This window comes from Flavobacterium sp., assembly GCF_028689845.1.
GTDB lineage: Bacteria > Bacteroidota > Bacteroidia > Flavobacteriales > Flavobacteriaceae > Flavobacterium.
In genome coordinates this window covers 1-57,671 of record NZ_JAQVCH010000013.1, presented here as the reverse complement: position 1 = coordinate 57,671, position 57,671 = coordinate 1, and the positions used below count along the sequence as shown (strand labels likewise).

At 34.1% G+C, this 57,671-nt stretch carries 57 protein-coding genes and 1 pseudogene; 35 read left to right on the top strand and 23 right to left on the bottom strand.

The window, feature by feature from the left end:
- Nucleotides 1-27: 27 nt before the first annotated feature.
- Together PHR76_RS06940 and PHR76_RS06935 are read left to right on the top strand one after the other, a co-directional pair.
- Nucleotides 28-4,074 carry a PAS domain S-box protein gene (locus tag PHR76_RS06940; RefSeq protein ID WP_300060103.1) on the top strand — a complete coding sequence of 1,349 codons (4,047 nt, stop codon included), beginning with the start codon at nucleotides 28-30 and terminating at the stop codon, nucleotides 4,072-4,074.
- 43 nt (nucleotides 4,075-4,117) lie between these two features.
- Nucleotides 4,118-4,972, top strand: coding sequence for a neutral zinc metallopeptidase (locus tag PHR76_RS06935; RefSeq protein ID WP_300060101.1), 855 nt, complete (start codon nucleotides 4,118-4,120; stop codon nucleotides 4,970-4,972).
- A gap of 11 nt (nucleotides 4,973-4,983) precedes the next feature.
- Here the strand turns inward: PHR76_RS06935 and PHR76_RS06930 are convergent, their stop codons facing one another.
- On the bottom strand, nucleotides 4,984-6,519 hold the full coding sequence (locus PHR76_RS06930; protein ID WP_300060099.1) for a YifB family Mg chelatase-like AAA ATPase: 1,536 nt from the start codon (nucleotides 6,517-6,519) through the stop codon (nucleotides 4,984-4,986).
- A 387-nt stretch (nucleotides 6,520-6,906) separates the two neighbouring features.
- Here PHR76_RS06930 and PHR76_RS06925 point away from each other — a divergent pair, with 387 nt between their 5' ends.
- The 4 genes from PHR76_RS06925 to PHR76_RS06910 are packed head-to-tail and all read left to right on the top strand — an operon-like array spanning nucleotide 6,907 to nucleotide 10,714.
- Nucleotides 6,907-7,341 (top strand): GNAT family N-acetyltransferase, encoded by a 435-nt coding sequence (locus PHR76_RS06925; protein ID WP_300060096.1) that lies wholly within the window; start codon nucleotides 6,907-6,909, stop codon nucleotides 7,339-7,341.
- 4 nt (nucleotides 7,342-7,345) lie between these two features.
- Complete coding sequence (locus PHR76_RS06920) at nucleotides 7,346-8,497, top strand: amidohydrolase (RefSeq protein WP_300060093.1); 1,152 nt, start codon at nucleotides 7,346-7,348, stop codon at nucleotides 8,495-8,497.
- A complete protein-coding gene (alr, locus tag PHR76_RS06915; protein ID WP_300060090.1) occupies nucleotides 8,490-9,641 on the top strand; it encodes an alanine racemase in 1,152 nt (383 codons plus the stop codon). Before PHR76_RS06920 ends, alr begins: the two co-directional genes overlap by 8 nt.
- The gene (locus PHR76_RS06910) at nucleotides 9,641-10,714 is read left to right on the top strand and encodes an alanine/ornithine racemase family PLP-dependent enzyme (RefSeq protein WP_300060087.1); all 1,074 of its coding nucleotides are present in this window, start codon (nucleotides 9,641-9,643) and stop codon (nucleotides 10,712-10,714) included. Before alr ends, PHR76_RS06910 begins: the two co-directional genes overlap by 1 nt.
- A gap of 32 nt (nucleotides 10,715-10,746) precedes the next feature.
- Here PHR76_RS06910 and PHR76_RS06905 read toward each other — a convergent pair whose 3' ends face one another.
- The 7 genes from PHR76_RS06905 to lpdA all read right to left on the bottom strand — a co-directional run bounded on the left by PHR76_RS06905 (nucleotide 10,747) and on the right by lpdA (nucleotide 19,430).
- Entirely contained in the window at nucleotides 10,747-12,759 is a 2,013-nt protein-coding gene (locus PHR76_RS06905; protein ID WP_300060084.1) for a cytochrome c biogenesis protein CcdA, read from the bottom strand.
- Complete coding sequence (gene tilS, locus PHR76_RS06900; protein ID WP_300060081.1) at nucleotides 12,756-14,063, bottom strand: tRNA lysidine(34) synthetase TilS; 1,308 nt, start codon at nucleotides 14,061-14,063, stop codon at nucleotides 12,756-12,758. The genes PHR76_RS06905 and tilS overlap by 4 nt, the downstream gene beginning before the upstream one ends.
- Before the next feature lie 53 nt (nucleotides 14,064-14,116).
- Nucleotides 14,117-15,433 (bottom strand): anthranilate synthase component I family protein, encoded by a 1,317-nt coding sequence (locus PHR76_RS06895; RefSeq protein WP_300060078.1) that lies wholly within the window; start codon nucleotides 15,431-15,433, stop codon nucleotides 14,117-14,119.
- Nucleotides 15,434-15,439: 6 nt separating this feature from the next.
- The gene (locus PHR76_RS06890) at nucleotides 15,440-15,979 is read right to left on the bottom strand and encodes an NAD(P)H-dependent oxidoreductase (protein ID WP_300060074.1); all 540 of its coding nucleotides are present in this window, start codon (nucleotides 15,977-15,979) and stop codon (nucleotides 15,440-15,442) included.
- 51 nt (nucleotides 15,980-16,030) lie between these two features.
- The gene (locus PHR76_RS06885; protein ID WP_300060071.1) at nucleotides 16,031-17,086 is read right to left on the bottom strand and encodes a hypothetical protein; all 1,056 of its coding nucleotides are present in this window, start codon (nucleotides 17,084-17,086) and stop codon (nucleotides 16,031-16,033) included.
- A gap of 128 nt (nucleotides 17,087-17,214) precedes the next feature.
- The gene (locus PHR76_RS06880) at nucleotides 17,215-17,871 is read right to left on the bottom strand and encodes a hypothetical protein (protein WP_300060068.1); all 657 of its coding nucleotides are present in this window, start codon (nucleotides 17,869-17,871) and stop codon (nucleotides 17,215-17,217) included.
- 155 nt (nucleotides 17,872-18,026) lie between these two features.
- Nucleotides 18,027-19,430 carry a dihydrolipoyl dehydrogenase gene (gene lpdA / locus PHR76_RS06875; protein WP_300060065.1) on the bottom strand — a complete coding sequence of 468 codons (1,404 nt, stop codon included), beginning with the start codon at nucleotides 19,428-19,430 and terminating at the stop codon, nucleotides 18,027-18,029.
- Nucleotides 19,431-19,693: 263 nt separating this feature from the next.
- Between lpdA and pckA the strand changes: the two genes are divergently transcribed.
- The 10 genes from pckA (at nucleotide 19,694) to PHR76_RS06825 (ending at nucleotide 30,910) form a co-directional block, all read left to right on the top strand.
- Nucleotides 19,694-21,313, top strand: a complete 1,620-nt coding sequence (gene pckA, locus PHR76_RS06870) for a phosphoenolpyruvate carboxykinase (ATP) (RefSeq protein ID WP_300060062.1) — start codon at nucleotides 19,694-19,696, stop codon at nucleotides 21,311-21,313.
- Nucleotides 21,314-21,449: 136 nt separating this feature from the next.
- Entirely contained in the window at nucleotides 21,450-22,667 is a 1,218-nt protein-coding gene (locus tag PHR76_RS06865) for a methyltransferase domain-containing protein (RefSeq protein ID WP_300060059.1), read from the top strand.
- Nucleotides 22,668-22,671: 4 nt separating this feature from the next.
- Nucleotides 22,672-23,724 (top strand): endonuclease, encoded by a 1,053-nt coding sequence (locus PHR76_RS06860; protein ID WP_300060056.1) that lies wholly within the window; start codon nucleotides 22,672-22,674, stop codon nucleotides 23,722-23,724.
- A gap of 31 nt (nucleotides 23,725-23,755) precedes the next feature.
- Nucleotides 23,756-24,856 carry an endonuclease gene (locus tag PHR76_RS06855; protein WP_300060054.1) on the top strand — a complete coding sequence of 367 codons (1,101 nt, stop codon included), beginning with the start codon at nucleotides 23,756-23,758 and terminating at the stop codon, nucleotides 24,854-24,856.
- A 714-nt stretch (nucleotides 24,857-25,570) separates the two neighbouring features.
- On the top strand, nucleotides 25,571-26,365 hold the full coding sequence (locus PHR76_RS06850; protein WP_300060051.1) for a tetratricopeptide repeat protein: 795 nt from the start codon (nucleotides 25,571-25,573) through the stop codon (nucleotides 26,363-26,365).
- A gap of 218 nt (nucleotides 26,366-26,583) precedes the next feature.
- The gene (gene crcB / locus PHR76_RS06845; RefSeq protein WP_300060049.1) at nucleotides 26,584-27,030 is read left to right on the top strand and encodes a fluoride efflux transporter CrcB; all 447 of its coding nucleotides are present in this window, start codon (nucleotides 26,584-26,586) and stop codon (nucleotides 27,028-27,030) included.
- A 35-nt stretch (nucleotides 27,031-27,065) separates the two neighbouring features.
- Nucleotides 27,066-28,079 (top strand): bifunctional oligoribonuclease/PAP phosphatase NrnA, encoded by a 1,014-nt coding sequence (locus PHR76_RS06840; protein ID WP_300060046.1) that lies wholly within the window; start codon nucleotides 27,066-27,068, stop codon nucleotides 28,077-28,079.
- Nucleotides 28,080-28,661, top strand: a complete 582-nt coding sequence (gldI, locus tag PHR76_RS06835; protein ID WP_300060043.1) for a gliding motility-associated peptidyl-prolyl isomerase GldI — start codon at nucleotides 28,080-28,082, stop codon at nucleotides 28,659-28,661. It abuts the gene before it with no gap.
- Between the two features lie 4 nt (nucleotides 28,662-28,665).
- Nucleotides 28,666-29,793, top strand: a complete 1,128-nt coding sequence (locus PHR76_RS06830) for a peptidylprolyl isomerase (protein WP_300060040.1) — start codon at nucleotides 28,666-28,668, stop codon at nucleotides 29,791-29,793.
- A 10-nt stretch (nucleotides 29,794-29,803) separates the two neighbouring features.
- Complete coding sequence (locus PHR76_RS06825; protein ID WP_300060037.1) at nucleotides 29,804-30,910, top strand: peptidylprolyl isomerase; 1,107 nt, start codon at nucleotides 29,804-29,806, stop codon at nucleotides 30,908-30,910.
- Between the two features lie 54 nt (nucleotides 30,911-30,964).
- Here PHR76_RS06825 and PHR76_RS06820 read toward each other — a convergent pair whose 3' ends face one another.
- From PHR76_RS06820 to PHR76_RS06810, 3 genes are all read right to left on the bottom strand, one after another.
- Nucleotides 30,965-31,402 carry a hypothetical protein gene (locus PHR76_RS06820; RefSeq protein WP_300060034.1) on the bottom strand — a complete coding sequence of 146 codons (438 nt, stop codon included), beginning with the start codon at nucleotides 31,400-31,402 and terminating at the stop codon, nucleotides 30,965-30,967.
- A gap of 2 nt (nucleotides 31,403-31,404) precedes the next feature.
- Complete coding sequence (locus PHR76_RS06815) at nucleotides 31,405-32,781, bottom strand: MATE family efflux transporter (protein WP_300060030.1); 1,377 nt, start codon at nucleotides 32,779-32,781, stop codon at nucleotides 31,405-31,407.
- A gap of 70 nt (nucleotides 32,782-32,851) precedes the next feature.
- Entirely contained in the window at nucleotides 32,852-33,733 is an 882-nt protein-coding gene (locus tag PHR76_RS06810; protein WP_300060025.1) for a PPK2 family polyphosphate kinase, read from the bottom strand.
- Nucleotides 33,734-33,779: 46 nt separating this feature from the next.
- Between PHR76_RS06810 and PHR76_RS06805 the strand changes: the two genes are divergently transcribed.
- The gene (locus PHR76_RS06805; protein WP_300060022.1) at nucleotides 33,780-34,616 is read left to right on the top strand and encodes a hypothetical protein; all 837 of its coding nucleotides are present in this window, start codon (nucleotides 33,780-33,782) and stop codon (nucleotides 34,614-34,616) included.
- 39 nt (nucleotides 34,617-34,655) lie between these two features.
- Here PHR76_RS06805 and PHR76_RS06800 read toward each other — a convergent pair whose 3' ends face one another.
- Both PHR76_RS06800 and pdxH read right to left on the bottom strand, forming a co-directional pair.
- A complete protein-coding gene (locus PHR76_RS06800; RefSeq protein WP_300060019.1) occupies nucleotides 34,656-35,147 on the bottom strand; it encodes a CAP domain-containing protein in 492 nt (163 codons plus the stop codon).
- Between the two features lie 219 nt (nucleotides 35,148-35,366).
- The gene (pdxH, locus tag PHR76_RS06795; protein WP_300060016.1) at nucleotides 35,367-36,011 is read right to left on the bottom strand and encodes a pyridoxamine 5'-phosphate oxidase; all 645 of its coding nucleotides are present in this window, start codon (nucleotides 36,009-36,011) and stop codon (nucleotides 35,367-35,369) included.
- Between the two features lie 453 nt (nucleotides 36,012-36,464).
- Here pdxH and PHR76_RS06790 point away from each other — a divergent pair, with 453 nt between their 5' ends.
- The 16 genes from PHR76_RS06790 to PHR76_RS06715 all read left to right on the top strand — a co-directional run bounded on the left by PHR76_RS06790 (nucleotide 36,465) and on the right by PHR76_RS06715 (nucleotide 46,821).
- The gene (locus PHR76_RS06790) at nucleotides 36,465-37,304 is read left to right on the top strand and encodes an AraC family transcriptional regulator (RefSeq protein WP_300060013.1); all 840 of its coding nucleotides are present in this window, start codon (nucleotides 36,465-36,467) and stop codon (nucleotides 37,302-37,304) included.
- A gap of 126 nt (nucleotides 37,305-37,430) precedes the next feature.
- On the top strand, nucleotides 37,431-37,829 hold the full coding sequence (locus tag PHR76_RS06785) for a heme-binding protein (protein ID WP_300060010.1): 399 nt from the start codon (nucleotides 37,431-37,433) through the stop codon (nucleotides 37,827-37,829).
- Between the two features lie 187 nt (nucleotides 37,830-38,016).
- Entirely contained in the window at nucleotides 38,017-38,403 is a 387-nt protein-coding gene (locus PHR76_RS06780) for a lactoylglutathione lyase (RefSeq protein ID WP_300060007.1), read from the top strand.
- A gap of 177 nt (nucleotides 38,404-38,580) precedes the next feature.
- The gene (locus PHR76_RS06775; protein ID WP_300060004.1) at nucleotides 38,581-39,189 is read left to right on the top strand and encodes a class I SAM-dependent methyltransferase; all 609 of its coding nucleotides are present in this window, start codon (nucleotides 38,581-38,583) and stop codon (nucleotides 39,187-39,189) included.
- Nucleotides 39,190-39,343: 154 nt separating this feature from the next.
- Nucleotides 39,344-40,939, top strand: a complete 1,596-nt coding sequence (locus PHR76_RS06770) for a T9SS type A sorting domain-containing protein (protein ID WP_300060001.1) — start codon at nucleotides 39,344-39,346, stop codon at nucleotides 40,937-40,939.
- A gap of 174 nt (nucleotides 40,940-41,113) precedes the next feature.
- On the top strand, nucleotides 41,114-41,548 hold the full coding sequence (locus tag PHR76_RS06765; RefSeq protein WP_300059998.1) for an Rrf2 family transcriptional regulator: 435 nt from the start codon (nucleotides 41,114-41,116) through the stop codon (nucleotides 41,546-41,548).
- A 42-nt stretch (nucleotides 41,549-41,590) separates the two neighbouring features.
- Nucleotides 41,591-41,833 carry a hexameric tyrosine-coordinated heme protein gene (locus PHR76_RS06760; protein ID WP_300059995.1) on the top strand — a complete coding sequence of 81 codons (243 nt, stop codon included), beginning with the start codon at nucleotides 41,591-41,593 and terminating at the stop codon, nucleotides 41,831-41,833.
- A gap of 43 nt (nucleotides 41,834-41,876) precedes the next feature.
- On the top strand, nucleotides 41,877-42,167 hold the full coding sequence (locus tag PHR76_RS06755; protein WP_300059992.1) for a hypothetical protein: 291 nt from the start codon (nucleotides 41,877-41,879) through the stop codon (nucleotides 42,165-42,167).
- Between the two features lie 12 nt (nucleotides 42,168-42,179).
- On the top strand, nucleotides 42,180-42,569 hold the full coding sequence (locus PHR76_RS06750) for a group III truncated hemoglobin (RefSeq protein WP_300059989.1): 390 nt from the start codon (nucleotides 42,180-42,182) through the stop codon (nucleotides 42,567-42,569).
- Nucleotides 42,566-43,006: a hypothetical protein gene (locus tag PHR76_RS06745; protein ID WP_300059986.1), complete on the top strand. Its 441-nt coding sequence runs from the start codon at nucleotides 42,566-42,568 to the stop codon at nucleotides 43,004-43,006. The genes PHR76_RS06750 and PHR76_RS06745 overlap by 4 nt, the downstream gene beginning before the upstream one ends.
- Nucleotides 43,007-43,013: 7 nt before the next feature.
- Complete coding sequence (ric, locus tag PHR76_RS06740; RefSeq protein ID WP_300059984.1) at nucleotides 43,014-43,736, top strand: iron-sulfur cluster repair di-iron protein; 723 nt, start codon at nucleotides 43,014-43,016, stop codon at nucleotides 43,734-43,736.
- Nucleotides 43,736-44,191, top strand: a complete 456-nt coding sequence (locus PHR76_RS06735) for a hemerythrin domain-containing protein (protein WP_300059981.1) — start codon at nucleotides 43,736-43,738, stop codon at nucleotides 44,189-44,191. Before ric ends, PHR76_RS06735 begins: the two co-directional genes overlap by 1 nt.
- Nucleotides 44,192-44,428: 237 nt before the next feature.
- Nucleotides 44,429-45,124: an SMUG2 DNA glycosylase family protein gene (locus PHR76_RS06730; RefSeq protein WP_300059979.1), complete on the top strand. Its 696-nt coding sequence runs from the start codon at nucleotides 44,429-44,431 to the stop codon at nucleotides 45,122-45,124.
- Nucleotides 45,121-45,657: a DUF488 domain-containing protein gene (locus tag PHR76_RS06725; RefSeq protein WP_300059976.1), complete on the top strand. Its 537-nt coding sequence runs from the start codon at nucleotides 45,121-45,123 to the stop codon at nucleotides 45,655-45,657. Before PHR76_RS06730 ends, PHR76_RS06725 begins: the two co-directional genes overlap by 4 nt.
- A 13-nt stretch (nucleotides 45,658-45,670) precedes the next feature.
- Nucleotides 45,671-45,880: a DUF2945 domain-containing protein gene (locus PHR76_RS06720; protein WP_300059974.1), complete on the top strand. Its 210-nt coding sequence runs from the start codon at nucleotides 45,671-45,673 to the stop codon at nucleotides 45,878-45,880.
- Between the two features lie 158 nt (nucleotides 45,881-46,038).
- Complete coding sequence (locus PHR76_RS06715; RefSeq protein WP_300059971.1) at nucleotides 46,039-46,821, top strand: YoaK family protein; 783 nt, start codon at nucleotides 46,039-46,041, stop codon at nucleotides 46,819-46,821.
- Between the two features lie 29 nt (nucleotides 46,822-46,850).
- Here the strand turns inward: PHR76_RS06715 and PHR76_RS06710 are convergent, their stop codons facing one another.
- Nucleotides 46,851-48,137, bottom strand: coding sequence for a chloride channel protein (locus tag PHR76_RS06710; protein WP_300059968.1), 1,287 nt, complete (start codon nucleotides 48,135-48,137; stop codon nucleotides 46,851-46,853).
- A 489-nt stretch (nucleotides 48,138-48,626) separates the two neighbouring features.
- On the opposite strand from PHR76_RS06710, the gene PHR76_RS06705 reads away from it, so the two are divergent.
- Nucleotides 48,627-48,860 (top strand): hypothetical protein, encoded by a 234-nt coding sequence (locus tag PHR76_RS06705; RefSeq protein ID WP_300059965.1) that lies wholly within the window; start codon nucleotides 48,627-48,629, stop codon nucleotides 48,858-48,860.
- Between the two features lie 17 nt (nucleotides 48,861-48,877).
- Here the strand turns inward: PHR76_RS06705 and PHR76_RS06700 are convergent, their stop codons facing one another.
- The 7 genes from PHR76_RS06700 to PHR76_RS06670 form a co-directional block, all read right to left on the bottom strand.
- The gene (locus tag PHR76_RS06700) at nucleotides 48,878-49,168 is read right to left on the bottom strand and encodes a chaperone modulator CbpM (protein ID WP_300059962.1); all 291 of its coding nucleotides are present in this window, start codon (nucleotides 49,166-49,168) and stop codon (nucleotides 48,878-48,880) included.
- A 5-nt stretch (nucleotides 49,169-49,173) separates the two neighbouring features.
- Nucleotides 49,174-50,079, bottom strand: a complete 906-nt coding sequence (locus PHR76_RS06695; protein ID WP_300059959.1) for a J domain-containing protein — start codon at nucleotides 50,077-50,079, stop codon at nucleotides 49,174-49,176.
- A 95-nt stretch (nucleotides 50,080-50,174) separates the two neighbouring features.
- The gene (locus PHR76_RS06690) at nucleotides 50,175-51,080 is read right to left on the bottom strand and encodes a ribonuclease Z (protein ID WP_300059956.1); all 906 of its coding nucleotides are present in this window, start codon (nucleotides 51,078-51,080) and stop codon (nucleotides 50,175-50,177) included.
- A 130-nt stretch (nucleotides 51,081-51,210) separates the two neighbouring features.
- A complete protein-coding gene (locus PHR76_RS06685; RefSeq protein WP_300059953.1) occupies nucleotides 51,211-51,543 on the bottom strand; it encodes a ribonuclease Z in 333 nt (110 codons plus the stop codon).
- Between the two features lie 213 nt (nucleotides 51,544-51,756).
- Nucleotides 51,757-52,683 (bottom strand): aspartate carbamoyltransferase catalytic subunit, encoded by a 927-nt coding sequence (locus tag PHR76_RS06680; protein ID WP_300059949.1) that lies wholly within the window; start codon nucleotides 52,681-52,683, stop codon nucleotides 51,757-51,759.
- An 8-nt stretch (nucleotides 52,684-52,691) separates the two neighbouring features.
- Nucleotides 52,692-53,249, bottom strand: a complete 558-nt coding sequence (gene pyrR, locus PHR76_RS06675; RefSeq protein ID WP_300059946.1) for a bifunctional pyr operon transcriptional regulator/uracil phosphoribosyltransferase PyrR — start codon at nucleotides 53,247-53,249, stop codon at nucleotides 52,692-52,694.
- 89 nt (nucleotides 53,250-53,338) lie between these two features.
- Nucleotides 53,339-54,955, bottom strand: a complete 1,617-nt coding sequence (locus tag PHR76_RS06670) for an ATP-binding cassette domain-containing protein (RefSeq protein WP_300059943.1) — start codon at nucleotides 54,953-54,955, stop codon at nucleotides 53,339-53,341.
- A gap of 157 nt (nucleotides 54,956-55,112) precedes the next feature.
- On the opposite strand from PHR76_RS06670, the gene PHR76_RS06665 reads away from it, so the two are divergent.
- Nucleotides 55,113-56,519, top strand: coding sequence for a thioredoxin-like domain-containing protein (locus tag PHR76_RS06665; RefSeq protein ID WP_300059940.1), 1,407 nt, complete (start codon nucleotides 55,113-55,115; stop codon nucleotides 56,517-56,519).
- A 77-nt stretch (nucleotides 56,520-56,596) separates the two neighbouring features.
- On the opposite strand, the gene fsa is transcribed toward PHR76_RS06665, so the two are convergent.
- The gene (fsa, locus tag PHR76_RS06660; protein ID WP_300059937.1) at nucleotides 56,597-57,253 is read right to left on the bottom strand and encodes a fructose-6-phosphate aldolase; all 657 of its coding nucleotides are present in this window, start codon (nucleotides 57,251-57,253) and stop codon (nucleotides 56,597-56,599) included.
- A 58-nt stretch (nucleotides 57,254-57,311) separates the two neighbouring features.
- Nucleotides 57,312-57,671 (bottom strand): annotated as a pseudogene (locus tag PHR76_RS06655) (short-chain dehydrogenase/reductase); the annotation flags it as partial.

The window sequence follows — 57,671 nt, the reverse complement described above, 5'->3', positions numbered from 1 at the left end:
ACAAAACCATTTTAACTGAACAAAGAAATGCCCCTATCATTTTTTTTTAACTTATTTTTTGTTGATATTTTAAATTTCTCCAATGGTGCAACTCAACCCAAAGAAATTTATTTTAGTAACGCAGAAACTCAACTTACTACGCTAGAAAACTTTAATCAACATTATTGGTTATTCATCATTCTGATACTTTTAGTGATAGCCATGTTTTTATTTTTGAATAAAAGACATACTACTTTTTCCAAGGATTTTGTTTCTGAATACACCGATATAAAAAACGACATTTACCTCTATCGCTTATATTTTCTCTATTTTGGTGTTCTTATTCCATTGGTAGAAACACTGTATGTAGTTTTTAAAATTAGAACCTATTCCATTATTATTCAAAGTTATAGTTTTGGGATTTTATTTATTCTAATTTATCTTCTTAGCTACAAAGTAAAATACATTGAAAAAAACATATCAATCTTATTTTCATTAAGTTATGTGCTTTTTTCAACCAATGTACTTGTCAATTTAGTTTTAAGACCTTTTGAATTAGTAACATTCTCTGGCATATTGATTATTGTATTGTTTTCTTATAATGTCTTTAATAATTACAAACATTATTTAGCCTATATTATTTCGATTACAACTCTCATCATTACATTTATCTTTCTGGGCTTTATTTCTTTAAATATTGGAATGTTAATGGCCATTTACTGTTTGCTCATTATCATCATAAACCAAACTAAACACGTTGCTTTTCAAAATAATCATGAAAAATTTCTATTTGCAAATGAAATTGTAAACAAAGGAAAATCGCTAGTCATAGCAACTAACATAAAAGGAGAACTTACTTTTTGTAGTGAAAGTGTAAAGGATATTTTAGGATATAATCAAGAGGAAGTTTTAGGAATGGGCTTTTGGGAGCTTACCAACGACGAGGAGTTTATTGGTGAAGCATACCACGATACTTACCAACAAAACAGAATGTATACCAGAAGGTTAATGGCTAAAGACGGTAAATTTAAATTCATTCAATGGGTTGATAAACAATTTGGCGAAAACCTTTTTGTTGGTATTGGAAATGACGTTTCCGAACAAATTGAAATTGAACACCGTTATGAAAATCTAGTAGAAAGTGCCACAGATATTATCTTTGAAACGAATCAATACGGACAATTTTCATATATTAACTCTTTTGCGTGTACCTTATTAGAATATGAACTTGAGGAACTAATGAATATGCATTTTGGCGAATTAATCCGTGAGGATTATCGTGAAAAAGTAGTGAATTATTACATTTTAAATATTGGTGAAATCGATAATTATACGGTGATGGAATTCCCAATTTTAAAGAAAACGGGAGAAGAAGTCTGGGTTTCTCAAAAAGTAACCATCAAACAAAACATTCAAAATGAAATTATGGGCTACATGGGTATTAGCCGTGATATTACCTTATTTAGAAATTTAGAAGTTGAACGAGCCGATAGACAAGAAAAAATAAAAAAATACAACAATGCCTTGGCAAAACTTTCTACAACAAGTTTTGCCATATTTGACAGTATTACTCCAATCTTAAAAGTGATTTTCGAAAATATTGCAAATGCTTCAGGCATCCAACGCATAAGTTTTTGGAATTATTATCCTGACCGAATTGAATGCCAAGATTTATATGATCTCAAAACAAATACCCATTCTAATCATCTTGTTTTACACAAAAAAGATTTACCAATTTATTTTGAATCCATAGAAAAGGAACAAATGATTATTGCATCCGATGTGAGCCGACAAAGAGAAACTTCTGAATTATTAAGTTTTTATTTCAAAGATCACAATATAATTTCTTTGTTAGATTATCCTGTTTTTATTAATGGAAAATTATTCGGGATTATTTGTTTTGAAGCGACCGATACCATGCGGTTTTGGGATAATGAAGATATTAATTTTACCCGTTCTGTCTCTGAAATTATTTCATTAGGAATTGAAACTTTAAAAAGAAAAACAATTGAAGATACACTTCAAAAAAAGAGTAATGTTTTAACGGCGATTACTAAAATCTCCGAAAAAATTCTATCCAATAAAAACCTTTTTGATGTTTTTGATAAAATTTTAGAAACGGTTGGCAAAGTAACCAATGTAGATCGTGTTTATTATTTTAATGTGAACGAATCCAAAAGAATTGTTTCCCAACAATTTGAATGGACAAATGACGAAATAAGTGTTGAACTTGAAAATCAAGAACTTCAAGATTTACCTTTTGAAGTAGTTTTAGACATGATTATTCCCCTAAAAAAGAACAAACCTTATAACAAAATTGTACGAAATATTTTTGAGAGCAAACTGAAAGAAATGTTAATAGCTCAAGATGTTTTATCCATCCTTATATTTCCAATTTTTGTTAAAGATTCCCTTTACGGTTTTATCGGTTTTGATGATTGTAGTACAGAAAGAATTTGGACAGAAGATGAAATAAACATGCTTCAAACCTTAGTCAACAACATCTCGTCTGCCCTAGAACGAAACATCAACGAAAGCATTATTAACGATAGTGAAACGCGTTTCAAACTGTTAGCAGATAACATTCCAGGAACGATTTACCTTTCCAAATATGATTCTAAATTCACCAAAATTTATCTAAATAATGAAATTTTAAATTTAACGGGGTATCCAAAAGAAGATTTCTTAAATAATGTAATTTCTTATTTAGATATCATTCATCCTGAAGATCGTGATCGGGTTATAAACGACCAAAACTATGCATTAAGTAGCGGTCAGAAAATTCACTTTATCTACCGAATTATCCATAAAGACGACCGAATTGTTTGGGTAGAGGAATTTGGTGATGTTATTAGTAAAGACAATAAAATTGAGTTTATAGAAGGTATTTTTATCGATATTACCGAAAGGAAACTACAAGAAGCAGCCATAAAAGAAAAAGAAATGGCTATCGCTGCGAATAAAGCAAAATCCGAATTTTTGGCTAATATGAGTCATGAAATCCGAACCCCTTTAAATGGTATTATTGGCTTTACCGATTTATTGATGAACTCAAATTTAGAAAAATCACAAGCTAAATACATGAAAACCGTCAGTCAGTCGGCCAAATCTTTGATGAGTGTAATTAATGATATTTTAGATTTTTCAAAAATTGAATCAGGTAATTTAGAATTAGTAATTGAAGAAACGAATATCGGTGATTTAGCTCGCGAAGTAATTGATACCATTAAATTTGATGCCATACAAAAGAAAATTGATGTCGATTTACACCTCAATAATGAAGTTCCAGTTACGATATGGATTGACCCTATTCGACTCAAACAGATTTTAATTAATTTACTCGGAAACGCGGTTAAATTCACTTCAAAAGGAAAAATAAAATTAACCGTGAGCGTTTTAGAAAAAATCACCACACATCAAACCCGATTGCGTTTTTCTGTAATCGATACCGGAATTGGAATTAGAAGAGAAAATCAAATGAAGATTTTTGATGCGTTTTCACAAGAAGATAATTCTACCACCAGACAGTATGGCGGAACAGGGCTCGGATTGAGTATTTCTAATAAATTGCTTTCGCTCATGAATAGTAAGTTGCAGTTAGATAGCGAACCCAATAAAGGAAGTACATTTTATTTTGATATTGACATTCAATCCTCCAGTAAAGAAGGCGAAAACTTTCCTAAATCGATACAAGTTGATGAAGAATATGTTTATCAAAATCTATTACTTAAAAATATTTTAATCGTAGAAGATAATAACATCAATGCTTTATTGGCCAAAACCTTATTAAAGAAAATCATGCCGAATGCTAAAATAAGTGGTGTTTCAAACGGTTTAGAAGCTTTGGAAAAATTTCAAGAAAGCCCATTTGATATTATTTTTATGGATATTCAAATGCCAGTGATGAATGGTTATGAAGCGACCGAAGAAATTAGAAAATTAAGCAATGGCAAAACGGTTCCCATTATCGCTCTAACAGCCGGAACTGTTGTAGGTGAAAAAGAAAAATGTTTAAATATCGGCATGAATGATTATGTTTCTAAACCAATAATTAAAGGAAGTTTAGAAGAAATTATTGCAAAATGGGTTAAATAAGAAATACTTTTTTTAATTTTATATCAATCAAAAACACGCAATTATGAAATGGGAAGGTAGAAGACAAAGTTCCAACATGGAAGACCGAAGAGGAATGGGAACTGGCGGTAAACTAGTAGCAGGTGGTGGAATAATTGGAATCGTTTTTCTAGTTATCCAACTATTTATGGGAGGCGATAACGCTCAACTCATGCAAGAACTACAAAATCAAATGGAGCAGCAACAACCAGCTGCTGGTCCTGCTCAACCTTTAAGTGAAGAAGACCAAAAAATGGGCGAATTTGTAGCCACCGTTTTGGCAGATACTGAAGATGTTTGGCATAAAATTTTTCAAGAAAATGGAATGACGTATGTCGAACCCAAAATGGTTTTATTCCGCGGGTCGGTGCAAACAGCTTGTGGAGGAGCATCTTCCGCTTCGGGCCCATTTTACTGTCCAGGTGATCAAAAAGTATATATGGATTTAGATTTTTTTGATGAATTACGCACCCGTTTTGGAGCAAAAGGAGGCGATTTTGCAATTGCCTACGTTATCGCTCATGAAGTAGGTCATCATGTGCAAACCTTATTAGGAACATCTGGAAAAGTGCGTGAATTACAACAAAAAACAAGTCAGAAAGAAGGAAATAAACTATCGGTTTCCTTAGAATTACAAGCCGATTTTTATGCCGGATTATGGACACATTACAACCAAAAATATTTGGATGAAGGCGATATTGAAGAAGCTCTTAGTGCTGCTCAAGCCGTTGGTGATGATGCCATCCAGAAAAAAATGCAAGGCCACGTCGTTCCTGATTCATTCACACATGGTACTTCGGAACAACGCGTAAAATGGTTTGGAAAAGGTTTTAAATCGGGTGATATTCGTTTAGGCGATACGTTTGCAGAACTAAATTAAACCGTTCGGATTTATCCCAACCATCCTTCTCTATCTAAACTTCTATACTGAATCGCTTCAGCAATATGAGTCGGTTTAAGCAATTCGCTATTTTCTAAATCAGCAATCGTTCGGGCTACTTTCAAAATGCGATCATAAGCTCTTGCCGATAAATTCAAACGTTCCATTGCTGTTTTTAATAATTGTAAAGAAGTGTCGTCTAACACACAAAATTCTCGAATCAGTTTACTACTCATTTGTGCATTGTAATGAATAGAAGGCATGCTTTCAAATCGGTTTGTTTGAATCATTCGAGCTTGCGTTACCCGCTTTCTAATTTCTATACTGCTTTCTGCTTTTCGAGTTTCAGTCAATTTTTCAAAAGGAACGGGTGTGACTTCAATATGAATATCAATTCGATCTAATAAAGGACCTGAAATTTTACTCAAATAACGTTGCATTTCCGCTGGCGAAGAACTCAGCGGTGCATCCGGGTCATTAAAATAGCCACTCGGACTCGGATTCATACTGGCCACTAACATAAACGACGAGGGATAGGTAATCGTAAATTTGGCTCTTGAGATGGTTACTTCTCTATCTTCTAACGGTTGTCGCATAACTTCCAAGACTTCTCGTTTAAACTCAGGTAATTCATCTAAAAACAATACGCCATTGTGAGCTAATGAGATTTCTCCTGGTTGTGGATAACTTCCTCCACCGACTAAAGAAACGGATGATGCGGTGTGATGTGGGCTCCTAAACGGTCGTTGACTCATCAATCCTGCTTCTTTTGTTTTTCCAGCTACCGAATGTATTTTGGTTGTTTCCAACGCTTCTTTCATTGTCATCGGCGGTAAAATACTAGGCAAACGTTTGGCAAGCATTGTTTTTCCGGAACCAGGCGGTCCAATCAAAATAATATTGTGTCCGCCAGCTGCCGCAATTTCCATACAACGCTTGATACTTTCTTGTCCTTTTACATCTGAAAAATCAAATTCTGGAAAATCTAAGGTTTTTGAAAACTCTTCTTTTGTATCAATAATTGTCGGTTCTAAGGTGCCTCTTCCTTCAAAAAAATCAATTACTTCCATTACATTGTCAACACCATATACATTCAAACCTTCAACAATGGCGGCTTCTTTTACGTTTTGCTTAGGCAGAATAAAGCCTTTAAACCCCTCTTCTTTCGCCTTAATCGCAATAGACAACGCTCCTTTGATAGGTTGTAAACCGCCATCTAATGACAATTCGCCCATAATGACATAGTGTTGCAATTCATCGGCTTGAATTTGGCCTGAAGCTACTAAAATGCCAATGGCCAGCGTTAAATCATAAGCTGATCCTTCTTTTCGCAAATCGGCCGGAGCCATGTTGATGGTGATTTTTTTTCCAGGTAAGGAATAATTGTTGTTTTTAAGAGCCGCTGCAATGCGGTAACTACTCTCTTTGATAGCATTGTCGGGAAGGCCAACCAAGTGGTACCCAATTCCTTTATCAATATTTACTTCTACGGTAATCGTGGTTGCTTCCACACCGAAAACGGCACTTCCAAATACTTTAACTAACATGGCGTGTAAATTTATCTATTACAAATATCAAAAATAGATTGATAGAAAGCACCAAAAAAGTAAATTATTTTAAAAAAACGAACTCTACCTTTATAAACAGCAATCAAAAGCCAACATAAAACATTGATTATCAGAATAAAAACTCACTTAAAAATATTTACGTACCTTTGCATTAATATCACAAATTGATTCGGATAACCTTAAAAGAATATAGAAATTCTTTTTCATCCATTTATTTGATTTCTCCACCATCAGAAATCTAGGTCAATTTAATCGAGTGTCATGCCACACTCTAGCTTAGGGAAAAACCCTTTTCAAGCATTTAATTATTAAAAATGAAGAATAAATTTGCAAGTTAAATTGCACAAACATTCCTTTGATTACAGTATGAAATTTCAAATTATTACTCCACAAACAGGTTTACATTCTACTTATACACCACAAGTAATTGCTAGTTTTTTATTCAACCATTTAGAGCAATATGGCGATAAGACCGAGGATATTCTCAAATGCATCGATTATGCAATGAATCCGCAAAAAGGAGGAACCATTATCATAGGAATTGACGAGCAAGAAATAGTAGGAATTGTGATTATGAACAACACCGGAATGAAAGATTATATCCCAGAAAACATTTTGGTTTATATAGCGGTTGACAATTCGCAACGCGGTAAAGGATATGGAAAAAAATTAATGCAAAAGGCGATTGAGAGTGTCGAAGGAAATATTGCTCTGCATGTAGAGCCTGATAATCCAGCTTTTCACTTATACACAAAATTGGGTTTTACAAATAAATATTTAGAAATGAGACTTACTAAATAAGCAAATGGAAAATTTAAATAATCGAATGGAATCGTTAATTCGTTTGCGAAAAGAATTGCACAAAAATCCAGAATTATCAGGAAAAGAACAACAAACTAGCGAACGTATTTTAGCATTTTTAGAAAAACACAAGCCTGACGAATGCCACACGCAAATTGGAAAAACAGGAATCATCGCCATTTATCACGGTGAAGAAGAAGGTAAAACGCTACTCTTTCGCTGTGAATTAGATGCTTTACCTATTAAAGAACTAAATAATTTTGAGCATCAATCTGTGCATAAGGGTGTGGCACATTCTTGTGGACACGACGGACACATGGCAATTTTATGTGGATTAGCGACTGTCTTAGCACAAAAGAAGTTAGCACGAGGAAAAGTAATTTTGTTGTTTCAACCTTCTGAAGAAAACGGAAAAGGAGCAGCAAAAGTGATGAAAAATGAATTTTTTAAAACCTTACAGCCTGATTTTGTGTTTGCTCTGCATAACCTTCCCAATTTTCCAAAAAATCAAATCGTTGTTAAAGAAAATGCCTTTACTTGTGCCGTAGTTAGCCTAAAAATTATGCTTCAAGGAAAAACGGCACATGCAGGCGAACCTGAAAATGGAATCAATCCAGCAGTAGCAATGGCTGAAATTACTCAACAATTCCATACTTTAAACCAACCAAACTTACAACAAAACGATTTTACATTAGTCACTCCTATTTTTTCATCAATGGGAAAAAAAGCCTATGGTGTTTCTGCTGGGAATGCCGAAGTTCATTTTACTATTCGATGTAAAAACAATGCTGGAATTAAAGAGCTTCAAAAAATATTGGTAGAAAAAGTAAATGCCGTTAGTAAATTACATCAATTAAAATATTCTGTCAAGTGGATTGAACCATTTTATGCCAATGAAAACAATCCAGCAGCAGTTCAACTCATTGCTGATGCCACCAAAAAGCTTGGTTATAATTTACTAAAAAAGGAAACACCTTTTCGCTGGGGCGAAGACTTCGGCCTTTTTACAGCTCATTATGCTGGAGCATTATTTGGTCTTGGAGCTGGTTTAGAAACACCCGATTTACATAACCCGGATTATGATTTTCCGGATGAAATTATAGCAACGGGCATAAAAGTTTTTTATCAAATTTGTAAAGATTTAAACGATGCATGATAACTCCATTATAGAACTCAATCAAGAGGCATACCTCCACAATTTAGCGTTTTTAAAAAAGAGTTTTAATAAAAAAACAATTCTTTCTTCTGTCGTTAAAGGAAATGCATATGGTCACGGAATTGAAGAATTTGTCTCCATGGCCTACAAATGTGGAGTGACGCATTTTTCTGTTTTTGATGTTGCCGAAGCTCAACTGATTCAACAACTTTTTCCCCGTCAAGTGACCATTATGATCATGGGATTTGTGTCGAATAAAGCTTTAGAATGGGTAATTCTGAATGATATTGAATTTTATGTTTTTGAGAAAAAGCGTTTAGAAACTGCTATTAAGCTCAGTAAAAAACTAAAGAAAAAAGCCATAATTCATCTTGAAGTAGAAACAGGAATGAACCGAACTGGATTTGAACAAAAAGAATTAAATCCGTTAATTGATTTGCTTAAAAAAGAAGAAAATCATATTGAGTTTAAAGGATTGTGCACCCATTATGCTGGAGCAGAAAGTATGGAAAATTTCTTTCGAGTGAAAAGTCAAATTGAACGTTTTGAAAAGATTTACGCCTATTTTTGTATTAAAAATTTTAAACCAAAAATAAGACATTCGGCTTGTTCAGCTGCTTCGATGATGTTTCCTGAAACCCAAATGGACATGGTTCGCATCGGAATTATGCAATACGGTTTATGGCCAAGTCCAGAAGTTTTTGCGAGTTTTATAACCACTCAAAAAAAGAAAATTGACCCTTTAAAACGTGTCATTTCTTGGAAAAGCCAAGTGATGAGTTTAAAAAAGGTAAAAGCTTTTGAATTTATTGGCTACGGAACCAGCTATATGGCAAAAGAAAACATGAAAATTGCCATCATTCCCATTGGCTATTCGCATGGATACAGCAGAATGTTAAGCAATAAAGGACGTGTTTTAATTAGCCAACATCGCTGCATGGTGGTTGGAACAGTAAATATGAATATGATTGTGGTAGACGTATCCGAGATTCCGAATGTTCGAATTGGCGAAGAAGTTATCCTTATCGGGCGGCAAGAAAATTTGGATGTCACTGTTGCTTCCTTTAGCGAGAATAGCAACCAGTTAAACTATGAATTGTTAACTCGAATTTCAAAATCAATACCCAGAAAAATTAAAATCTAATGGCTTATCTGACCTTAAACAGAAAAAAACTACACGAAAATTATGCTTTTTTACAAGAGCTTTTTCAATCGCGTGGAATTGAATGGGGTGTCGTTTCTAAAATTTTGTGTGGCAACACCCTATTTATTAAAGAAATTTTGAATTTGGGTGTAACTGAAATGCATGACTCTCGCATTAGTAATTTAAAAAAAATAAAATCGCTTGATCCAACTGTTCAAACGGTTTATATTAAACCTCCAGCTAAAAGAAGCATTGAAAAAATAGTGAAGTTTGCCGATGTGAGTTTTAACACCGAAATTTATACCATAAAACTCCTTTCTGAAGAAGCAAAAAAGCAAAACAAAACCCACAAAATCATCATTATGATTGAAATGGGCGACTTGCGGGAAGGCGTCATGGGCGAAGATTTAATCGCTTTTTATGAAGAAGTACTCCATCTTCCAAATATTGAAATACGTGGCATCGGAACCAACCTCAACTGTTTGAGCGGCGTGATGCCTACACAAGATAAATTAATCCAACTTAGTTTATACAAACAACTCATTGAAGCAAAGTTTAACATAACAATTCCTTGGGTTTCAGGCGGGACGTCGGTAGCTGTTCCGTTAATTTTAAAAAATGCAAGACCTATTGCTGTGAATCATTTTCGGATAGGTGAAGCCCTCTTTTTTGGAAAAGATTTATTCACCGGTAAAACCATCAAAGGAATGCATCACGATGTGTTTAAAATGTATGCCGAAATTATCGAGATTACCGAAAAACCGAATATTCCCGATGGTGAATTAGGTGAAAATGTAGCAGGAAACTTCTTTTCTATGGAAAATGTAGACGATTTAAGCGGCACTTCGCTACGGGCTATTTTAGATATTGGTTTATTGGATATGCAACCGCAATACCTTGAAGTTGAAGATAAAAATATTCAAATTATCGATGCGAGTTCGGATATGTTAGTGGTGGATATTACCCATTCCAAAACGAATTATAAAGTAGGTAATGTCATTTCGTTTAATTTGAAATACATGGGAGCTCTTTATCTTTTAAATTCCAATTATATTGAAAAACATGTGGTTTAAATAAAAAAGGAGCGTTCTAGCTCCTCTTTAATTTACTTTATAAACTTACCTATTCCGTCATGTAACCATTTTTCATAGAAATCAATATCCGGATTATAACTCGCCGGAGCATCAGAAAGGGTATTTCCTTCTACATCCAAAATTAAATAATAAGGTTGCGCATTGGCTTTGTATTTTGTAATTTGAAAATCACTCCATTTATTTCCAATCGTTTTGATTTTTTTACCCGTTTCAGGTGAAACATATTTTTCAGATTCAGGCAATTCTTTTTTATCATCTACATACAAAGAAATTAGCACCACTTCATTTTTTAAAATGGAAAGAATTCGTTTATCAGACCAAACATAATCTTCCATTTTACGACAATTGACACATGCATAACCCGTAAAATCTAATAAAACAGGTTTGTTTACTTCTTTTGCATAAGCGATTCCATCTTCGTAAACATGAAAAGCAATAATTCCATGTGGCCCTATGTGACCTCCTTTGGGCAGTGCTTTTGTATCGGCAACTCCGCCTCCGCTTCCGCCAAATCCAGTTGGACTTTCGCTATAATGCAACGGTGGTGGAAAACCAGAAATAATTTTTAAAGGTGCTCCCCAAAGTCCGGGAACGAGATAAATGGTAAAACTCAACACAAATAATCCCATAAATAATCTTCCAACAGAAATATGTTGCATTGGGCTATCGTGTGGCAAAGAGAGTTTTCCGAATAAATATAAAGCCCAAATTCCAAAAACGGCAATCCATATCGCTAAAAATGTTTCGCGTTCAAACAAATGTAATTGTAATACTAAATCGGCATTGGATAAAAATTTAAATGCAAAAGCCAATTCTAAAAATCCTAACGAAACTTTCACGGTATTTAACCATCCGCCTGATTTTGGCAAGGAATTCATCCAACCCGGAAATAAAGCAAAAAGCATAAATGGTAAGGCTATGGCCGATGAAAACCCTAGCATTCCAACAATGGGTGCAATTCCGCCTTTTGAAGCTGCTTCAACGATTAATGTCCCAACAATTGGACCTGTACAGGAGAAAGAGACAATCGCCAAAGCTAAAGCCATAAAAAAGATACCGATGATTCCTCCTCTATCCGCTTGACGGTCTACTTTATTAGCCCACGAATTAGGTAAAACAATCTCGAATGCTCCTAAAAATGAAGCGGCAAAAAACAATAATAAAGCAAAGAAAACTACGTTAAAAGTAACACTCGTTGATAATTCATTCAACGAATCGGCACCAAAAGCATAAGTTATAAAAATTCCTAAAACAACATAAATTATAATAATTGAAAATCCGTAAATAATAGCATTCTTAATTCCTTTTGCTCGATCTTTACTTTGTTTCGTAAAGAAACTTACCGTCATTGGAATCATCGGAAAAACACAAGGTGTCAATAAGGCCGCAAAACCAGAGAAAAAAGCAATAATAAAAATAGTCCAAAGTCCTTTTTGCTTTTCTTTCTTTTCAGTTTTTAAAGAATTATTATCCGTTTTAGCAACAGCTATGGTGCTTTCCGTATCAACTGCCGTCGCATCAATTTTAGCGGTATCTATTGGAGTTGATGCAATTACTTCATTGGCAACTTCTTGACGGCCTGGCAATTTGAATTCAAAATTTTTAAACTGTTGAATACATTGTTCCAAACACGCTTGGTATTCTACCTCAACTTTAATGGATTTTAATGCTGGATTCGTAATTTTTACAAGCTGAGAAAATTGAGCCGAACCTTCAAACATGTATTCGTCGACTTCAAAAATTTCGCTATATACTTTTTTGTATTTGCTTTCGGTTGTTTTGCCTACTAATTGATAATTTCCTTTGGTGTTTTCGTAATTAAAAACAGAAGGTAACGAACCTCCATCGGGTGTGAATTGAGAGAAAAAATGCCAATCTTTTTGAATTGTAGCTTCAAATTTTAATAAAAATTCGGTTTCTGATTTTTTCTCGATTGCTGTTTTCCACTTTACAGGATCTAAAATTTGTGACTGCGAAAGCGTAAATACAAATAGGGAAAGCAGCGTAAATAATAATTTTTTCATGCGAGTAATTCTATTTTTAGTGTTGTTTGTGTATTCTGTGTTACTTTAAATCGGTCATCCATGCGTTTACCAACAAGCCAAACTATCTGATTATCAGAACACAAAAGCCAAGTTTTTTCTTTTTGAATCAAGGAAAATTTTTCGTCTTTAAAAAATTTACTTAGTTTTTTCCTTCCATTCATTCCAAAAGGGTAAAAATAATCACCTTTCTGCCATTTGCGAAGCAATAAAGGAAATTTTAACGTATTAATATCCACAAAAATCGCATTTGAATCAGTTTGAGCAATTGTTTTCACTTCTTCAAAAGATAAGTTTAAGGGAAAACTAAGTTTTTTATCTGTTTCAGCTATCCAATATTCGTGCTGATGGTCCTCGTTTTTTGGTTCAAGAATCAATGTTTTTCTATCTTTCAAAAGCCTGAAATGTTCTGAAAATAGTTGCTTGCCTGAAGTTGCTTGAACCAACTCATAGACATCCTTCCATGCCGAAAAACCAAAAGGCGAAAGCCACTGGTATAAATATGCTTGATAATTAGAAAGCTGAAGCAATTCGGCAAGATTAATTATTTTCTGATTTTCAATATCTTGCACGACTTTTCGGTACACAATGCGAGAAGCATCTTCTACTAAAGATTGGGCTTGTTGAAGGTTCTGAATTGTTTTTTCAAACGAGTTTAAAAAGCTTGGATTCAATTCTTTTAAAACAGGGACAAGTTGGTGTCGAATTTTATTTCGACCGTATTTATCCAATGCATTGCTACTATCTTCCCGCCAAGGAATAGCATTTTCATGAGCAAATGTTTCTATTTCTTCCCGCGAGAATACTAAAAGAGGTCGGATAATTTTATCTTTTTTGGACGGAATTCCAGTTAAACCTTCTAAACCTGTGCCACGTGAAAAATTAATCAAAAAAGTTTCTACTTGATCATCTAAATGGTGAGCTGTGGCAATAAAATCAAAATTTTCATTTTCAGCTAATTCATAAAACCAATGGTAACGCAAATTCCGAGCAGCCATTTGAATAGATAATTTTTCATCTTCGGCAAATTGTTTGGTGTCAAATTTTTGAAAAAAACCTTGAATTTCCTTTTCCTTACAATAGGATTTTAAAAAATCTTCATCACCCTCACTTTCTAAATCCCGAAGTTGAAAATTGCAATGTGCCACGGCAAAATTTATATTCAATTTTGAAACCAACGTGACCAAAACCATGCTATCCATTCCGCCACTGAGTGCAATTAAAATTTTTGCCTTTTGCAGCAAAGGAAAATGGATTGATAAATGATTTTGAAATTTAGTAAGCATTTTCAAAAGTACTTATTTTAATTATAAATCAATTTCATTTTGAAATTATAAAGTTATTGAAGCACTTCAAACATTGCTTTTGCTTTTAACAGGCATTCTTCGTATTCACTTTCTGGGGAAGCTTCTGAAGTAATGGCACTACCGACAGAAAAAGAAAGATATTGATTTTTAGCATTATATAAAATACTACGAATCACCACATTAAAATCAAAATCGCCTTCAGGAGAAAAGTAGCCAACGGCTCCGCTGTATAATCCGCGTTTGGTTTCTTCTAACGCTTCGATGATTTTCATGGCCGAAATTTTTGGAGCTCCCGTCATACTTCCCATCGGAAAAGTAGTTTTAATAATTTCTAGCGGAGAAGTAGAATTTTCTACTTCAGAAACGACCGTCGAAATTAATTGATGCACTTGTTTAAAGGTGTAACTCTGACATAATTCTTCTACTGCAACCGAACCTTTGGTAGCCGTACGTGATAAATCATTGCGAACTAAATCGACAATCATCACGTTCTCAGCTCTTTCTTTGGAATTATTTTCTAAATCAAATTTAGACTGTGCATCTAATTCAGCATTTTCATTTCGTTTTGAAGTCCCTTTTATCGGTTGAGAAATAACTTTCGTTCCCTCTTTTTTCAAATAGCGTTCGGGTGATGCCGAGAGCAAATAATGCTGGTTATTTTTAAAATAAACCGCAAAAGGAGGTTCTGAAATTAGATTAAGTTTTTTATAGGTTTCTATTGGATTAACAATTGCTTTTTCAGCATAAAATTCCATACAAAAATTGGCTTCATAAATATCACCACGATGAATGTGTTCTAGCATTTTAGATACTTTTTCAATATACGATTCTTTCGAAATGCGTTGTTGGATTGAGAAAGGTTGTGGGTTGTGGGTTGTGGGTTGTAGGTTGTGGGTTGTGGGTTGTAGGTTGTGGGCTGAAGTAATCGCTTCAAAATCAGAATCTAGTTCCTCATCGCAAAGTCGCAGATAATGTAATTCAATTTTATTGTCTTTTATCAAAAACAACTTTTTGGGCTGAAAAAAATATAAATCAGGAAAAGCTAAACCATCAAAATTTTTGGAAGTCAACGCTTCTGTATCGTTTTTTAAATCATACGACAAATAGCCAAATAACCAGTCTTTGGTCTGACTTTGGTATTGTTGCAAATCATCGAAAGCATGGAAATAATCCGTTTGTAACGAGGTAAACGAATCAACAGCGAGTATTGCATCATAACTGCCATAGGTTTGTGGATACTGATTGGAATCTAAAAACACCACTTCACGGAATTGATTGGCCCATTCTAACAAATTGGCTTGAAAGAAAATAGGATTATCCAGCGTAAAGCTTTTTACAGTTCTAAGCATCAAACGTTATTTCAATTGGTTTTCAAACTGAGCCAATTTGGATAAAATATCCTGATTGATTTCTGCATTGCTAATCTGCTGATTTTCTACAGAAAAGTTATCTTTAAAACTCGGAAAAGCATACGTATCTACCACTTCCCCAGCAAATCGAAGGATAAGTTGATGCACCACTTCTTGCGAACCTATTGCCCCTCGAGCTCCTGTTGAAGCACTAAGCAAAAATATTTTCTTTCCTTCTAAAAATTTTCTATCCAAACGCGATAACCAATCTAAGACATTTTTAAAAAATGCAGACGGATTACTGTTGTGCTCATTAACCGAAATTAAAAGTCCTTTAGACGCTTGAATGTGTTTATATATTTGTTTGATTGACGAGGGAAAACCATTTTCGCGTTCTTCGTCTTCGCTGTAAATAATCAAATCCATGTCGGATAAGTTGAATAATTCAAACGAGGTTTCTTTTACTTGTGTCGTTAAATAAGTAACGAGTTGGTGATTGATTGAAGTAGAAGAATTGCTTCCTGCAAAAGCTAAAAGAGTTGGCATCTATTTTTTTTGTAAAGGTAAGTGATTTTTAATTTTTATAAAATTTGAATTTTAAGAATACGGATTCAAAGTTTTCGAAATACTTTCGTATTTATGAATTAAGGAAGCTTTTTTCTCATTGAGAGCAATTTCCATCCCATTTACTTCATTTAATAGCTTCTTCTTTTTCATGCTATTTTTGAAATATTTATAAATGTAAATTGGAATAGGGAAAAGCAACCAGTAACCAATATAATAGGATTCTATGATAGTTGTCTTTGCAAAATAATCAATAATGTATGTAATTAAAAGTGCTAATAAAATAAACGGGTATATTAATAAATACCATCCACGAAATATATTATTTTTAATACTTTCTATTTCCTTTTGCTTTTTTATCAAGAAATCAATATCTGTTTTTAATTTAAAGTTTATAATATCCTGATAATTATTCATAATTAATTCAGAAAGTAAAATTGATTTCCCCAAAAGCATTTTGTTGCGTTCAAATTTATCAAAAACACTATCTAAAAGTTTTAAATATTCCTCTTCCTCTTTGCTGTTTTCAAAATATCCATAAACGAAATTTACAAATCGTTTATGAAACATTTCTTTTTTTTCCTCAGGTAAATTTTTTTCTATTTCTTTTTTATTCTCAAAATAATTCTTAATTAAGGGAATTCCAACTTCTAAAGCCAAGGACGCAGCGGATGCTGTACCACCTATTAACATACCTTTCGCAACAGTTTCAGAAATTTGAACAGAAAAACTAGCTACGTTCTGAGTTGCAATTCTAAACAACTCTTTGCCTTCTTCTTTATTTTCTTTTTTATTTTTTAAAATTGTCGCCTGAAAAAAAAACAATGTACTTTGAACTAAAAGAGCTGACTGTTGCCGCATCAATTTAATCTCCGAATCATTAGTTGCCTCTTCAATACCTTGATGTAAGTTTTCAAAAACCGTATCTATACATGTTCTTACTAAAATTGGTTTTTGAATCAATTGAATAACGGCAAGTTGTGCTCTTAATGCCTTTTGAATTACACCAGATGTTTCTTTACTTAAAGTATCAACAACATCATAAGCTTGTTGCATAGTTTCTATGCCTTGTGGTAGATTTTGTTCCATAAATAATTGCTAAAAAAAATATATAATAATAATCAAAAATAGTAAAACCTTTACAAAAACATTCAACCACAAACGTGATTTTGTGTTTTTTTGATAATATTTTTCTAAAAAGTTTAAAATTATGTTTTTCATTTTACAAGATTTCTAAGAATTAATGCGACCTGCTCCTTATCAATAATACTGCTTTGGTTGCGTTTATAACTAAAAACAATGGTTTTAGCTGTTTTGAATTGCTGATGGTAAGTACTGCTTTCTTGAGCAAATTTATCGTCAAACAAAACAGCAACTTCAGCAAAGGAAACTGTTCCTTCACACAAAATTAATTCGGGTTCTAAGGTTTCTATTAGCTGCTTTATCCAAACTCTAGCAAAATGAAATAATTGTGTAGACAATTCTTTAGGTAAAAGCTTGGTCAATTTATTAAAATCACTCACATTTGACGTTGCAAAAAAGTAAAAATTAGTTTTAACCGTTTGATATTTTAATACATCTTCTTTTTCCATGATTTGAAAAAGCTTTATAGTTTGTTTGGCTAATGAATGATCGGTCAAATAATATTCTAAGGCGTTTAAAGGCTCAAATTGTTCTACTATTTTCCCTTCCCAATTATAATAACCCGCACCTGGATTAAAACCAATGAGCAAAACTTTTGGTTTTAGTAGAATTGGACTATACCAAATTTGACATCCTTTATATAATGAATTAATTTCACTCGAATTTTGAGCACATTCTAAAATTTGATGATGCAGCTTTTCAACTTGACTTTTAATATTCCCTAACGACATAATTTGTAATTTTCTTCAAATTTAGATTGTCAACACGACAAAACGTGACGTTATCAAAAGTTATTTCTAAAAAACAGATAAGGTTTTGAAAGCATGATAGGGTAAAACAAAAAAACCGCTAATAAAATAGCGGTTTCTCTTGTTTTTATAAATAGCTACACATGCAACGCTCTGTTTTCTGTTGCTGCCAAAGCCGCTTCTTTTACGGCTTCTGCAAAGGTTGGATGCGCATGACTCATTCGTGAAATATCTTCGGCACTGGCTCTAAATTCCATCGCAGTGACTGCTTCGGCAATTAAGTCGGCACAACGAGGACCAATCATGTGAACGCCTAAAACCTCATCGGTTTTGGCATCGGCTAAGATTTTTACAAATCCGTCAGTATCGCCACTCGCTCTTGCTCTTCCTAATGCTTTGAATGGGAAACTTCCTGATTTAAAAGCAACACCTTCTTCTTTTAATTGCTCTTCTGTTTTTCCAACGGCAGAAACTTCTGGCCAGGTATAAACCACTCCCGGAATTAAGTTATAATCAATGTGCGGCTTTTGTCCCGCTAAGATTTCAGCAACCACCACTCCTTCTTCTTCGGCTTTGTGAGCTAACATGGCTCCGCGAACTACATCGCCAATGGCATAAATGTTAGAAGCAGTGGTTTGCAAATGATCATTCACTTCAATCTGACCTCTTTCGGTCACCTTCACCCCTGCTTTATCGGCATTCAGTCCATCTGTATACGGACGTCTTCCCACAGAAACCAAACAATAATCGCCTTCTAAGGATAAAATTTCTCCTTTTGGCGTTTCCGCTTCCACAGTAACGGCTTTTCCTTTACGGTTTACCGATTTCACTTTGTGTGAAGTATAGAATTTCATTCCTTGTTTTTTCAACACTTTGGTTAATTCTTTTGACAACGAAGCATCCATTCCTGGAATAATTCTATCCATAAATTCAACCACAGAAACTTGTGCTCCTAAACGAAGATACACTTGACCTAATTCAATTCCGATTACACCACCACCAATAATGACCAGGTGTTTTGGAATTTCTTTTAATTTCAACGCTTCTGTTGACGTGATTACTCTTTCTTTATCTAACGTAATAAATGGCAAATTAGACGGTTTTGAACCCGTTGCAATAATGGTATATTTAGCTTCAATGGTTTCAGATGAGCCATCGTTTTTAGCAATTTTAACATGTGTTGCATCTTCAAAAGAACCTAATCCTTCAAAAACGGTGATTTTATTTTTGTCCATCAAAAACTTAATTCCACCCGTAGTTTGGTCAACTACAGCTTGTTTTCGACCGATCATTTTTTCTAAATTCACTTTTACTTTACCCACTTCAATTCCATGCTCTTCAAAATGAGCAACTGCATCGTGGTAATGATGCGAAGAAGAAAGCAATGCCTTAGAAGGAATACATCCAACATTTAAACACGTTCCGCCTAAGACGGAGTATTTTTCGATTATGGCTGTTTTAAAACCTAATTGGGCACAACGAATAGCGGCAACATATCCGCCTGGACCTGATCCGATAATAGCCACATCAAATTGACTCATAATATATTTTTTTAGTTGAAAATCAGTTAAACGAGTACAAAATTACGAAAGTTTTTGGCGACTTTAAAGCAATCCCATATTAATATTTAGGGAAGTAGGCGAGTTGACCTCTAGCAACTTACAACTATTTGAATTTCAGTAATTAACAATGAAAACGTTTTCGTAGATTTATTAAATAGGTGATATTTATCAGGTTTATTTCAATTGATAAATCGGAAATTTGATACAGCTAAAATAAAAATCCAATCTTTAAAATCAATACTATGAAAAACATTAAAGTCATTCAAGAATTACATGATTTAGGCATTACGGGCTATCATGAAGTGGTTTATAATCCTTCTTATGAGGAATTATTTAAAGCAGAAGTTTCGCCGATGCGAGTTGGCTATGAAAAAGGAGCATTAACCGAAACCGGTGCCGTGGCTGTAAAAACGGGCGTTTTCACGGGTCGCTCTCCAAAAGACCGCTATATTGTTAAAGATGATGTGACTAAAGATACGATTTACTGGGACGATAAAGTAAACTTTCCTACCACTCAAGTTATTTATAGTGAATTGAAATCGTTGGTTTTAAAACAACTTTCTTCTTCAAAAAAAATATATGTAGTAGATGCTTTTTGCGGAACCAATGCCGACACCCGATTAAAAGTACGCTTTGTAATGGAAGTAGCTTGGCAAGCCCATTTTGTGACCAATATGTTCATTCGACCTTCTATTTATGAATTGGAAAACTTTGGAGAACCTGATTTTATCGTGATGAACGGCTCAAAAATTACCAATCCGAATTGGAAAGCACATGGCTTAAACTCGGAGAACTTTGTGGTATTCAATTTAACAGAAAAAATACAAATTATTGGAGGAACTTGGTATGGTGGTGAAATGAAAAAAGGAATGTTTGCCATGATGAACTATTACCTTCCGTTAAAAGGAATGGCTTCGATGCACTGTTCTGCAAATGTTGGTGAAGAAGGCGATGTGGCGGTATTCTTTGGATTATCTGGAACTGGAAAAACAACTTTATCTGCCGACCCAAAACGTTATTTAATTGGAGATGATGAACATGGATGGGATAACAATGGCGTATTTAATTATGAAGGGGGATGTTATGCCAAAGTAATCGATTTGAGTGAAGACAATGAACCCGATATTTGGAGAGCCATCAAACGTGATGCCTTATTAGAAAACGTGGTGGTAAATGAATATGGCGAAATAGATTATAACGATCATTCCATTACAGAAAACTCTCGCGTTTCTTATCCAATTTATCATATTAACAAAATTGTACTTCCATCAAAAGCTGGTCATGCAAAAAAAATTATTTATCTTTCTGCAGATGCATTTGGGGTGTTGCCTCCTGTTTCTATCTTAAATGAAGACCAAGCTCAATACCACTTTTTGTGTGGATACACCTCTAAATTAGCGGGAACAGAACGTGGCATAACCGAACCACAACCGTCTTTTTCTCCAGCATTTGGGGAAGCGTTTTTAACCTTGCATCCAACCATGTATTCTAAAACTTTAATCGGAAAAATGAAAGAACACGGAGCAAAAGCTTATTTAGTTAACACGGGTTGGAATGGAACCGGAAAACGTATTTCTTTAAAAAATACCAGAGCCATCATTGATGCGATTATTAATGGCGAAATTGATCAAATGAAAACGAAACATATTCCGTTTTTGAATTTAACTATACCCACAACGTTGCCAAAAGTAAGCGAAGGTATTTTAGACCCAAGAGATACTTATGCTAGCGAAGAGGAATGGGAAGTAAAAGCGAAAGATTTAGCCGCTCGATACATCAAGAATTTTGAGCAATATACGAATACCGAAGAAGGAAAAAAACTGATTTATGCTGGACCAACATTAGAGAATGTATTAGCATAACCACTGTTTTTTAGTTTATTTGATTTTGTCTTAACCCAATAGTCACCTTACTATTGGGTTTTGATTTTACGTTAATATTGGTAAAATAATTTACAAATCATAAATTAATAGTAACTTTGCAAGCTATTATATTCCAATGAGATTACACCGAAATTTAGTTTACACCACGATTGATTCGTTGAATGCCATATTCAATGAAGGAGAATATGCCGATAAAGTCGTTGCTAGAGCCTTGAAAAAGGACAAACGTTGGGGAAGTGCCGACAGAAAATTTGTAGCCGAAACCATTTATGAAATCGTTCGATGGAAACGTCTTTATGCAGAAATTGCAGAAGTAAAAGAACCATTTGACCGTGATGATTTATGGCGAATGTTTGCTGTTTGGGCCGTTCTTCGTGGTTATCCGATTCCGGATTGGCGACAATTAGAAGGAACGCCACAACGCAAAATCAAAGGCCGTTTTGACGAATTATCTAAAACCAGAAAATACCGTGAATCGATTCCGGATTGGATGGATGAATTGGGCGTAAAAGAATTGGGCGAAGAACTTTGGACTAAAGAAATTGCTGCCCAAAATCAGCAAGCACAAGTTATCCTAAGAGTCAACACCTTAAAAACAACAAAGCAAAAATTACGGGCAATTTTGATGGATTTAAACATCGAAACCGAATTTTTAAAAGACCAACCCGATGCGTTAGTGCTTAAAGAAAGAGCCAATGTGTTTATGACCGATGCTTTTAAAGATGGATTTTTTGAAGTTCAAGATGCTAATTCACAATTAGTTGCTGCTTTTCTAGACGTTAAACCTGGAATGAAAGTCGTTGACACTTGTGCTGGTGCCGGTGGAAAAACCTTACACATGGCTTCTTTGATGGAAAATAAAGGCTTACTCATTGCAATGGATTTGTATGAAAGCAAACTAAAACAATTGAAATTACGTGCCAAACGCAATGGAGCTTTCAATATTGAATACCGCATTATCGATTCGACGAAAGTCATCAAAAAACTATATGAAAAAGCCGACCGTGTTTTAATTGATGCTCCGTGTAGTGGTTTGGGCGTTTTAAAACGAAATCCGGATAGCAAATGGAAATTACAACCTGAATTCATTGACAACATCCGAAAAGTACAACAAGAAGTTTTAGAAAATTATTCTAAAATAGTAAAACCAGGCGGAAAGTTGGTTTATGCTACTTGCTCTATTTTACCTTCAGAAAATCAAGAACAAATACAAAAATTCTTAGCCACAGAAAACGGTAAAAACTTCATTTTTGTAGAAGATAAAAAAATATTAGCTTCAGAATCTGGTTTTGACGGGTTTTATATGGCCATGTTAGAACGAAAAAATAGTTAAACACATGAAAAAATTCTACTCTTTACTTTTAGTATTAGTTGCTTCTTGGGGTTTTGCACAACAAGCATATTATAATAATATCAACTTAACCCTAGAAGGTCAAGCTTTAAAAATGCAATTAGGTCAACTTATTTCCACGACACACGACAGAGATCTTACGTACTCACAAGTTTGGAATGCCTTAAAAATTGTTGACTTAGACCCTTCTAACACTGCGAATGTGTTGTTGGTTTATGGTTGGGAAAATGGTTCAGATAGTGATGTTACAAATGATAGAAGTCGACCAAAAAACAATAACGGCGGTAGTAACGGCGAATGGAATAGAGAACATGTTTATGCTCAATCTGTTGCCAATCCTGATTTAGGACAAACAGGCCCTGGAGCCGATGCTCACATGTTAAGAGCTTGTGATGTGCAACGAAATGGAACACGAGGTAATCGAAAATTTGCATCAGGTTCTGGTAATTCTGGAACAGTTGGAGCAAATTGGTATCCAGGAGACGAATGGAAAGGCGATGTGGCTCGTATTATTATGTATATGTATGTGCATTATGGCGATCAATGTTTGCCTTCTAATATTGGAGTCGGTTCTACTTCTGGAACAGGCGACGGAATGATTGATTTATTTTTAAATTGGAATGCAGAAGATCCTGTTACCCAATACGAAGTGAATCGCAATACCTATTTATCAAATGTCAATAATACCTATGGCCAAGGCAATCGTAATCCGTTTATAGATAATCCTTATTTAGCTACAAAAATTTGGGGAGGCGTTGCCGCTCAAGATATTTGGGGAACGTTATCTACTATGCCAATTTATGCTTCAACCTTTAGTATTTATCCAAATCCATCTAATGACAGACGGATCAACATTGATTCTGAAACGGAAATTGAAGAAATCCAGTTAATCAACGTAAACGGACAGGTAATGCAATACATTCAAAAACCGACACGTCAAAACAAGACCTATACGATTGAGAATTTGCCTTCTGGCTTCTTTTTCGTAAAGATTACGGCTGAAAATCAATCGATTACTAAAAAAGTAATTATCAATTAGAACGATCTATTTAAAATTATAAATTCATATTATGCTTAAATTTTACTGGGTGTTGCTTTTTTGCTCCACCATGCTTTTTGCTCAAAATCAAAATACTATTGAATCCATTCCTCCTGGTTATTACAACAATGCCATTGGATTTACTGGTTATACGTTAAAAACAAAATTAAAGACGATCATCACCAACGGTCATGTTGGAAAATCATATAACACTCTTTTTACAGATGTTAAAGGATTTAAAGCAACCGATGTAGATAATTACTATGAAAATGATGGTTCGGTTTTAGACATGTATTCTGAAAAACCAACGGCTACAGATGCTTATAATTACAGCTATTATGCTAACGATAAATGCGGAAATTACCAAGGAGAATCAGATTGTTTTAATGGAGAACACATGGTTCCACAAAGCACTTATAATTCGCAAATGCCTATGGTTGGAGATATTCATCAGCTTACGCCTACAGATGGTTACGTAAACAATCGCCGTAGCAATTTTCCTTTTGCCAATGTTCCCAATCCAAGTTGGACATCTACGAACGGCTCTAAATTAGGCTCAATATCTATTTCTGGCTATAGCGGAAATGCATTTGAACCAATTAACGAATTTAAAGGCGACATTGCTCGAATCATGTTTTATTTTGCCACACGTTATGAAACCCAAGTGGACGGTTATGATTTTCCGATGTATAATGGCACCGAAAATCAAGTGTTTAAATTGGCTTTTTTAGAAATGTTATGGCAATGGCATAATCTTGATCCGGTGAGTGATTTTGAAATTAATCGAAATGATAAAGCCTATTTATACCAAGGAAATCGCAATCCATATATTGACCATCCAGAATATGTTCAATTGGTTTGGGGACAAGTACTTTCTGCTCCTAATTTTGAGATTTTTGCAAATGTTTCCGTTTATCCAAATCCGTCAAATATAGGAAGAATCAATATCAATTCTGAAATAGAAATTGACGAAATTCAATTAATTAACGTGAACGGACAAGTCATGCAATTGATTCAAAAACCAACAGCACAAAACCAAACGTATGTATTAGATAATTTAGCAAGTGGTTTTTATTTTGTTAAACTAACCGCTGATAACCAATCGGTTACCAAAAAGCTAATTGTAAATTAGGTTTTAGGTAGTACCTGAAATTAAAAATAGCAACTTGTTTAGGGTTGCTATTTTTATTTATTGAAAACCGAATTTGTTTTTGTCATATAAATCCGGGGGGTTTTTTAATTATGAGTTATGAATTATGAGTTATGAGTTATGAGTTGAAAGTTGTTAGCTGATTATTGGTTTTGGATGGAACACGGATTATGAGGATTTATGCGGATTGGTTTGCTCTAACCTTAAAAAGAGAGAAATTAGGGAAATGATAATTGGTTTTTGGTTTTACGGAAAACCATAAAATAGTTTGGGGAGGTTTGTTTAAATTTAGGGAAGGATTTATATAATTGATAATGAATAAAGCATACCGTTTATCATACTTTTAAACCAGATTGAGGTGGTTTTGTATGATTTTGTTGTCATCCCAACGAATAGGAATCTCCTCAAAAAGCAGCAAATTAGGGAGATTATTTCGCCAGTTCGCTATCGCTCGGTTCGTCCTTCTTCGGAATTACAAAACGGTAACTTAATATACTTATCTTAACGACAATGTTCGTTTGAGGACATTATTTTCAGCACTGAATTTTAAAATAATAAACCACTTATAACTTCATTTTGTTTTAGAAATACTATTTTTGATTTTCAAATAAAAAGACGCCTTATCCCTAATCAAAAAAATAGCACAAAGCTCGTTTCTCACTAATCATTAGAATCTCTTTTAAAAATAAATAAAAAATGAAACCATTGAAAATAGTACTATTCACATTTCGAATCCTTTTGCTAAGTGCATGTCTTCACGTAATAATATCCTGTAAAAGTGAAACCGCTAGTCCAGTTCAAGAAGAAGTCTCTAATTCATTTCCAGAAGAAACCACTAGTCCGGTTGTAGAAGAAACTGCTAGTCCGGTTAAAGAAGAAGTCGTTAATTCTACTCCAGAAGTAGCCGCTAATTCCGCTAAAGGGATAGCCTATTTTGAGTCTGGACTTAAGGCTGCTGATGTTAATAATATGCCATTGGCATTTAAAGATTTTTTGGCGGGGGCAAAAGAAGGTCATATTTACGCTCAGTACAATGTTGGATTAATGTATGAGCAAGGTCTTGGGATTAATAAAAACGCAAAGGAAGCAGTTTATTGGTATAATGAATCTGCCAAACAAGGAAATTCGGCTGCACAATTTAATCTTGGCGTATGTTATGAAAATGGAATTGGCACTACAGTTGATTTCAAAAAGGCGAATGAGTGGTTTCGTAAGGCTTCTGTTCAAGGTGACGGAATGGCCGTTGGCAATCTAGGAATGTTGTTTATACGTGGTCAAGGTGTAAAAGTTAACAAGGTGGCGGGAATCGCTCTTCTACTGATGTCGACTACAATGGATTCTTCTCCTGAAAATCTAGCAAAAAATAATATTTCTACAACTAGTGGTTTAACTACAGCTATGGTTACCGAAGCTCAAGCCCTTTCAGACGAAATGAGTAAATCCAATAACCTCTTGGTTCCGCTTGACAACTATTTGAATGCAGCAAAGTAATCAATTATTAGTAAGTTTTTGCCTTTTCACCGCTCTCACACAAATCCTTTCGTGCGGACCGTACAAAAAAAATAGTCTTAAAAAGGTATTGAAATAAAGCAGCGTTTAAAAAATCAATTGGTAGCTCTGAGGTATCATGCAATCAATCAAAACGATTTCTGCGACAACAGTTACCAAAAATCTTATTCTAAATTAGCATTTCGCTTTACTTCACAATTTTGATTATTGTAACTGCATTAACGCCTGTTCCTAATAAATTTATTACTTTTGGAACGTGCGTTAAATCGATGGTCATGTTAAAAACATTTCTTTTTATTTTTTTAGGTGGCGGATTAGGTAGCGTTTTTCGTTATGGAACTTCGTTATTGACTCAAAAATTTTATACCAATTCGTTTCCACTTGCTACTTTTTTTGTGAATGTAATTGGCTGTTTTTTAATAGGTTTATTGGTTGGTTTTTCTAATAAATTATTTGCGACCAATACCGATTTACGCTTTTTATTCATCACTGGATTTTGTGGTGGCTATACAACTTTCTCTACTTTTGGATTTGAAAACATCCAACTTATTCAAAACAACCAGCTCGGCTTGGCTTTTACTTATATTGGTTTGAGTGTTCTGATTGGACTTTTAGCGGTTTGGTTCGGACTTTTCTTAGCGAAATAAAAACTTTTCACTAAAAAAATGTAACTTCGCAAACTATGACAGCAGCACAAATTAGCACGACCAAAAAGTTACTTTCTATCGCCAAAAAAGTAGTAATTATTCCACACCGAAATCCCGATGGAGACGCAATGGGTTCTACTTTAGGTTTATATCATTATCTAAAAAACAAAGGAATTGCCGCTACGGTTTTATCACCAAATGAATTTCCAGATTTTTTGGCTTGGTTGCCAGGTGCCGATACGGTAAAATTGTATGAACGAGATAAAATTGCTTCAAAAGCGATTTTGGAAGAAGCCGATTTAATTTTCACCTTAGATTTTAATGCGTTTCATCGAACAGGCGAAATGGAACAAGAGCTCATCACGCTTCAAACGCCATTTATCTTAATCGATCACCATGAAGCTCCAGCCAATTATGCCGCAGTAACTTTTTCGGATACGCAATATGGTTCTACTTGCGAGATGATTTTTGATTTTATCGAAGCGTTAGGCGATAGTTCATTTGTAGACAAAACCATTGCTACTTGTTTATATACGGGCATTGTAACCGATTCTGGCTCTTTTAAATTTCCGAAAACAACCGGAAAAACACATCGAATTGTCGCACAATTAATTGATTTAGGCGTTGAGAATAGCCAAATTCACAACTCATTATTCAACAATAGTTCCTACGAAAGTCTACAATTACTAGGTCGTGCTTTACAAAATATGAAGGTTTTAAAAAATCATAAAACCTCTTATATTACGTTATCACAAGCGGAACTAGACCGTTTTCACTTTAAAAAAGGCGATACAGAAGGCATTGTGAACTATGGATTATCTATTAAAGGTATTATCTTTACCGCGATTTTTATTGAAAATAAGGAAGAAGGAATTATCAAGATTTCGCTTCGTTCAATTGGCGATTTTGATGTGAATCAATTGGCAAGAACCTATTTTCATGGTGGTGGTCATAAAAATGCTGCCGGCGGAAAGTCTTATTTATCAATGAAAGAAACCATTCAGTTTTTTGAAGAAGTTGTACAACATAATCCAAATTTAAAATTCTAAATGAAAGCGAAGTTATTTTTAATCCTTTTATGCTTTGGCCTGCTTTTTGTTTTTGGTTGTCAAGAACCAGAAGCTCGACGACCTATTCAAAAGTCATCGGGGAGTTTTATGAAAGAATCTGTGAATCGAAATAAAAAACTAATTTCTGAAGAAGAAAAAATAATTGATTCCATTATCAAAAGCCAGCCACAAAACAAGTTTTATAGCTCTGAAAAAGGCTATTGGTACACCTACGATATTCGGAATGAAAAAGATACCCTAACGCCAAAACGAGGAGATATGGCTTATTTTGACTATGAAATTTACGATTTAAAAGGAAATGTTATTTATACAGCTTTAGAATTGCGACCGCAAGATTATTTAGTTGACAAACAAGAAATCATGCTTGGCATTCAAGACGGAATCAAACTAATGCGAAAAAATGAAAAAGTAACCTTTTTATTTCCCTCACACATTGCCTATGGCTATTTGGGTGATAAGAATAGAATCGGCCCAAATATTCCTATTCGGTGCACTGTTACTTTAACCGATTTTATAAAAGAAAATGAATTACAAAAACCAATTAAAATTACTGAAAATTAAAAAAATGAAAAAATCTGTCTTACTCGTTGTGAGTCTCTTTAGCTTACTTTTTGTTTCTTGTGGTGAAAATTATGACCGCTTAGGCGATGGCATTTTCGGAATCATCAAAACCAATAAAGGAGAAATAATCGTTTCGCTAGAATATGAAAAAACACCAATTACAGTCGCTAATTTTATTTTATTAGCCGAAGGAAAAAACCAACACGTAACTTTAGAACCAAAAAAAGGAGTTCCTTTTTATGATGGTTTAAAATTTCATCGTGTGGAAGCCAATTTCATGATTCAGGGTGGTGATCCAAATGGCGACGGAACGGGTGGTCCTGGCTATAATTTCATGGACGAAATTACCGATTTATCACATGATGGCCCTGGTATTTTATCGATGGCCAATGCAGGTCCTGGAACAAATGGTTCACAGTTTTTTATTACGCATGTTGAAACTCCCTTTTTAGACGGTCGTCACACCGTTTTTGGAAAAGTAAAAGAAGGACAAGAAGTGGTCAATGCCATTGTGAAAGACGATGTGATTGAGCACGTTAAAATTGTACGAATTGGCGAAAAAGCGAAGAAATTTAATGCAGTTAAAGTATTTAATGACCGTTTGATTACTGAAGCGGAAAATAGAAAGAAAACAGAAGCAGAAGAAGCCCTTAAAAAAGAAGCTTTTTTAACTGAATTTAAAGAAGTTATTACTCAAAAATTATCCTTCTTTCAAGAACAAAAGAAAGTGGCAAAAAAATCTTCTACAGGATTAGAATATACCATTTTTGAAAAAGGTAACGGCAAAAAACCAGCTGTCGGCTCTACGGTTTATGTGCATTATGCGGGCTATTTTGAAGGCGGAGAACTTTTTGACACCAGTTATGAAGAAGTGGCTAAAGCATTCGGAAAATTTGACCAAAACAGAGCTGATGCCAAAGCCTATACCCCATTTCCATTTGAATATGGCAATAAAACCGGTTTGATTCCCGGATTTTTAGAAGGCTTAGAAAAAATGAATCTAGGCGATAAAGCCATTTTATTCATTCCTGCTTCTTTAGGTTATGGCGAAGCGGGTGCGGGAGCCGTCATTCCACCAAATGCCAATTTAATATTTGAATTAGAATTACTAGAAAAATTACCTCAACCTTAATAATTTCAAGATGAAAAAAATAACTTATCTTTTTTTAGCCTTAGTTAGTTTGTCGGCAACTGCACAAACAGAAAACGGAATTTATGCCAAAATTCAAACCATCAAAGGCGACATTCTTTTAAAATTAGAATACGAAAAAACACCGATTACAGTAGCCAATTTCGTTTCCTTAGCAGAAGGAACCAATACTGAAGTTACCGATGCAGCCTTAAAAGGAAAACCCTTTTATGACGGTTTAAAATTTCATCGGGTTATTGCAAATTTCATGATTCAAGGCGGAGATCCTTCTGGCAACGGAAGTGGTGGCCCAGGGTATAAGTTTGCTGATGAAATTACCGATTTAAAACACAATGCTCCTGGCATTTTATCCATGGCCAATGCTGGTGCTGGAACAAATGGCTCACAGTTTTTTATCACGCACGTGCCAACGCCACATTTAGACGGAAAACATACTGTTTTTGGTAAAGTAGTAGAAGGACAAGACGTAGTGAATGCTATTGTGCAAAATGATGTGATGGATAAGGTAACGATTATTAGAATTGGTGATGCGGCAAAGAAATTTGACGCTCCAAAAGTTTTTAAAGATCGAATAGCGGTTGAACAAGAAAACCAAAAGAAAAGAGCGGCAGAAGAAGCAGAAAAGAAAAAAGTAGCCTTAGCTCCTTACAAAAAAGCAATGGACGAAAAAACAGCTTATTTTGCTAAAAACAAAAAAGATGCAACCGTTTTACCTTCTGGTTTAGCTTATAAAATCACAACCAAAGGAACTGGTGTAAAACCAACAGAAGGCACGCAAGTGTTCATTCATTATGCAGGATATTTTGATTCTGGAGAATTGTTTGACAGCAGTTATGAAGAGGTTTCTAAAGCGTTTGGAAAATTCAATCAACAGCGAGCAGATGCAAAAGCCTATACGCCGATTCCATTTCAATATGGAAATAAAGGTGGAATGATTCCTGGATTTATTGAAGGATTAGATAAATTAAACTTTGGCGATAAAGCTATATTGTTTATTCCGCCTTCATTGGGATATGGTGAAGCAGGGGCTGGTGGTGTTATTCCGCCAAATGCACATTTGATATTTGAAGTGGAAATGTTAGAAAAAATGCCAGAGTAATCGGCGTTCATAATAGAAAAAGCACCAAGCGAATTTGTTCACTTGGTGCTTTTTTTATGCTTGAAATTTCCAATCGAATTCATCTTGGTTTTTGATAATGGCTCCGATTTCTATTTTTACGATTTCGCCATATTCGGCTTGAAGAATTGTCCAATAATCTTCATTAAAATAATTGGTAAGGGTGTCAAAAGATTCTTCTTCAAAAGTTTGCAGACCCATTTTCTGAACAAGTTTTTTAGCTTCTGTGCTATTTTTTCCTATAATTTTTTGACCTTTTATTTCTGCTTCTGGATTTGAAAGCACGATATAACCTAATCTAAAATCCTCTTCGGCATATAAAGTCAAACGAGCTTTTAACTGATTGTAAACTAAAATTTGATTCTCGTCTTCATCTTTAAATTCAGTATCCGCTTTCCCATACATTGCTTCAATGTGCTTTTGCTTCATTCCGAAAAGCAATTTATCTAGTCCGAATTGTGGTTTAATTTCCATATTTATTGATTGTCTATAATTAATTTCTTTGTGATTTTATTGAATCGGTAAAATAGAAAAACAGCAGCTGCCGTCAATCCAGCTAAGAGTCCAATCCAAACGCCCATCGCTTTTAATGGCGTATATAGTCCTAAAAAAATAGAGATGGGAAAACCAATAATCCAATAGGCTACAAACGTGATATACATTGGGATTTTCACGTCTTGAATTCCTCTTAACGCTCCTAAAACAACGACTTGCAATCCATCAGAAATTTGAAACAAAGAAGCTACCAACAACAATTGAGAGGCAATAGCCACCACTTCTAAATTTTCTTGTAAATGAACCGACTGCTCTAGATTTAAGAAGGGAAGCGGTAAAATTTGATGAAATAGTATAAAAATAGAAGCAAAAACGACCTCTAAAAGAATAGCCAATAAAAAGATAGAAAAAGCTACAATTCGCAGTTTTTTATAATCGCGTAATCCTTTTTGGTTGCCCACCCGAATCATGGCAGCAACACTCAAACCCATTGCAAACATAAAGGTTAAGGAAGCCAAACTCAACGCAATTTGATTGGCGGCTTGACTGGTTGTTCCGATCATACCACTGAGCCAAACGGCACCCGTAAAAAGACCGACTTCAAAAAACATTTGTAAAGCAGAAGGAGTTCCTAAATTCACGATTTTCTGAATGGTACTTTTTTGTATTTCTGCCCAACTGAATTTTTTAAAATACGGATGGAACTTTGGCTTTTTAACCATCATATAATGCATAAAAGCCAACATTACAATTCTTGAAACAATCGTACCAATTGCGGCTCCAACGATGCCCATTTTTGGAAAAATACCAATTCCGAAAATTAAAAAATAATTAATGATAATGTTAATGATATTTCCTAAAATGGTTGCCCACATCGAATATTTAGTTTCACTTTTACCATCGGCAAACTGCTTATAGGCTTGAAACATAATGAGTGGAATCAACGAAAAAGCAACGATATCTAAATACGGTTTTGCTAAATTAACCACCTCTTCTGGCTGACCCATTAAAGTGATTAAAGGCTTTGCAAAAAAGATTAACAAAAATAAAATTACACCCAATAACGTACATAAAAACAAGCCGTTATGAAAAGCATTACGCCCTTTTTCAATCGAGTTTTCGCCATCAGCTTCTGCCACAATTGGAGTAATGGCAGTAGAAAATCCGATGCCTAATGACATGGCAATGAACACAAAACTGTTTCCTAATGAAACCGCGGCTAACTCAATCGGACCGAGTTGTCCAACCATGGCGTTATCTACAATTCCAACCAACGTATGCCCAAGCATTCCAATAATAATTGGATAAGCTAACCGAAAATTATAACCAAATTCTTGTGTATAGGTTTTGAGCGTCATTGATTTTTTTAAAGCGGCAAAAATAAGAAATTTAATCGGATTTTTTGTTTATAAAACAAGAGGATTACACTTATTTTTCTGCCCGTAATTGCTCTTGATAAAAAGCAATATTCTGCTTAACTGCCTCATCCAGAATTGGTTCTTGAATATCGGTATACTTTTCTAACACGTCTAAAATGGATTTGGCTACAATATAGCGAGCGGTTTCTTTATTGTCTGCAGGCACAATATACCAAGGTGCATGCGGGTGAGAAGTTCGGTTGATAGCTTCTTCATAATATTGGGTGTACTTATCCCAAAGCAATCTCTCTTTTAAATCACCTGGTGAAAATTTCCAATTGTGTTTTTCGGTTTCTAAACGGCGTAATAAGCGTTCCCGTTGTTCTTCTTTGCTTAAATGAAGAAAAAACTTTAAGATAATAACGCCATTTGACGCCACATGTTTTTCAAAAGCATTGATACTTTCAAAGCGATTTTCCCAAAAAGTTGGGGTAATATCTTCTACTTTTTCAATTCCGGGAATATTTTCATTCATAATATATTCGGGATGCACGCGAGTGACCAGCACATTTTCATAATGTGTACGATTAAAAACGGCAAATTTTCCTTTTTCGGGCAAAGCGATATAGTGTCGCCATAAATAATCGTGTTCTAATTCGGTTGAATTGGGCGTTTTAAAACTGTGAACCACAACGCCTCTAGCATTGAATTCTTTAAAAACTTCGCGAATTAAACTGTCTTTTCCGGCCGTATCCATTCCTTGCAAGCAAATTAAAACACCATAACGATTGTGGGCATACATTTTGTCTTGTATTTTGCTTAAGTTTTCACGGACTTTCTGTAAAATTTTCTCTTTCTTTTTTTCAGAAGTATCTACTTTCACGAAAGTGGGACAATTAGAAAGTTCAATCGGTTGCTGAACGCGAAATTGAGTCGTTTCGATATTTTTCATTTGAATTGCGATTGTTTGATTAATTTTACACAAATTACAAAAAAGTATGCAACAAATTCAATTAGAATTACTTTTTCAATTAGTTGGCCTTGGAGCTTCGTCTGGTTTGCTCTTTCATCAAGACCAACTTTATCTAATTTCCGATAGCAGTAATTATCTCTATCACTATTCTTTGACAGAAAAAGAACTGACAAAAATTAAATTACAAGACCAAAGTGCCGAAAACATTCCAAAAAAGATAAAACACGATTTAGAAGCCATTTGTAAAGTAGACCAAACACTTTATGCTTTTGGTTCGGGTTCCACCGCAAAACGCAAAACAGCTTTTACGTATCATCTTGAATCACAAGAAACCAAGTTATTAGATTTGACTCTTTTGTTTGAAAAAATCAGTTCTCAAACTGGAATCGATATAGAAAATATGAATATTGAAGGCGTAATTCCTTTAGAAAAAGAATGGCTATTTTTTCAACGCGGAAACGGAATTGCTGCTCAAAACGGCATCATCCGCTTGACGGGAAATTTAGAAAATCCTTCTAAAATTGACTATATTCCTATTCCATTACCACCGTTAAATCATATTTCAACCACTTTTACGGATGCTGTTTTAGTAAATGAAACCATCTATTTTTTGGCGGCGGCCGAAGATTCGAATTCGACGTTTGCTGATGGCGAAGTGATGGGAAGTTTAGTTGGAGTGATGCGGCTTGCTGATTTTAAAATTTTGTTTACGCACCCAATTTCTGCAACGCAAAAATTTGAAGGAATTACACTTTTTGATGAGTCTAATACAGCTCTTCGTTTTTTACTTTGTGAAGACCAAGACTCAGAAAATCAATTGGCTGACCTCTATTTATTAACCATAAAAAAAACCACTCGATAAGGAGCGGTTTCTTTAGGTTAAGGTAAATTCGGGGCAAAATTACCTTTTCATAAAAATGTTGGTGTAGTATTTTTTTCCATTTACAGGATTTGTTTTAATTGATATTCCGAAATGCGTATAATCGCCTTCTAAATTTTCTTTATGACCATCACTCAACAACCAAGCGTTTAAAACACCTTCGTTAGATTGAAAGTTATAAGCTACATTTTCGCTTACTTTCACAGCTCCCAAAACTTGTTTGATGTTATTTGCTCGTTGCTCAAATTGCTGATGACCTACTACATCATTATCAATCATGTAGTCGTTGTGCTCAGCCGATTTATAAGAAATGTGGTTGATTGATTGTAAAGCATTTAACCCAACACTCACTCGGTAGGTATTGATTTGATCCATCAAATCTAATTCTACAGTAGAGTATGAAAAATTTTGAACGATAGGTGCTGGTGCTTCATCAGTTTCAGAAGTAGAACAGGATACCATAGTGAACACAATTGCGATTGGCAACAATGCTCTTAACATTTTTGCTTTCATAGTAGTAGGGTTAAGTTTTAAAAGTAGATGTGGGGCAACTCCTTTTAGGTTATTCTAATTTTTTAAGCGATAAGGTAGATGTGGGGCAAATATCTTGGTGCTTTGACTTAAGAACGTTGTTTTTATTTCTTGGTCAATATTACTACTATGTCGGTGAAGTGCAAAATAAAATCGATGAAATGCATAAAATTTTTAAATAAGAATGTATATTCCTACATTTTAAGGAGATAATCTTTCAATTTTCCAGAAATAATCTTCTTGCAGTACATATCGAATACGATCATGCAATCGGTTTGGGCGTCCTTGCCAAAATTCTACGGCAACAGGACGTACTAAATAACCACCCCAAAAATCGGGACGAGGAATTTCTTTTCCTTCAAAACTGTGTTCTAGCGACGTCAATTTTTCTTCTAAAACCAAACGTGACGCAATAATTGAACTTTGGTTGGATACGATAGCTCCTAATTTGCTTCCGGTAGGTCTGGAATCAAAATAGCCATCAGAAATACTTGCTGTTGTTTTTTCGGCAATTCCTTTGATGATTACTTGACGTTCCATAGAATGCCAAAAAAAAGAAAGACAAACTTGTGGATGAGCCGCTATAGCCCTACCCTTTTCTGATTCATAATTGGTATAAAAAATAAAACCTTCTTCGTTAAATTTTTTCAGCAAAACCACACGAGCTTTAGGAAAGCCATCCAATCCTAAAGTAGAAACGGTCATTGCATTTACTTCTTCTACATTATTTTGGGCTTCTGTTTCATAAAACCAGCGGTGAAATAAATTAATTGGGTCTTCTGGAATGGTCGTTTCAAGAAGTTCACTTTTTTCATACGATTTTCTGTAATCACTCAAGTCTTCCATGATAAATATTTAATTTTTTATGCGAGTTGATAAGTGGTGCTAATTTACAAATAATATAGATGTAATTGAAGAATTTATAGGCTTCACTACGCACCTTATTTTTAAAAGAAATAGTAAAAAAAGGCAAAATAATTTGATTTTAGATAGAAAATGAGTTCTACCTTATATGGTTTTCAATGATATATTCCTTGTTTAAAAAATTCAAGTTCATTTTAAATTCAATTATTTTTTTTTTATTGAAATAAAAAGTTTTTTCATAGACTCATTAGTCATCTTTAAAAAAACCACAAAATAAAAAACATAAACGAAAGCATAAATAATTAATTGTTTAGTTCTAGACTACTAACAAAAGTACTAGCCGATTTTCTATTTGATTTTTATTAGTTAACTTTCGGGCTGTATCGTGCAACCCAGAATACACGAAACGTAGCTAACGAGCAATAAAACAACTAAATGGCAATAGAAAACATACCTGAAATCTACATTCATGACAAAAATAAGAGTCCGGAATTATTCGTCTATGATTTCAAAATGACCAATGATGTAGTAAAAAGCAAAGTCAATTTAGGCATGAATATGTTTAGCTTCTTACAGGTTGGGAAAAAGCAAGTTCACTTTGCTGGAACATCAGTTGCCGTAAATAAAGACCAATCGTTACTACTAAAAAAAGGAAACTGGCTTTGGACCGAATTATTAGATACAGAAGCTATTTATTACTGTAAACTCTTCTTCTTTTCTGAAACAAAACTCAAAGAATTTTTAGACAAACACACGAACAACAAACAAATCGTTAAAGATGAAATACCCTATTTCATTATTCAAAATGATTCATACATTACCTCCTATTTGAATTCATTATCAACAATTAGTGAAGCACCAACGGTTTTTATGAATAATTTACTTTCTGTGAAATTTGAAGAATTGATGTTATATCTTCTTCAGAAATATGAAAGAAAATTTGAAATCTATCTCCATTCTTTAATAGTTAAAGAAACTTCACCCTTTAAAAAAATTGTTGAAAGCAAAATACATTCAAATTTAAAACTAGAGGAAATAGCATTTCTATGCAACATGAGTTTGTCTACTTTTAAACGGCATTTTATTAAAGAATACAACGTAACACCCGGAAAATGGCTTCAAGATAAACGATTACAAAAAGCAAAGGAAACTTTAGAACAAGATAATTTAAGAGCCTCAGCTATCTATTTAGACTTTGGATATAACAATCTCTCAAATTTTAGTATCGCTTTTAAAAATAAATTCGGGATAAATCCAAGCGAAATATCATCTTAATAACTTAGTGCAATTTCATTTTTAAATTTGACCTTTTTTCATAAGTCATTGAACTGTTTTAGTAACTAAATTCGTAAACTCCCATCGTATATTTGTATTATTAAATAATCTCTAAAAGATAAAATTATGAATATTACATTAGCACAAGCTGAAAAAGCAATCGCAACAGCAAAACAAAAAGCGACTTCAATTGATACAAAAATGAACATTGCAGTGGTAGATGCAGGTGCAAATTTAGTTGCATTTGGTCGTATGGATGGAGCATGGTTAGGTTCGCTTGACATCTCTATTAAAAAAGCAAAAACAGCTCGTTTTTTTGATATGAATACTGGAATTATAGGTGAATTATCTCAACCTGGACAATCTTTATTTAATATTGAACATTCAAATAATGGACTTATCACTTTTCCAGGTGGAATTCCTATTAAGAATACTCAAGGAGAAATCATTGGAGCTATTGGAGTAAGTGGAAGTTCGGTTGAAAATGACCACGCAGTTGCGGAAGCTGGAGCATTAGCAATCTAATTGCGTATAACTAATTAAAGAAGCCGTCTCTAGTTGTGAGACGGCTCCAAACCAGATTTTATTTACTGAGGTTCTAGCCGAAAAATTCCAACGCTTATATACATAAATAAAAGAAGGTTTTTTTTAAGACTGATAATATGCTTCATTATCATAAATTTTTCTTTAAAATAAATTCAATACCTAAAACATGAAAGAAATTGAGTTTATACTCTATGTTGCCAATCAAGAAAAAAGTTCCTATTATTACCAACAGCTTCTTGAAATTATTCCCAGTTTAAATGTTCCAGGAATGACTGAATTTGAATTGACTGATGGTGTAAAGTTAGGTTTAATGCCTGAAGATGGTATCGCAAAAATAGTGACAGACAAAGCTCCACACCCTAAACTTGGTAATGGAATACCGAGATGTGAATTATATTTAAAAATCAAAAATGCTGCGGAATATCTAAAAAGAGGAGTTCTTTTAGGTGGGAAAGAAATCAGCGAATTAAAAAATCGGGATTGGGGAGATAAAGTGGGGTATATTTCTGATTTGGACGGACATATCATTGCTTTTGCGGAAAGTGAAAAATAAAAAACAAAACCTCTCCTCAATAAAACCTGATTATATCCTAAATTTACTAAAATCTTCATTTCCGAAAGTAATGGGAGTTCTATTCGTTTTAAATTTGCTAACTTTCGTACGTTACCCTAATCAAATTTACGTAAGAATTATTTTAAAGCAGACCTCAACCATTTAAAATCAACTACAATGACAGAATTTTGGGAAGAAGCATTTAAAGTCAAGCAGGAAATGTGGGGGTTTGAACCCGCAAAGTCTACACTATTGGCAAATGATTTCTTTGCTGAACAAAATGTAAAAAATGTACTTATTCCTGGTTTAGGTTACGGACGAAATGCCCAACCATTTCTAGATAATGGCATGACCGTTACCGGAATTGAAATTTCCAAAACCGCCATTGATTTAGCCCAAAAAAGATTTGGAAGCGAGTTACTAATTTATCACGGTTCAGTTACCGAAATGCCCTTTGACAATATATTGTATGACGGAATATATTGTTACGCTTTAATTCATTTATTAGACAAAAAAGAAAGAGAAAAACTAATCCGAGACTGTTATAATCAACTCACAGAAAACGGATTTATGGTTTTTACAACTGTTACAAAAAAAGCACCGATTTATGGTCAAGGCTCTTGCATTGACAAAGATAGATATCAACTAGTTGGTGGCTTAAAAATGTTCTTTTATGAAAGGCAATCCATACTAGAAGAATTTGGCGAAGCAGGACTATTTGAAATTATAGAGGTGAATGATGTCTATCCATTTTATCTAATAAAGTGCAAAAAAGCGAATAACTAATCTTAAATCAACGATTGAATATACTAATTTTAATCCTAATTAAAGTTAAGAAAAAATCTTATTTTTAACTTTCAAAACGAGTGAGAAAAATTTATGATGACATTTTCATACCAATTTCGATGTGTTTATAAGAACCTTAAAACAACTCGTTATTATGAAAAAATTACTCTTTCATTGTGCATTTCTAATCAGTTTGACGGCAACTTTTGCCCAAAACCCAGCAATTCTTTGGCAAAAAACCATTGGTGGCAACGCCGGTGATTATTCGGTTGCATTTGAACCAACTTCAGATGGCGGCTACATTATGGGCGGTTATTCCTCGTCTAATACTTCAGGAGATAAAACTGAAAACAGTAATGGCGGTACAGATATTTGGATTGTAAAAATTAACGCCACCGGTAACATTCAATGGCAAAATACCATTGGCGGAAGCGGAGAAGATTTTTTGCTTTCAATCAAACAAACCACTGAGGGTGGATATATTTTAGGAGCGAGTTCTGACTCAAACATTTCGGGAGATAAAACTGAAAATTCTCGTGGTGGACTTGATTATTGGATAATTAAATTAAATAGTACCGGTAGCATTACTTGGCAAAAAACCTATGGCGGTAATCAACCCGACTTTGAAGTTTTTGTTGTTCAAACTACTGATGGCGGCTATTTTGCTGGTGGCTATAGTGATAGTAACATTTCAGGCGATAAAACCGATCCGTCAAATGGACAACGGGATTTTTGGGCCTTAAAATTAGACACTACCGGCAACATCGTTTGGCAAAATAGTATTGGAGGAGCATTGGTAGACAGAGCGGCGGCTGTCTCTTTTCAAACGGCAGACGGTGGTTTTCTAATGTGTGGCCAATCAACCTCCAATAGCGGAGGAGATAAAACTGAAAATTCGCGTGGTGGAAATGATTATTGGATAGTAAAATTGGGAGCTAATGGTACGGTTCTATGGGATAAAACCATTGGTGGTAGTGGTGCCGACATTCTTCGTGATGTTGTTCAAACGACTGATGGTGGCTTTTTATTGGGTGGCTATTCAACCTCAAATGTATCTGGAGATAAAACCGAAAACTCTCGAGGTGATTTTGATTATTGGATACTAAAACTTAACTCGACAGGAAACATAGTATGGCAAAAAACAATTGGTGGCAGTGGCGTTGATTATCCACGTGATGTAAAACAACTAGCCGATGGAAACTTTATGATTGCTGGTTGGAGTAACAGCAATATTTCTGGTGACAAAACAGTCATTAGTCAAGGTGGTTATGATTTTTGGCTCGTAAAACTTGATACAAACGGAAATATCATTTCACAAAATTCAATTGGTGGTTCTGCAGATGAAAGCGGCACTTATGTAATCGAAAATGCAGATGGTAATTTCACCTTGTTTTGTTCGTCCGATAGCAATATTTCAGGAGATAAATCTGAAAACAATAAAGGCCTTGATGATTTTTGGGTTTTTAAAACAACACCCGCTATTTTGGGTGTGACAAAAAATACTTTTGCCTTAAATGTTAGCTTATATCCAAATCCTACAAAGGGAAATTTCTCTATTAATTTAGGAGAATCATATTCAAAATCAAAAGTTACCCTCACCAATCTTCTTGGTCAGGAAATTACGGTGGCGAACTTTGAGAATAAACAAATTTTAGAAATCAATATAGTTGCAGTTCCAGGAATATTTCTCGCCACGGTGACCAACAACGAAGGGAAATCTGCTACGTTTAAAATTTTAATAAAAAGTTGATTTATAATTATTTATCAATCTGATTTGCCAAAAACGCTCTGTTGAAGAGCGTTTTTTTTGTACCTATCCTTTTCTGTTGGTTAAAACATTAGTAAAACTTTTAAAAAAATAATAGTGGACACTATTGTCCATTACTATAAAAACACGTAACTTTGTGACAGATAAAAACCGAATATGTTTTCAAAAGCTTGTGAATACGGAATTAGAGCATCCATTTATATTGCAGAACAATCGCAATTAGACAGAAAAGTTAGCCTTAAAGAAGTGGCAGATGCTATTGAATCACCTGCGGCCTATACTTCAAAAATTCTTCAATTGCTTTCTCGCCATAAAATCATCCTTTCTGGTAAAGGGCCAACGGGTGGCTTTTCGATGGATAATTATGAATTGGACAAATTAAATTTAAGCACCATTGTACAAGCAATAGACGGAGATGATATTTATGTGGGTTGTGGTTTAGGATTAAGTAAATGCAATGAAAAAGAACCCTGCCCTGTTCACAATCAATTTAAACTGATTAGAGCAGAGCTTAAAAAAATGCTTGAAACAACCACTATTAAATCATTAGCCGAAGACGTTGAAAAAGGATTAACCTTTTTGAGACGATAAAAAACAAAAGATTTCATTGATAAACCTATAAAAAATAAAAGTATGGCAAATTCAGAACTATGGCTCGAAAGCCTAATTACTAAAACTCCACAAGAAGGAAGAGCATTAGCAATTTTGATGTCTCGAAAAACCATTGGAGCAATTCAAACTGATCCAGAGAAACGCAAACAAATGCGTCCTGATTATGCAAATGATACCGCTCAATTAATAAGTTCGGCACAAGTTGTCGCTATCGAGTTTCAGACTATTGCAAAAGCAAATAATTATTGGAGAGATTCAAAATAAAAAGTACCAATCCTAAACAAGCCAACTTAAAGAATTAAATACGATGAAAGCGGATAAAAGCAACCTATCACTATTTATCGATGAGGAATTACAGCCAAACGAAGAGTTCACTGTTTCTATGCAATTAGATTTGGATTGCCAAGAACTGAAAGATAGAGAGCACACTTTCAATTTGGAAAACAATACGTCAACAGTCAAAGAAGGTATTCAAAAAATAAAATTCATCTTAGATGAAAGCGACACACCACAAAGTGTACCTAGTTGGTTATGGATTATACTCATCGTCTTTTTTAGTTGGGCCGCGTTTTACATTGTTACCAATTTTAGTATATAAAAAATAGCCTTAATGAGAAACGAAATTATCAACATCATAGACATTAAACTTTTAGTAGATACTTTTTACAACAAAGTACGAGAAGACGAATTATTGGCCGACCTATTCAACAATAAAATCGGAGATCGTTGGCCAGAACATCTTGAAAAAATGTATCGTTTTTGGCAAACAGTTTTATTAGAAGAACATACCTACCACGGAAGTCCGTTTCTTCCTCATGCTAAATTACCGGTTAATTTAGAACATTTTGAAAGATGGTTAACGTTATTCAATAAAACTGTCGATGATTTATTTGAAGGTGAAAAAGCCGAACGAGCCAAGTGGCAAGGACAACGAATGGCAGAAATGTTTCATTCAAAAATAGAATATTATAAAAATAATGCTGCTACGCCATTGATATGAGCACAACAAAATACCAAATCGCAATTAGTAGCACTTTCCTTTGGATAGGATTTGTAAGTGCTATCAGCTTTATGGAAGCTTGGTTAAAGTTTCAGGCTCCAGGAGTGACCATTCCAATTGGTTTAGGAATTGGACGATTGGTTTTTTTTGCCCTTAACAAAGTAGAATGGTTTTTAGTAATTATGATTATGGGAAACCTTGTTTTTTCAAAAACACCAGTAGTCACTTTTAAAAATACACTTTTTTTCATCCCCATTTTAATGCTTTTACTTCAAACAATATGGGCATTACCCGCTTTAGATACTAGAGCAACCTTATACATTCAACAGCAAACGGTTTCTCCATCCAACCTTCATTTTTATTATGTTGGGATGGAAATTATAAAAATTGCTTGCTTAACTATTTTTGGAATTAAATTATTTAACAACTATAAATAAAAATCAAATGACTATTTTAGAAGACCAAATTATCGGAGAATTGGTAGCAAAAGACTACCGTACGGCTTCCGTATTTAAAAAATATGGAATTGACTTTTGCTGTCAAGGAAACAGAACTATCAATGATGCATGTGAAGCAAAAAAAATTGATGAAAATCTAGTGGTTTCAGATTTGAATGCACTTTTACAATCAAAATCAGATGGTTCAATCGACTTTCAAAACTGGCCTATTGATTTGTTAGCCGATTATATTGAAAAAAAACACCATCGCTACGTTGAAGAAAAAACCTTAGAAATTAAACCCTATTTGGATAAAATTTGTCGTGTTCACGGAGAACATCATCCTGAATTACATGAAATTAACACCCATTTTAATGCTACTGCGGGTGAATTAGCCATGCACATGAAAAAAGAAGAGCTGATGGTTTTTCCGTTTATCAGAAAAATGGCTAAAGCAAAACAAGAAGGAGGCACCTTGCAAATGCCAAATTTTGAATCGATTCAATATCCAATTCAAGCCATGATGGATGAGCATACCACAGAAGGAGAACGGTTTAGAAAAATTGAAGAATTAAGCAATAACTACACTCCGCCAGAAGATGCTTGTAATACTTACCGCGTTACTTTTGCTTTATTAAAAGAGTTTGAACAAGATTTACATTTGCATATTCATTTAGAAAACAATATCTTGTTCCCAAGAGCCATTGAATTAGAAAAACAATTTAGCTAATGCCAATTAAAAGAAATGAATCCCTCAAAGCTATAAGTCGTGAACACCATCACGGCTTACTGCTCTGTTGGAAAATCAGAACAGGAATCAAAAAACAGGTTGAGCCTGAACGAATTAAAAAATATACAGATTGGTTTTATACAAGCCAACTATTACCTCATTTTGAGCTAGAAGAAATACACATTTTCACTCTTTTAGGCAATGACCACGAACTTATTAAAAAAGCGTTGTCTGAACATCGAAGATTGAAACGTTTATTTGAATCTGAAACAGAAATCATCAAAAATCTAACGTTAATAGAAGAAGAATTGGAAAGCCATATCCGATTTGAAGAACGAATCGTTTTTAATGAAATTCAATTGATAGCAACAGAAGCTCAACTTCAACAAATCAAAAAAATTCATACCGAAGAAAAATTTGTAGATAATCTAACAGACCCTTTTTGGTTATCCTAAAAAGTAATAAATGCTCCGCGAAAGCGAACTAATTTAAGTTGAATCTATAGATTGTTTTCTAAAATCCTTAACTTTGAATTAATTACATATTTTACTGTTTTTTATTTTTTAGGATTTCCTTCCAAAATAGCGAAGCAAGAATGATTGTCAGTAAAAAACAGGTTTGAAAAGACAACTTGCTCTTTTCCTTGAAAACAAAAAGCTGAAAGCAAAATCTGGAAAATAAATAAAATTCTGATGTCAACAACCTTTGGAGAAAAAGTGATTGATTTCAATCGTCATTTAAGCTACTCGGGACAACTTCCGGAAGGTTTTCAAGTGCTCAATCCGTATCTGGATAATCCGGAAACAATGGTCGTCATGAAACAATTTTACAACCAATTTTATGCCGATTCAAACACTCGAAAGTTTATTATTGGCATCAACCCAAGTCGCCACGGTGCTGGTGTTACAGGTGTTCCTTTTACAGACACTAAACGACTAGAAAGCAACTGTGGCATCAAAATGAAATCCGCACACACACATGAAGTTTCTTCTGTGTTTATGTATGATATGATTACTGAATTTGGTGGCGTTACAAATTTTTATAATAAATTTTATATTAATTCCCCTTTTCCCTTGGCGATTATCCGTCAGACTAAAGAACGAAATTGGATAAATGCAAATTATTATGATGACCCTTTTCTATTTGAAATAGTCAAAGATTTTATGATGACTTGCTTAAAACAAACTATTAATTTGGGATTAGACACTTCGGAGGTTTTTATATTAGGAAAGAAAAACGCGACCTTTATTAATAAATTAAATAAAGAAGCTCAACTATTTGATCGGCTAACTGTACTTGAACATCCCAGGTATATTCAGCAATATAAATCAAAAGAAAACCAGTTCTTTATCGATAAATATATACTAACCTTGAATTCCTTAAAATGAAAAACGCTGCCACAAACCTCATTTACACCATCGGGCATTCGACCCATAGTTTGGAGGAATTTGTGCAAATGCTGAATTCTTTTGACATTAAAACTTTAGCTGATATTCGCAGTTTTCCTAGTTCGCGAAAGTTTCCACAATTCAACAAAGAAGCTTTAAAAATATCTTTGGAAGAAATTGGAATTCAATATTTTCATTTACCCGATTTAGGCGGAAGAAGGAAAGTAAAAAAAGACTCCAAAAACACCCGTTGGAATAATGATTCCTTTCGAGGTTATGCCGATTATATGGAAACAGAATCCTTTCAAAAAGGAATTGTCGAATTAGAACAACTTGCGTTAGAGCAAACAACAGCTTTTATGTGTTCTGAAGCGGTATGGTGGCGTTGTCATCGGTCGATGGTTTCGGATTATCTCAAAGCAAAAGGATGGACCGTTTTACATATTATGGCCATTGAAAAAGTTCAGGAGCATCCTTATACCTCGCCAGCCAGAATAGTGAATGGTGAAGTAACATATACTGAATTAGAATAAAAAAAACAGACAAATGAAAACAAAATTTAAAGTTGGCGACAACGTAAGTTGGAATTCTGAAGCGGGAATTGTTTCAGGAACTATTATTAAAATTCACACAAAGAATTTCGATTATAAAGGTTACACGCATCATGCCACAGAAGATGAACCCCAGTATGAAATAAAAAGCAATAAAACCAATCATATAGCGGCTCATAAAGGGACTGCTCTTACAAAAATTTAAGAAAATAGTACGTTTATAAACTAAAACCCATCATGAACTGCAACTATAATAGCTTATGGACACCTATTCCAATTTCTATTTAGTAAATTTGAGACTTTAATTTTCTAATAAAACACAACCTATTTTAGAACAACTCAAAGCCACTAAAATGAAAAAGCATGTTTAGACATCAAGGTAAAAGCAGAACGTTACAACACAATTTGCGTATTGCAACGATTCTATCTTTTGTAGCTGGAATTGTCAATGTTACCGGATTTTTATCTTTTAAACAATTAACGACCAATGTGACCGGTCATTTTGCCTTATTCATTAATGATGTTGCAAATTTTGAATTTTGGAAAGGCACAATTTATTTTCTATATATTTTCTCCTATTTCTTTGGTTCTTTTTCATCTAGTTTTCTGATTGAAAAATATAGAGAAAATAAAAAACTCAACGTTTTTGTACTTCCCACCATCATCGAATGTTTGATATTAATAACCATTGGGCTATTTAGTAATTTTATAGTAATCAAATCACCTGATCTAATCATTTGTTTACTACTTTTTGCGATGGGTCTACAAAACTCATTTGTGACAAAAATTTCAAATGCTGTGGTGCGAACAACTCATTTAACGGGACTTTTTACCGATTTAGGAATTGATGTTTCTCATCTGATGTTTCCTAAGTTACATCCACACAGAGATATTTTAAAAGCAAACATCAAACTTCGGATTTTTATTATTGCTTTCTTTTTTATTGGCGGAATTGTCGGTGGATTTTTATACTCAACTCTTGACTGGAAACTAAACACTTTAATTTTTGGAGCTTTAATATTACTCCTCAGCTTATTTTTTGACGACTTTAGATACCAACTTTTAAAAAAAAGAAGAAAAAATAAAATGAATAAAATAGCAAAAAGTCTAACAAATGAAAAAGCAAATTATATTAATCGGAAATAATTTACTCTATAAAAAAACTTTAAATCTTGCTACGCTTTTTGTTTTACGGCTTTTGAACTCAGATAAAAATCATAGGTATACACATTATAAGGCAGTATTTTTTTAGAGAAAAACTGAGCGATAAAACAGCTCATTATTATCGGAAAGAATAATGCAGTCCCATTCGGCAAAAGACCACAAATTAATATTAAAGACGTAAAAGGAGCATAAAGCGAAGCTGACAAAGTTGCCGCAGCACCCACCAAAGCAAAATTGAGCAGAATTAATTTTGTGTCAAAATATGTATTACAAACAGTTGCAAAGAATAATCCTAAAAAAGCTCCCGCCACAATACTTGGGGCAAAAACACCGCCATCGCCTCCAGCTCCTAATGTTAGCGAAGCCGCTAAAGGTTTTAAGAATAAAAGAGCGACTAATAATAAAATGGAAATATTTTGAAAACTCACTGCTTCTTCTAGTATTTCTTTAAGACCATGATAGCTATCTCCGTAAAGACTTGGAAAATAGAATAGCATTAAACCAACTAATATTGCTCCAATATTGACACGCAAAAAATTATTAGTTATTTTTGAAAAAAGCACTTTCAATCTAGTCACTAAAAGTGTAAAATAGACCGAAAGTAAACCTCCTAAAAGACTCAATAAAATAAAAAACGGAATGGCATGCGTGCTCCAAGTCGTTACTTCAAAGGGCAACAAAGGTTGCTCATTAAAGAAGTAAATAAATAACCAAGCAACTAAAGCTGCCGCAGAACAACTAATAAAAAGTGCTTTAGAAAATTTTCGGGCAATTACTTCCATTGCAAAAAGCCAACCGGCTAAGGGACTCGTAAAGAGAATGGCTACTCCGGCCGTAACTCCAGCACAAATGAGCTCTCGCTTATACATTTTGGCTGAGAATTCTTTTTCGTAGGCTGCATTACCAACCGCTGCTGTAGCCACAACAGTAGAAACCTCTATCCCGGTAGAACCACCAAAAATTACAGTCAAAAATCCATTTAGATAATGAGACGTTATTTTGTACAAGGGTAAATGATCTTTTCTTTGGTCTAACGTTTTATAAATCTCTGTTATTCCTTTATTTTTTCGATTTTGAAATGCATATTTTCGTAAAAAATAAATAGCTGTAATTCCTACCGTAGGCATTAAAATTAAAAATAATGACTGAAAATTAGATACCGATGAGAAAATTTTATGTTCAAAAAATTCAGTGAGATGTTTTAACGAAAAAGCCAAAAGGCTACTAAATAAACCAATGAAAAGTGAAGCAATTAAAAGTTTTAAATAATGTTGGTTTATTATTTTTTTTCGTTCCAAAATATAGAAAAATTAGGAGTAGTTTTTAATTCCGAAAAAGAGTTTTTACAAATAAATCCATCAAAATAACAGAAAAATAGAGTTTCCTTGTAATTTACAAAGATAAAAACAACAATTGTTATTATCTTTAAAACTAACTTTTTTTTATACTCTAATTTACTAATTTGGATTAAAATTAAAGTCGTAGTCTTGTACTATGTAATAACTCAAAAACAAAATACACTTTAAATCGTATAAAATTTAAAATCATTTCCACTTTTCTTTTAGCAATTTTTTCACTAACTTGGCTGAAGCAATAAGCAGTTTTTCAATGATTTAAAAATAAAAAAATCTCAATACAAAAATCATAAAACAAACTTTTAATTGGCTTATAGATCCGAGGTATTGTATTTGTCTTTCTATAAATACAGAAAATAAGTAGTCGTACAAGGCAATATGACCTTAATTTTTCATTTGAGAATCCGAAATCCTTTTTTAAAAACTATAAACATGAAAACAAAGATAGAAGAACTTGAACAGCAAATCATAACGTTGACAACTATGATTCAACAAGAGTTTCCGGAACTCTCTACTTTCATTCTTGAAATGCGAGACAATAATTCAGACAAAGAAGCCGTAAACTTGAAAAATCTAGAGGAATACTATAATTCACTAAAGGAACTAGCCAATAAATATATGCTAACGCATGTAGAAAAGAAACCTAATACTGATGAGAATTGTTAGAACTATCCGCTTCACTCCTATTCATACAATCCCAAACGTTTTTTTAGGTAATTAATTTCGGATAATAATTGATTTTCTTTTTCTTGTAAGTTTAAAATGATATCAATTCCTTCTTTGTTGATATGCAAATCATTGTGCAGCCGAATAATTTTTTCAAGGGTAGCTAATTGATTTTTGTTCAAATATTTTTGTTCTTGATAGACAATCACTTCAATTAATCCAAACTCTTCTAAATCCTGAATTAAGTTGATTTCAATTTGGTATTGTTGACAAAATACATCGACTATGATTAATTCTTGCGTTTCCATATTTTCTATTTTTTGGCAGCTTTTGCTAATTCAGTAAACAATGTTTTTTCTTGATCGGATAATTGAGTCGGAATGGCAATAGCATATGTCACATATAAATCGCCAAATTCACCCTCTTTTTTATAAACGGGAAAACCTTTTCCTTTTAAACGAACCTTAGTACCATTTTGAGTTCCAGGGACGACTTTCAACTTCAGTTTTGCTTGATTAAAATCGGAAACCATAATCTCTCCTCCTAAAACAGCCGTATATAAATCTAAATCTTGCGTAAAATACAAATCATTGCCCACCCGTTTAAAAGGCGTATTATTATGTATAGAAAAGGTAATAAACAAATCACCATTTGGCCCATTATTAACCCCAGGACCGCCAAAACCACTGATTTTAATGGTTTGTTGATCTTCAATCCCGGCTGGAACCGTAATTCGAATATTTTTTCCGTTCACCGAAAACTCTTTTTTATGGGTTGAAGCGGCTTCTTTTATATCAATTTGAACTTGGCCTTGAATATCTTGACCACGGTATTTTACTTGACTTCTTCGGTTTCCGCCACCTTGATTACCAAACATAGAAGAGAAAAATTCCGAAAAATCTTCGCCTTCATAATTTCCTCCCGAATAGGCTTGCTGTTGACCCGCACTTCCATATTGTTGCTGCTGTTGCTGATACTTTTCATATTCTTCACCCCGTTCCCAATCTTTCCCGTATTTGTCGTATTTTTTTCTCTTTTCAGGATTGCTCAATACTTCATTGGCTTCATTCAATTGCTGAAACTTTACGTGTGCTGCTTTGTCATTAGGATTAATATCGGGATGTAATTTTCGTGCCAACTTTCGATACGCTTTTTTAATATCATCCGCAGTTGCTTCTTTTGAAAGGCCAAGTATTTTGTAATAATCTATAAATTCCATAACCAAAGTAAATTTAATAGCTTAAATCGCTTACGTAAATTTACGAAATTTGATAGCGTTTAACCTTAAAATTAATTTAAAAAACAAACACTTTTTTAAAACTCAAACGCTTTTCCGTCATCCGCTAATAAAACAGGTGAGAAAACGGTTTCCGCTTCGGTTTTAAACACATCTATCGATTCATAGCGAGTAGAGTAATGCCCGAGGATTAAATGCTTGACTCCCGATTTCTTAGCAATCGTAGCGGCCTGAATGGCTGTTGCATGTTTAGTTCGTTCTGCTAAGTTCAAATCGTTTTCTAAAAAAGTGCTTTCATGATATAAAACATCAACTCCTGCTAAATGCGGAATTAATTGCTCGTCATACATCGTATCAGAACAAAAAGCATAACTTTTTTCTGGCTCGGAATCAAACGTGAGTAATTCGTTTGGAACGAAAGTACCGTTCTCTAAAGTAATCCCACTTCCGTATTTTATTTTTTGATAATAAACAACATCAATTCCAAACTCTTCAATTTTTTCAATGTTTAATTTTCGTTCCTTGTTTTTTTCTTGAAAGAGAAAGCCGTTCGTATAAATTCGGTGGTTTAACGGAATGGTTTTAACGATAACTTTTTCATCTTCAAACACAATTTCACTTTCCTTTGATTCCAATTCATGAAAATACAAATTATATCCGGTGAAGGAATTCCCCGCTCGAAGTTGAATCAATATAATTTCCTTAATTCCTTTTGGACCATATACATGCAAATCATTAATACGATTGAGCAACATAAACGTTGAAATTAAACCCACTAATCCGAAAAAATGATCTCCATGTAAATGTGAAATGAAGATATGGTTGATTTTAGAAAACTTAACCTTACTCTTACGCAACTGTACTTGCGTTCCTTCGCCACAATCAATCAAGAAAAGATGATTTTTAATCTCTAAAACTTGAGAAGTCGGATTTGTAATGGTTCGCGGTGTGGCAGCATAACAGCCAAGTATTGTTAGTTTCAAGTTTAATAGATTATCAAGGATTAAGCGAATTTTATTGCTTTGATTTAATTTTTTTCAATTTTCAATTGGATAGAAAAGTAAGCCCTGCTGTTTCTTTCCTGCTTCCTCTTACCTCTAATTTCATCTCCAATTAAAACCCCAAATCTCGTTCAATTTCTTCAATTTCAATGATGTCATGAGCTTCTAGAAGTGTTGGAACCACCGTCATGACGTGCGGAATTTTATCAATATCGGCATTGTCTATCACCAAAACCAACGATTTTTTATTTTTTTTATGTTCTTTAGAAAGTGGACTAAACAATTTGATTTCTGCTAACGAAATCGCTTTATCCTGAGATAAATCCAAAATAAGATTCTGCTTTTGAAAAGTAGGATATTGGTTTGTAATCTTTTCTAAAAACGCCTGACAATCGCCTTGCGTATTCCGGAGTGTCGTGGTATGTCCTTTTTTTTCTACTTTCATGTTTTTTGAGTTGCTTAGGCTCTGAGTTGCGGAGACTCTGAGTTCCTTGATGATAAATGTTGAAAGACTAAATTACAATTTTTATTTGGAGAATTAAAATAATAAATAGCTAAACTATCCAATGCATGTGTTGATGAGGCTCTGAGTTGCTGAGAGTCTGAGAGCCTGAGAGCCTGAGCTACTTAGTTACTTAGCTGATCAGTTACTTAGTTTCTATTTTATCTTAGATGCCAACAAATAAATCACCGCCATTCGAATCGCTACGCCATTTTCTACTTGTTCTAAAATAACAGATTGTTTAGAATCGGCCACATCGCTGGTAATTTCCACGCCACGGTTGATTGGTCCTGGATGCATGATGACGATTTCTTTAGAAAGCGAATCTAGTAAAGCTTTATCTACGCCGTATTGTTGTGCATATTCTCGTGTAGAAGGAAAATAATTAATATCCATGCGTTCATTTTGAACTCGCAACATATTAGCCACATCACACCATTCTAAGGCTTTTCGTAAATTAGATTCAACGGTTACGCCTAAGCTTTCAATATGTTTCGGAATCAAGGTTTTTGGTCCGCACACTTTTACTTCTGCTCCTTGCATTTGAAGGGCAAAAATATTAGACAAGGCTACTCTAGAATGCAAAATATCGCCCACAATGACCACTTTTTTTCCGTTAACTTCTCCTAGTCGTTCGCGGATTGAATAACTGTCTAATAAAGCTTGTGTAGGATGTTCATGAGCTCCGTCACCCGCATTGATAATACTTGCTTTTACATTTTGTGATAAAAAATAAGCTGCTCCCGGATTAGCATGACGCATGACGACCATGTCGACTTTCATGGCTAAAATATTACTAACGGTATCAATTAACGTTTCTCCTTTTTTAACAGAGGATTGTGCTGCCGAAAAACTAATTACATCGGCCGACAGCCTTTTCTGAGCTAATTCAAATGATAATTTAGTTCGTGTACTGTTTTCAAAAAAAATATTGGCAATCGTTATATCCCGTAAGGAAGGCACTTTTTTAATTGGCCGATTGATGACTTCTTTAAAATGATCTGCCGTTTCAAAAATCAAATCGATATCTTGGGGTTGCAAGTATTTGATTCCTAATAAATGATTTACGGTTAATTCAGCCATTTGCGTGATTATTTAGGGTTTGTTGCTAGGGTTGGAATTAAATAAACGGCATCTTCTCCTTCATTTTCAACCCAACATACTTTTACTTTTTCATTATTGATGGCATCCACTTGTCGCCCTCGATAATCGGGTTGGATGGGTAAATGTCGACTAAAACGACGATCGATTAAAACCAAGAGTTCAATTTCACTTGGTCGTCCAAACGACTGAATGGCGGTTAAAGCAGAACGAATACTTCTACCGGTATATAAAACATCATCAATAAAAATAATTTTTTTATCTTCTACTAGAAAATCAATTTCGGTTTTATTGGCTTCTAACGGTTTTTCGCCTCTTCTAAAATCATCTCGGAAAAAGGTGATATCTAACAAGCCATATTGAATAGTAGCAATCTGGTATTCCTCTTTTAATAATTTCACCAACCGATTCGCTAAAAAAGCTCCGCGTGGTTGCAAACCAATGAGAATGGTATCGGAAAAATCCAAGTGCTTTTCAATCAATTGACAAGCCAAACGATGAAGAATGATATTGACTTCTTTGGAAGTGAGCAATACTTTTTGACTCATGAGGATTTTTATTTAACTACAAATTTAAAATTTATACGTTAGGAATAAAAAAAAAGGACAATTATTCATCATCCTTTTTTAATTTGCGGTTAAGCATACATTTTATTTCGTAATTCTTTGACTTTATCGTCTTCTAAATATTCATCAAACGTCATGTAGCGGTCAATAACTCCATTGGGCGTAATTTCTAAAATTCGGTTAGCAACCGTTTGTGAAAATTCGTGGTCATGCGTTGTAAATAAGACCGAACCTTTAAAGTTTTTCAACGAGTTGTTAAAGGCTTGAATCGACTCTAAATCCAAGTGACTGGTTGGTTCATCTAACATCAAGACATTGGCACGGAGCATCATCATTCTCGAAATCATGCAACGCACTTTTTCTCCACCAGACAAAACCCTCCCAGTTTTTAACGCCTCTTCTCCAGAGAAAATCATCTTTCCTAAAAAGCCACGTACATAAACTTCATCGCGTTCTTCTTCGGTTTTTGCCCATTGGCGTAACCAATCCACTAAAGTTAAATCATTTTCAAAAAAAGAATGATTATCAGCTGGCAAATACGACTGAATAGTTGTAATTCCCCAGTCAAAAGTCCCTGCATCGGCTTTTTGATTGCCATTTAAAATTTCATAAAAAGCTGTGGTTGCTCGTGAATCTTTTGAAAACACAACCACTTTATCGCCTTTGGCCATATTTAAATCGACATTTTTAAAAAGCACTTCTCCTTCTAACGAAGCGGCTAATCCGACCACATTTAAAATTTGATCTCCTGCTTCACGCTCTTGGTCAAAAATAATGGCTGGATACCGTCGACTAGAAGGTTTTATCTCGTCTAAATTTAATTTTTCAATCATTTTCTTACGCGAAGTCGCTTGTTTCGATTTGGCGACATTCGCACTAAAACGGCGAATAAACTCTTCTAATTCAGCTTTTTTCTCTTCTGCTTTTTTGTTTTGTTGTGCCCGTTGCTTCGCAGCTAACTGACTACTTTCATACCAAAACGTATAGTTTCCTGAATAATGCGTAATTTTTCCAAAATCAATATCCGATACATGTGTACAAACAGCATCTAAAAAGTGACGGTCATGCGACACAACCAAAACTGTATTTTCATAATTGGCTAAGAAATTCTCTAACCATCCGATAGTCTCAAAATCCAAATCGTTGGTAGGCTCATCCATAATCAAAACGTCTGGGTTTCCAAAAAGAGCTTGGGCTAAAAGCACCCGTACTTTTAATTTAGCATCCACATCGGCCATTAATGAATGATGTAAATCTTCTGAAATTCCTAAATTGGAGAGTAAAGTAGCGGCAGCTGAATCTGCATTCCAACCGTTCATTTCTTCAAATTGCACTTGCAATTCGCCAATTCTATCGGCATTCTCATCGGTATAATTCAAGTATAAATCATCCATTTCGCGTTTTACGTCATAGAGTACTTTATTACCCATCATCACTGTTTCTAATACCGAGTATTCATCAAACATGTTGTGGTTTTGATTTAAAACCGACATCCGTTTACCCGGCTCTAAAATCACACGGCCAGCAGTGGGATCCATATCGCCCGAAATGATTTTCATAAAAGTGGATTTTCCGGCACCATTGGCTCCGATAATTCCATAACAATTGCCTTGCGTAAAGGTCACATTCACTTCATCAAACAAAATGCGTTTGCCAAATTGAACCGATAAATTAGATACTGTCAACATGAGATTAACTATTTTTAAAAACGTTGCAAAAGTAGTGAAAATAAAGCACTTTTAAAAGTGGTCAATTTATAATAATTATAGGTTTAATTTAACTGTCTATTAACAAGGAATAAGGCTTATAAAAAATATATTTGTTATTTACAATTAATACCACCAAATGATTGCCTATTCAAAAAAATTACAATTCTCCTCTTTATTTCTCACCTTATTTGTAGTTATCGGTTGTCAAAGACAATTTAAAGATGATAATTTTACAGCTTATTTTGGTGGCGAAGTGATGAATGCCAAAAGTAATTTTGTCTTGTTCTTAAAAGACGATGTGGTGTTGGATACGCTTTATTTAAATGACAAGAATCAGTTTTTCATGAAGTTTGATTCGCTTGCTCCTGGTCTTTATACCTTTAAACACGAACCCGAATACCAATATGTTTATTTTGACAAAAATGACAGTTTGATGGTTCGAATTAACTCGGTAGAATTTGATGAATCAGTTGTGTTTTGTGGTCGTGGTGATGAAAAAAACAATTTCTTAATGGAGTTGTATCTTAAAAACGAAAACGATAAAAGCAAACTCTTTGGCGTTTATGATTATGATGTGGAGCATTTTATTCAAAATAGTGATTCTTCCTATCAGTCTAAAACAGCCTTTTATAGAGCTAAAAAAGAGGAATTAAAATGGAATGATGATTTTGATTTGTATGCAAAAGCAATGTTAGATTTTCATTATTATACCAAAAAAGAAATCTATCCGATTGCTCATAAAATGCGAACTGGTGAAAATGTGAATGATAAATTACCCGCTAATTATTATCTTCATCGTCGAAAAATTGATTTTAACAACAAAGCCTTAACGAATTATTCGCCTTTTGTAAAGTACTTAACACACATGTTAAATAACGTGGCGTTTACTAAAATATCTCCTGATTATACCGATCGCGATATTTTACCAATGTATATTCAAAAATTAAATATTGCTGATACCTTGTTTGCTAATCCTTCAATTAAAAATGATATTATTGATAATATTGCTTTTTCGTATCTATTAGAAGACCAAGATATAGAAAACAACAAAACATTCTTGAAACGTTATAATGAATTGTCTACCGATAAATCTAAAATTAATGAAATCAATTCCATCGGTCGCTCTATTCAAGCATTAAAAATAGGAAATGAATTGCCACCTGTTTCATTGCTAGATGCAGAGGGCAATACAGTGACTAGCGATAGTCTCTTTACTAAGAAAGCCGTTGTTTTCTTTTGGACAGAAAATGCCGATTCTCATTTAGTTTCAGTACATAAAAAAGCAATCGAATTTCATAAAAACTATCCTGATTATGAATTTATTGCTATAAATATTGATGAAGATCATGCAAAATGGAAAAGCGTTTTAGCTAAACATAATTTTGGATTAGTGAAAGAATACCAAGCAAAAAACTTTCAGGAATTAAAAGAAAAATGGGTTATTACCAAACTTAATCGCACGATGATTATTGATAAAGACAGAAAAATCATAAATGGTTTTGTGAATCTATTTGAAGTCAATTTTGCTGACAATTTGAAGTAAATTTCTTAATTGAAATATAAAAATCCCTTTTTGGAACAAAACCAAAAAGGGATTTTTTGTATCCTGTCGTCTTATGACTATTGATTCGCTTTTGCGTGATCGGCCAAAAACTGAGCTAGACCAATGTCGGTTAAGGGATGTTTTAGCAAACCTAAAATAGCCGATAATGGTCCTGTCATTACATCGGCTCCAATTTTTGCACAGTTCACAATATGCATCGTATGTCGTACAGAAGCGGCTAAGATTTGCGTTTCGTAACCATAATTATCATAAATCTCACGGATTTCTTCAATCAATACTAAACCATCAGTAGAAACATCGTCTAAACGACCAATAAAAGGAGAAACATAAGTAGCTCCCGCTTTAGCCGCTAAAAGTGCTTGTCCAGCCGAAAAAACTAAAGTCATATTCGTGCGAACACCTCGGTCTGAAAAATATTTACAAGCTTTAATTCCTTCTTTGGTCATTGGTAATTTTACAACGATTTGCTCGTGTAACTCTACTAATTCTTCGCCTTCTCTAATCATGCCGTCATAATCGGTCGCGATAACTTCTGCACTTACATCGCCATCGACTACTTTACAAATGTCGACATAATGTTTTAATACATTATTTTTTCCGCTAATGCCTTCTTTGGCCATTAAAGAAGGATTGGTTGTAACTCCATCTAAAACCCCTAAAGCTTGTGCTTCTTTGATTTGCTCTAAATTGGCTGTGTCAATAAAAAATTTCATATCTGTTTGTTGTGTTTATATTCTGTTGCAAAATTACGAAATCAATTTCAAACACGAATCACTTTAAGCCATAATGCTTCATCAACATTTTTTCGTACATTTTGTCGGGAAGGATTCGTTTTAAAACTACCGAAAAACGCTGCAGAAAACTGCCAACTTTATAATGACCGTTTGGTTTAATTGTTTCGATGATTTTATGAATAGCAAAAGCCATTTCATTTGGGTTGCTGCCGGAGTCAACGTGTTCATCCATCATCTTTAAGGTGTTCCCGTATGGAATTTGATAAGGTGAATCGGGATTTAGCGGAGCGTGGTAACGTCCAGAAGCAATGTTCGTGGCAAAGTCGCCTGGAGCTACATTTGTTATTTCTATTCCAAATGCTTTTACTTCCATTCGCAAGGCTTCGGTAATGAGCTC

Coding starts and splice junctions, on each gene's coding strand:
- PHR76_RS06920 (WP_300060093.1), top strand. CDS start 7,346: ATGGAAAATTTAAATAATCGAATGGAATCGTTAATTCGTTTGCGAAAA.
- PHR76_RS06705 (WP_300059965.1), top strand. CDS start 48,627: ATGAAAACAAAGATAGAAGAACTTGAACAGCAAATCATAACGTTGACA.
- PHR76_RS06850 (WP_300060051.1), top strand. CDS start 25,571: ATGAAACCATTGAAAATAGTACTATTCACATTTCGAATCCTTTTGCTA.
- pckA (WP_300060062.1), top strand. CDS start 19,694: ATGAAAAACATTAAAGTCATTCAAGAATTACATGATTTAGGCATTACG.
- alr (WP_300060090.1), top strand. CDS start 8,490: ATGCATGATAACTCCATTATAGAACTCAATCAAGAGGCATACCTCCAC.
- ric (WP_300059984.1), top strand. CDS start 43,014: ATGACTATTTTAGAAGACCAAATTATCGGAGAATTGGTAGCAAAAGAC.
- PHR76_RS06935 (WP_300060101.1), top strand. CDS start 4,118: ATGAAATGGGAAGGTAGAAGACAAAGTTCCAACATGGAAGACCGAAGA.
- PHR76_RS06700 (WP_300059962.1), bottom strand. CDS start 49,168: ATGGAAACGCAAGAATTAATCATAGTCGATGTATTTTGTCAACAATAC.
- PHR76_RS06695 (WP_300059959.1), bottom strand. CDS start 50,079: ATGGAATTTATAGATTATTACAAAATACTTGGCCTTTCAAAAGAAGCA.
- PHR76_RS06800 (WP_300060019.1), bottom strand. CDS start 35,147: ATGAAAGCAAAAATGTTAAGAGCATTGTTGCCAATCGCAATTGTGTTC.
- PHR76_RS06825 (WP_300060037.1), top strand. CDS start 29,804: ATGAAAAAAATAACTTATCTTTTTTTAGCCTTAGTTAGTTTGTCGGCA.
- PHR76_RS06765 (WP_300059998.1), top strand. CDS start 41,114: ATGTTTTCAAAAGCTTGTGAATACGGAATTAGAGCATCCATTTATATT.
- PHR76_RS06680 (WP_300059949.1), bottom strand. CDS start 52,683: ATGGCTGAATTAACCGTAAATCATTTATTAGGAATCAAATACTTGCAA.
- PHR76_RS06745 (WP_300059986.1), top strand. CDS start 42,566: ATGAGCACAACAAAATACCAAATCGCAATTAGTAGCACTTTCCTTTGG.
- PHR76_RS06775 (WP_300060004.1), top strand. CDS start 38,581: ATGACAGAATTTTGGGAAGAAGCATTTAAAGTCAAGCAGGAAATGTGG.
- PHR76_RS06940 (WP_300060103.1), top strand. CDS start 28: ATGCCCCTATCATTTTTTTTTAACTTATTTTTTGTTGATATTTTAAAT.
- PHR76_RS06910 (WP_300060087.1), top strand. CDS start 9,641: ATGGCTTATCTGACCTTAAACAGAAAAAAACTACACGAAAATTATGCT.
- PHR76_RS06685 (WP_300059953.1), bottom strand. CDS start 51,543: ATGAAAGTAGAAAAAAAAGGACATACCACGACACTCCGGAATACGCAA.
- pdxH (WP_300060016.1), bottom strand. CDS start 36,011: ATGGAAGACTTGAGTGATTACAGAAAATCGTATGAAAAAAGTGAACTT.
- PHR76_RS06665 (WP_300059940.1), top strand. CDS start 55,113: ATGATTGCCTATTCAAAAAAATTACAATTCTCCTCTTTATTTCTCACC.
- PHR76_RS06780 (WP_300060007.1), top strand. CDS start 38,017: ATGAAAGAAATTGAGTTTATACTCTATGTTGCCAATCAAGAAAAAAGT.
- PHR76_RS06810 (WP_300060025.1), bottom strand. CDS start 33,733: ATGAAAAATATCGAAACGACTCAATTTCGCGTTCAGCAACCGATTGAA.
- fsa (WP_300059937.1), bottom strand. CDS start 57,253: ATGAAATTTTTTATTGACACAGCCAATTTAGAGCAAATCAAAGAAGCA.
- PHR76_RS06930 (WP_300060099.1), bottom strand. CDS start 6,519: ATGTTAGTTAAAGTATTTGGAAGTGCCGTTTTCGGTGTGGAAGCAACC.
- PHR76_RS06730 (WP_300059979.1), top strand. CDS start 44,429: ATGTCAACAACCTTTGGAGAAAAAGTGATTGATTTCAATCGTCATTTA.
- PHR76_RS06715 (WP_300059971.1), top strand. CDS start 46,039: ATGTTTAGACATCAAGGTAAAAGCAGAACGTTACAACACAATTTGCGT.
- PHR76_RS06905 (WP_300060084.1), bottom strand. CDS start 12,759: ATGAAAAAATTATTATTTACGCTGCTTTCCCTATTTGTATTTACGCTT.
- PHR76_RS06895 (WP_300060078.1), bottom strand. CDS start 15,433: ATGCTTAGAACTGTAAAAAGCTTTACGCTGGATAATCCTATTTTCTTT.
- PHR76_RS06885 (WP_300060071.1), bottom strand. CDS start 17,086: ATGGAACAAAATCTACCACAAGGCATAGAAACTATGCAACAAGCTTAT.
- PHR76_RS06755 (WP_300059992.1), top strand. CDS start 41,877: ATGAAAGCGGATAAAAGCAACCTATCACTATTTATCGATGAGGAATTA.
- PHR76_RS06840 (WP_300060046.1), top strand. CDS start 27,066: ATGACAGCAGCACAAATTAGCACGACCAAAAAGTTACTTTCTATCGCC.
- PHR76_RS06720 (WP_300059974.1), top strand. CDS start 45,671: ATGAAAACAAAATTTAAAGTTGGCGACAACGTAAGTTGGAATTCTGAA.
- PHR76_RS06805 (WP_300060022.1), top strand. CDS start 33,780: ATGCAACAAATTCAATTAGAATTACTTTTTCAATTAGTTGGCCTTGGA.
- PHR76_RS06790 (WP_300060013.1), top strand. CDS start 36,465: ATGGCAATAGAAAACATACCTGAAATCTACATTCATGACAAAAATAAG.
- PHR76_RS06785 (WP_300060010.1), top strand. CDS start 37,431: ATGAATATTACATTAGCACAAGCTGAAAAAGCAATCGCAACAGCAAAA.
- PHR76_RS06890 (WP_300060074.1), bottom strand. CDS start 15,979: ATGCCAACTCTTTTAGCTTTTGCAGGAAGCAATTCTTCTACTTCAATC.
- PHR76_RS06750 (WP_300059989.1), top strand. CDS start 42,180: ATGAGAAACGAAATTATCAACATCATAGACATTAAACTTTTAGTAGAT.
- PHR76_RS06735 (WP_300059981.1), top strand. CDS start 43,736: ATGCCAATTAAAAGAAATGAATCCCTCAAAGCTATAAGTCGTGAACAC.
- PHR76_RS06760 (WP_300059995.1), top strand. CDS start 41,591: ATGGCAAATTCAGAACTATGGCTCGAAAGCCTAATTACTAAAACTCCA.
- pyrR (WP_300059946.1), bottom strand. CDS start 53,249: ATGAGTCAAAAAGTATTGCTCACTTCCAAAGAAGTCAATATCATTCTT.
- PHR76_RS06860 (WP_300060056.1), top strand. CDS start 22,672: ATGAAAAAATTCTACTCTTTACTTTTAGTATTAGTTGCTTCTTGGGGT.
- gldI (WP_300060043.1), top strand. CDS start 28,080: ATGAAAGCGAAGTTATTTTTAATCCTTTTATGCTTTGGCCTGCTTTTT.
- PHR76_RS06830 (WP_300060040.1), top strand. CDS start 28,666: ATGAAAAAATCTGTCTTACTCGTTGTGAGTCTCTTTAGCTTACTTTTT.
- tilS (WP_300060081.1), bottom strand. CDS start 14,063: ATGCTTACTAAATTTCAAAATCATTTATCAATCCATTTTCCTTTGCTG.
- PHR76_RS06770 (WP_300060001.1), top strand. CDS start 39,344: ATGAAAAAATTACTCTTTCATTGTGCATTTCTAATCAGTTTGACGGCA.
- lpdA (WP_300060065.1), bottom strand. CDS start 19,430: ATGAGTCAATTTGATGTGGCTATTATCGGATCAGGTCCAGGCGGATAT.
- PHR76_RS06815 (WP_300060030.1), bottom strand. CDS start 32,781: ATGACGCTCAAAACCTATACACAAGAATTTGGTTATAATTTTCGGTTA.
- PHR76_RS06865 (WP_300060059.1), top strand. CDS start 21,450: ATGAGATTACACCGAAATTTAGTTTACACCACGATTGATTCGTTGAAT.
- PHR76_RS06880 (WP_300060068.1), bottom strand. CDS start 17,871: ATGTCGTTAGGGAATATTAAAAGTCAAGTTGAAAAGCTGCATCATCAA.
- PHR76_RS06670 (WP_300059943.1), bottom strand. CDS start 54,955: ATGTTGACAGTATCTAATTTATCGGTTCAATTTGGCAAACGCATTTTG.
- PHR76_RS06725 (WP_300059976.1), top strand. CDS start 45,121: ATGAAAAACGCTGCCACAAACCTCATTTACACCATCGGGCATTCGACC.
- PHR76_RS06820 (WP_300060034.1), bottom strand. CDS start 31,402: ATGGAAATTAAACCACAATTCGGACTAGATAAATTGCTTTTCGGAATG.
- PHR76_RS06855 (WP_300060054.1), top strand. CDS start 23,756: ATGCTTAAATTTTACTGGGTGTTGCTTTTTTGCTCCACCATGCTTTTT.
- PHR76_RS06925 (WP_300060096.1), top strand. CDS start 6,907: ATGAAATTTCAAATTATTACTCCACAAACAGGTTTACATTCTACTTAT.